The 56,869-nt window shown below is 68.7% G+C and carries 52 protein-coding genes and 2 pseudogenes (1 of these 54 cut by a window edge); 20 read left to right on the top strand and 34 right to left on the bottom strand.

Features of this window, described 5'->3' with window-relative positions:
- Positions 1–452: 452 nt before the first annotated feature.
- A complete protein-coding gene (locus tag ACWCO2_RS25030) occupies positions 453–764 on the bottom strand; it encodes a hypothetical protein (protein ID WP_450130195.1) in 312 nt (103 codons plus the stop codon).
- A gap of 482 nt (positions 765–1,246) precedes the next feature.
- Between ACWCO2_RS25030 and ACWCO2_RS25035 the strand changes: the two genes are divergently transcribed.
- From ACWCO2_RS25035 to ACWCO2_RS25045, 3 genes are all read left to right on the top strand, one after another.
- Positions 1,247–2,557, top strand: a complete 1,311-nt coding sequence (locus ACWCO2_RS25035; protein ID WP_450130196.1) for a hypothetical protein — start codon at positions 1,247–1,249, stop codon at positions 2,555–2,557.
- A gap of 211 nt (positions 2,558–2,768) precedes the next feature.
- Positions 2,769–3,143, top strand: a complete 375-nt coding sequence (locus tag ACWCO2_RS25040; RefSeq protein WP_450130197.1) for a hypothetical protein — start codon at positions 2,769–2,771, stop codon at positions 3,141–3,143.
- A 98-nt stretch (positions 3,144–3,241) separates the two neighbouring features.
- Positions 3,242–4,573 carry a hypothetical protein gene (locus ACWCO2_RS25045; RefSeq protein ID WP_450130198.1) on the top strand — a complete coding sequence of 444 codons (1,332 nt, stop codon included), beginning with the start codon at positions 3,242–3,244 and terminating at the stop codon, positions 4,571–4,573.
- A 48-nt stretch (positions 4,574–4,621) separates the two neighbouring features.
- Here ACWCO2_RS25045 and ACWCO2_RS25050 read toward each other — a convergent pair whose 3' ends face one another.
- Positions 4,622–5,599, bottom strand: a complete 978-nt coding sequence (locus tag ACWCO2_RS25050) for a phosphotransferase family protein (RefSeq protein ID WP_450130199.1) — start codon at positions 5,597–5,599, stop codon at positions 4,622–4,624.
- A 244-nt stretch (positions 5,600–5,843) separates the two neighbouring features.
- Between ACWCO2_RS25050 and ACWCO2_RS25055 the strand changes: the two genes are divergently transcribed.
- On the top strand, positions 5,844–6,317 hold the full coding sequence (locus ACWCO2_RS25055; RefSeq protein WP_450130200.1) for a hypothetical protein: 474 nt from the start codon (positions 5,844–5,846) through the stop codon (positions 6,315–6,317).
- On the opposite strand, the gene ACWCO2_RS25060 is transcribed toward ACWCO2_RS25055, so the two are convergent.
- From ACWCO2_RS25060 to ACWCO2_RS25090, 7 genes and pseudogenes are all read right to left on the bottom strand, one after another.
- Positions 6,308–7,726, bottom strand: a complete 1,419-nt coding sequence (locus ACWCO2_RS25060; protein ID WP_450130201.1) for a selenium-binding protein SBP56-related protein — start codon at positions 7,724–7,726, stop codon at positions 6,308–6,310. The genes ACWCO2_RS25055 and ACWCO2_RS25060 overlap by 10 nt on opposite strands.
- A 63-nt stretch (positions 7,727–7,789) precedes the next feature.
- On the bottom strand, positions 7,790–8,308 hold the full coding sequence (locus ACWCO2_RS25065) for a DinB family protein (protein ID WP_450130202.1): 519 nt from the start codon (positions 8,306–8,308) through the stop codon (positions 7,790–7,792).
- 55 nt (positions 8,309–8,363) lie between these two features.
- On the bottom strand, positions 8,364–10,109 hold the full coding sequence (locus ACWCO2_RS25070; protein ID WP_450130203.1) for a GAF domain-containing sensor histidine kinase: 1,746 nt from the start codon (positions 10,107–10,109) through the stop codon (positions 8,364–8,366).
- 40 nt (positions 10,110–10,149) lie between these two features.
- Positions 10,150–10,788 (bottom strand): response regulator, encoded by a 639-nt coding sequence (locus tag ACWCO2_RS25075; RefSeq protein WP_450130257.1) that lies wholly within the window; start codon positions 10,786–10,788, stop codon positions 10,150–10,152.
- Positions 10,789–10,828: 40 nt separating this feature from the next.
- The gene (locus ACWCO2_RS25080; protein WP_450130204.1) at positions 10,829–11,254 is read right to left on the bottom strand and encodes an FHA domain-containing protein; all 426 of its coding nucleotides are present in this window, start codon (positions 11,252–11,254) and stop codon (positions 10,829–10,831) included.
- 219 nt (positions 11,255–11,473) lie between these two features.
- Entirely contained in the window at positions 11,474–11,794 is a 321-nt protein-coding gene (locus tag ACWCO2_RS25085; protein WP_450130205.1) for a hypothetical protein, read from the bottom strand.
- A gap of 47 nt (positions 11,795–11,841) precedes the next feature.
- Positions 11,842–12,339: pseudogene (locus ACWCO2_RS25090) on the bottom strand (N-acetyltransferase family protein); the annotation flags it as partial.
- A 331-nt stretch (positions 12,340–12,670) separates the two neighbouring features.
- On the opposite strand from ACWCO2_RS25090, the gene ACWCO2_RS25095 reads away from it, so the two are divergent.
- Both ACWCO2_RS25095 and ACWCO2_RS25100 read left to right on the top strand, forming a co-directional pair.
- Entirely contained in the window at positions 12,671–13,024 is a 354-nt protein-coding gene (locus tag ACWCO2_RS25095) for a hypothetical protein (RefSeq protein ID WP_450130206.1), read from the top strand.
- Positions 12,976–14,280 (top strand): serine/threonine protein kinase, encoded by a 1,305-nt coding sequence (locus ACWCO2_RS25100; protein ID WP_450130258.1) that lies wholly within the window; start codon positions 12,976–12,978, stop codon positions 14,278–14,280. The genes ACWCO2_RS25095 and ACWCO2_RS25100 overlap by 49 nt, the downstream gene beginning before the upstream one ends.
- A 918-nt stretch (positions 14,281–15,198) precedes the next feature.
- Here the strand turns inward: ACWCO2_RS25100 and ACWCO2_RS25105 are convergent.
- The 4 genes from ACWCO2_RS25105 to ACWCO2_RS25120 are packed head-to-tail and all read right to left on the bottom strand — an operon-like array spanning position 15,199 to position 19,286.
- On the bottom strand, positions 15,199–16,023 hold the full coding sequence (locus ACWCO2_RS25105) for a carbohydrate ABC transporter permease (protein ID WP_450130207.1): 825 nt from the start codon (positions 16,021–16,023) through the stop codon (positions 15,199–15,201).
- Entirely contained in the window at positions 16,020–16,952 is a 933-nt protein-coding gene (locus tag ACWCO2_RS25110) for a carbohydrate ABC transporter permease (RefSeq protein ID WP_450130208.1), read from the bottom strand. Before ACWCO2_RS25110 ends, ACWCO2_RS25105 begins: the two co-directional genes overlap by 4 nt.
- Positions 16,949–18,292, bottom strand: a complete 1,344-nt coding sequence (locus ACWCO2_RS25115; RefSeq protein WP_450130209.1) for an ABC transporter substrate-binding protein — start codon at positions 18,290–18,292, stop codon at positions 16,949–16,951. Before ACWCO2_RS25115 ends, ACWCO2_RS25110 begins: the two co-directional genes overlap by 4 nt.
- Positions 18,282–19,286 carry a zinc-dependent alcohol dehydrogenase family protein gene (locus ACWCO2_RS25120; protein WP_450130210.1) on the bottom strand — a complete coding sequence of 335 codons (1,005 nt, stop codon included), beginning with the start codon at positions 19,284–19,286 and terminating at the stop codon, positions 18,282–18,284. Before ACWCO2_RS25120 ends, ACWCO2_RS25115 begins: the two co-directional genes overlap by 11 nt.
- 119 nt (positions 19,287–19,405) lie before the next feature.
- Between ACWCO2_RS25120 and ACWCO2_RS25125 the strand changes: the two genes are divergently transcribed.
- The 4 genes and pseudogenes from ACWCO2_RS25125 to ACWCO2_RS25140 all read left to right on the top strand — a co-directional run bounded on the left by ACWCO2_RS25125 (position 19,406) and on the right by ACWCO2_RS25140 (position 21,460).
- Positions 19,406–20,386 carry a sugar-binding transcriptional regulator gene (locus ACWCO2_RS25125; protein WP_450130211.1) on the top strand — a complete coding sequence of 327 codons (981 nt, stop codon included), beginning with the start codon at positions 19,406–19,408 and terminating at the stop codon, positions 20,384–20,386.
- Positions 20,387–20,561: 175 nt separating this feature from the next.
- A pseudogene (locus tag ACWCO2_RS25130) lies at positions 20,562–20,744 on the top strand (NAD(P)H-binding protein); the annotation flags it as partial.
- Between the two features lie 34 nt (positions 20,745–20,778).
- Complete coding sequence (locus tag ACWCO2_RS25135) at positions 20,779–21,030, top strand: nuclear transport factor 2 family protein (RefSeq protein WP_450130212.1); 252 nt, start codon at positions 20,779–20,781, stop codon at positions 21,028–21,030.
- A gap of 61 nt (positions 21,031–21,091) precedes the next feature.
- Complete coding sequence (locus tag ACWCO2_RS25140) at positions 21,092–21,460, top strand: VOC family protein (protein ID WP_450130213.1); 369 nt, start codon at positions 21,092–21,094, stop codon at positions 21,458–21,460.
- A gap of 50 nt (positions 21,461–21,510) precedes the next feature.
- Here ACWCO2_RS25140 and ACWCO2_RS25145 read toward each other — a convergent pair whose 3' ends face one another.
- From ACWCO2_RS25145 to ACWCO2_RS25160, 4 genes are read right to left on the bottom strand one after another with little or no spacing between them, the layout of a single operon-like run.
- Positions 21,511–21,990, bottom strand: coding sequence for a VOC family protein (locus ACWCO2_RS25145; protein ID WP_450130214.1), 480 nt, complete (start codon positions 21,988–21,990; stop codon positions 21,511–21,513).
- A gap of 37 nt (positions 21,991–22,027) precedes the next feature.
- Positions 22,028–22,852 (bottom strand): serine/threonine-protein kinase, encoded by an 825-nt coding sequence (locus ACWCO2_RS25150; RefSeq protein ID WP_450130215.1) that lies wholly within the window; start codon positions 22,850–22,852, stop codon positions 22,028–22,030.
- Positions 22,849–24,696 (bottom strand): ABC transporter ATP-binding protein, encoded by a 1,848-nt coding sequence (locus ACWCO2_RS25155; protein ID WP_450130216.1) that lies wholly within the window; start codon positions 24,694–24,696, stop codon positions 22,849–22,851. The genes ACWCO2_RS25150 and ACWCO2_RS25155 overlap by 4 nt, the downstream gene beginning before the upstream one ends.
- A 51-nt stretch (positions 24,697–24,747) precedes the next feature.
- Positions 24,748–24,894 carry a hypothetical protein gene (locus tag ACWCO2_RS25160; protein ID WP_450130217.1) on the bottom strand — a complete coding sequence of 49 codons (147 nt, stop codon included), beginning with the start codon at positions 24,892–24,894 and terminating at the stop codon, positions 24,748–24,750.
- Positions 24,895–25,289: 395 nt separating this feature from the next.
- On the opposite strand from ACWCO2_RS25160, the gene ACWCO2_RS25165 reads away from it, so the two are divergent.
- Positions 25,290–27,242: a hydantoinase/oxoprolinase family protein gene (locus ACWCO2_RS25165; RefSeq protein ID WP_450130218.1), complete on the top strand. Its 1,953-nt coding sequence runs from the start codon at positions 25,290–25,292 to the stop codon at positions 27,240–27,242.
- Positions 27,239–28,801, top strand: coding sequence for a hydantoinase B/oxoprolinase family protein (locus ACWCO2_RS25170; RefSeq protein ID WP_450130219.1), 1,563 nt, complete (start codon positions 27,239–27,241; stop codon positions 28,799–28,801). Before ACWCO2_RS25165 ends, ACWCO2_RS25170 begins: the two co-directional genes overlap by 4 nt.
- Positions 28,802–28,947: 146 nt before the next feature.
- Here the strand turns inward: ACWCO2_RS25170 and ACWCO2_RS25175 are convergent, their stop codons facing one another.
- The 4 genes from ACWCO2_RS25175 to ACWCO2_RS25190 all read right to left on the bottom strand — a co-directional run bounded on the left by ACWCO2_RS25175 (position 28,948) and on the right by ACWCO2_RS25190 (position 33,678).
- The gene (locus tag ACWCO2_RS25175) at positions 28,948–29,883 is read right to left on the bottom strand and encodes a LysR family transcriptional regulator (protein WP_450130220.1); all 936 of its coding nucleotides are present in this window, start codon (positions 29,881–29,883) and stop codon (positions 28,948–28,950) included.
- 66 nt (positions 29,884–29,949) lie between these two features.
- The gene (locus ACWCO2_RS25180) at positions 29,950–31,377 is read right to left on the bottom strand and encodes an Nramp family divalent metal transporter (RefSeq protein WP_450130221.1); all 1,428 of its coding nucleotides are present in this window, start codon (positions 31,375–31,377) and stop codon (positions 29,950–29,952) included.
- Between the two features lie 41 nt (positions 31,378–31,418).
- Positions 31,419–32,642, bottom strand: coding sequence for an MFS transporter (locus tag ACWCO2_RS25185; protein WP_450130222.1), 1,224 nt, complete (start codon positions 32,640–32,642; stop codon positions 31,419–31,421).
- Between the two features lie 196 nt (positions 32,643–32,838).
- Complete coding sequence (locus ACWCO2_RS25190) at positions 32,839–33,678, bottom strand: hypothetical protein (RefSeq protein ID WP_450130223.1); 840 nt, start codon at positions 33,676–33,678, stop codon at positions 32,839–32,841.
- A gap of 62 nt (positions 33,679–33,740) precedes the next feature.
- Between ACWCO2_RS25190 and ACWCO2_RS25195 the strand changes: the two genes are divergently transcribed.
- Together ACWCO2_RS25195 and ACWCO2_RS25200 are read left to right on the top strand one after the other, a co-directional pair.
- A complete protein-coding gene (locus ACWCO2_RS25195) occupies positions 33,741–33,914 on the top strand; it encodes a PspC domain-containing protein (protein WP_450130224.1) in 174 nt (57 codons plus the stop codon).
- A 111-nt stretch (positions 33,915–34,025) separates the two neighbouring features.
- Complete coding sequence (locus tag ACWCO2_RS25200) at positions 34,026–35,009, top strand: LLM class flavin-dependent oxidoreductase (RefSeq protein ID WP_450130225.1); 984 nt, start codon at positions 34,026–34,028, stop codon at positions 35,007–35,009.
- Here ACWCO2_RS25200 and ACWCO2_RS25205 read toward each other — a convergent pair.
- Positions 34,990–36,981, bottom strand: coding sequence for an APC family permease (locus ACWCO2_RS25205; protein ID WP_450130226.1), 1,992 nt, complete (start codon positions 36,979–36,981; stop codon positions 34,990–34,992). The two genes, ACWCO2_RS25200 and ACWCO2_RS25205, sit on opposite strands and share 20 nt — an antisense overlap.
- 76 nt (positions 36,982–37,057) lie before the next feature.
- Here ACWCO2_RS25205 and ACWCO2_RS25210 point away from each other — a divergent pair, with 76 nt between their 5' ends.
- The gene (locus tag ACWCO2_RS25210) at positions 37,058–37,813 is read left to right on the top strand and encodes a hypothetical protein (protein ID WP_450130227.1); all 756 of its coding nucleotides are present in this window, start codon (positions 37,058–37,060) and stop codon (positions 37,811–37,813) included.
- 10 nt (positions 37,814–37,823) lie between these two features.
- Here ACWCO2_RS25210 and ACWCO2_RS25215 read toward each other — a convergent pair whose 3' ends face one another.
- The 7 genes from ACWCO2_RS25215 to ACWCO2_RS25245 form a co-directional block, all read right to left on the bottom strand.
- Positions 37,824–38,918, bottom strand: a complete 1,095-nt coding sequence (locus ACWCO2_RS25215) for an acetate/propionate family kinase (protein ID WP_450130228.1) — start codon at positions 38,916–38,918, stop codon at positions 37,824–37,826.
- Positions 38,903–41,320, bottom strand: a complete 2,418-nt coding sequence (locus ACWCO2_RS25220) for a phosphoketolase family protein (protein ID WP_450130229.1) — start codon at positions 41,318–41,320, stop codon at positions 38,903–38,905. Before ACWCO2_RS25220 ends, ACWCO2_RS25215 begins: the two co-directional genes overlap by 16 nt.
- Before the next feature lie 77 nt (positions 41,321–41,397).
- On the bottom strand, positions 41,398–42,447 hold the full coding sequence (locus ACWCO2_RS25225) for a Gfo/Idh/MocA family oxidoreductase (RefSeq protein WP_450130230.1): 1,050 nt from the start codon (positions 42,445–42,447) through the stop codon (positions 41,398–41,400).
- Positions 42,448–42,714: 267 nt separating this feature from the next.
- Positions 42,715–43,410 carry a response regulator gene (locus ACWCO2_RS25230; protein WP_450130231.1) on the bottom strand — a complete coding sequence of 232 codons (696 nt, stop codon included), beginning with the start codon at positions 43,408–43,410 and terminating at the stop codon, positions 42,715–42,717.
- A gap of 37 nt (positions 43,411–43,447) precedes the next feature.
- Positions 43,448–44,680, bottom strand: a complete 1,233-nt coding sequence (locus ACWCO2_RS25235) for a sensor histidine kinase (protein WP_450130232.1) — start codon at positions 44,678–44,680, stop codon at positions 43,448–43,450.
- A 153-nt stretch (positions 44,681–44,833) separates the two neighbouring features.
- Positions 44,834–45,463, bottom strand: coding sequence for an MBL fold metallo-hydrolase (locus ACWCO2_RS25240; RefSeq protein WP_450130233.1), 630 nt, complete (start codon positions 45,461–45,463; stop codon positions 44,834–44,836).
- The gene (locus ACWCO2_RS25245) at positions 45,463–46,563 is read right to left on the bottom strand and encodes an S-(hydroxymethyl)mycothiol dehydrogenase (protein WP_450130234.1); all 1,101 of its coding nucleotides are present in this window, start codon (positions 46,561–46,563) and stop codon (positions 45,463–45,465) included. Before ACWCO2_RS25245 ends, ACWCO2_RS25240 begins: the two co-directional genes overlap by 1 nt.
- A 123-nt stretch (positions 46,564–46,686) precedes the next feature.
- On the opposite strand from ACWCO2_RS25245, the gene ACWCO2_RS25250 reads away from it, so the two are divergent.
- Positions 46,687–47,535: an SAM-dependent methyltransferase gene (locus ACWCO2_RS25250; RefSeq protein ID WP_450130235.1), complete on the top strand. Its 849-nt coding sequence runs from the start codon at positions 46,687–46,689 to the stop codon at positions 47,533–47,535.
- On the opposite strand, the gene ACWCO2_RS25255 is transcribed toward ACWCO2_RS25250, so the two are convergent.
- Complete coding sequence (locus ACWCO2_RS25255) at positions 47,522–48,679, bottom strand: MFS transporter (RefSeq protein WP_450130236.1); 1,158 nt, start codon at positions 48,677–48,679, stop codon at positions 47,522–47,524. The two genes, ACWCO2_RS25250 and ACWCO2_RS25255, sit on opposite strands and share 14 nt — an antisense overlap.
- A 181-nt stretch (positions 48,680–48,860) precedes the next feature.
- Here ACWCO2_RS25255 and ACWCO2_RS25260 point away from each other — a divergent pair, with 181 nt between their 5' ends.
- A complete protein-coding gene (locus tag ACWCO2_RS25260; protein WP_450130237.1) occupies positions 48,861–50,324 on the top strand; it encodes an amidase in 1,464 nt (487 codons plus the stop codon).
- A 197-nt stretch (positions 50,325–50,521) separates the two neighbouring features.
- Complete coding sequence (locus ACWCO2_RS25265) at positions 50,522–51,280, top strand: SDR family NAD(P)-dependent oxidoreductase (protein ID WP_450130238.1); 759 nt, start codon at positions 50,522–50,524, stop codon at positions 51,278–51,280.
- Positions 51,281–51,558: 278 nt separating this feature from the next.
- Here ACWCO2_RS25265 and ACWCO2_RS25270 read toward each other — a convergent pair whose 3' ends face one another.
- Complete coding sequence (locus tag ACWCO2_RS25270) at positions 51,559–52,752, bottom strand: acyl-CoA dehydrogenase family protein (protein ID WP_450130239.1); 1,194 nt, start codon at positions 52,750–52,752, stop codon at positions 51,559–51,561.
- Complete coding sequence (locus tag ACWCO2_RS25275) at positions 52,749–53,930, bottom strand: CaiB/BaiF CoA transferase family protein (RefSeq protein WP_450130240.1); 1,182 nt, start codon at positions 53,928–53,930, stop codon at positions 52,749–52,751. The genes ACWCO2_RS25270 and ACWCO2_RS25275 overlap by 4 nt, the downstream gene beginning before the upstream one ends.
- A gap of 121 nt (positions 53,931–54,051) precedes the next feature.
- Here ACWCO2_RS25275 and ACWCO2_RS25280 point away from each other — a divergent pair, with 121 nt between their 5' ends.
- Together ACWCO2_RS25280 and ACWCO2_RS25285 are read left to right on the top strand one after the other, a co-directional pair.
- Positions 54,052–54,705, top strand: coding sequence for a GntR family transcriptional regulator (locus tag ACWCO2_RS25280; protein WP_450130241.1), 654 nt, complete (start codon positions 54,052–54,054; stop codon positions 54,703–54,705).
- Between the two features lie 3 nt (positions 54,706–54,708).
- Positions 54,709–55,389 (top strand): alpha/beta fold hydrolase, encoded by a 681-nt coding sequence (locus ACWCO2_RS25285; protein ID WP_450130242.1) that lies wholly within the window; start codon positions 54,709–54,711, stop codon positions 55,387–55,389.
- A gap of 48 nt (positions 55,390–55,437) precedes the next feature.
- Here ACWCO2_RS25285 and ACWCO2_RS25290 read toward each other — a convergent pair whose 3' ends face one another.
- Positions 55,438–56,298 carry a 3-hydroxybutyryl-CoA dehydrogenase gene (locus ACWCO2_RS25290; RefSeq protein ID WP_450130243.1) on the bottom strand — a complete coding sequence of 287 codons (861 nt, stop codon included), beginning with the start codon at positions 56,296–56,298 and terminating at the stop codon, positions 55,438–55,440.
- 357 nt (positions 56,299–56,655) lie between these two features.
- Positions 56,656–56,869: the final stretch of an Fpg/Nei family DNA glycosylase gene (locus tag ACWCO2_RS25295; RefSeq protein WP_450130244.1), read on the bottom strand. Its footprint extends 575 nt past the window's final position; the window shows 214 of its 789 coding nt (coding positions 576–789); the start codon falls outside the window, past its right edge — the gene reads right to left on this strand; the stop codon is at positions 56,656–56,658.

Consider the following 56,869-nt stretch of genomic DNA (forward strand, 5'->3'; position numbering starts at 1 on the left):
GCCTGGTCACACTGGCGCCGACAACGCCAACTCCAAGCCCGAACCAGCCACTACCGAAAACGCGGCTACCCCTGAACTGCCGTTGCAGTACTAAATTTGGAATCCCACCTCCCCCGACTAGCGCACCGCTGCGGTTGAACCAGTAGCGCCCACCCCACAGCGCGGTGGTGCCGGTCGACAGCCCGCCGATGAGCGCGAAGAACGCAACCTAGCGCGCCTGCCCTCGCTCCAGGCAAGCGCGCTTTCGGGAGTCTCAGCGGGGATCGATCGGGCGAACTCCAGTGCAGCCCACAGTGCACCGCCCGCCTGCTGACCTCGCCAGCACGGAGCGGACCGCTCGGGCGGGGCATGCCCGAGCGGTCCGCGTGGCGCGGTCGAGCGGAAGCCGCTTCGCGCTGCGATGGGGCGAACACCGCAGCGCGTTCCGCCCACCGCGCCACGTTCAGGTCAGGTCACCAGGGAAAGTTGGGCCCACCGTTGCCACCAAAACCGGGGCCACCGATGCCGAAGCCACCGAAGCCGAAGCCACCGGGGCCACCGAAACCGCCGTGGCCACCGCTGTTTCCGTCACCGCCGGAGCCACCGTCACCGCCGCCCTGGCCGCCACCGGTTCCGCCGCCCTGACCGCCGTCGCCACCGTTGATCACGTAGTTGTCCCAGCCGCTGTGCAGCGGGAAGGTCGACATGACCGTGCGTGCGGGCAGGAACTCGAGGCGCTGCTCGTCCAGTTCTTCGAAGCTCAACGGTCCAGTCTCGTCGAACACCTGGTCCTCCTCTTGTTGCGCGGGCTCGGAATGCTCGGCGGAGATCGATGCCGGAACAAGGTCACACAATCCCCCCAGATCCCCCATCCAATGCCCCATTTTCGTTGGCATCAGAACGCAGGGTAAACGCCACGCAGAGGCAGCGCAGTCCGAAATCAACACAATACCTAGATCAATGGAAAACCCCTGCTCAACGACACCGCGAACACATCTGGACAACATTTTCGAAGAATCTAGACGCACTACCTCAAATTCATTAGAACGTGATTTCTCGAACCATTATCCAACACTGACGAGCAAGACGATCCGACATTCCGAGACATCTTGCCGTTCCGGGAGCAGAACAGCGGCCACCCAGGTGGGTGATCGCAGATATTTCCCCCAACATCACTCTCCCGGCACCCACCACCGCTGGTTTGTTCGGCCTAGACTTCCGCGCTGTTTGGCCTAGCCGTAACCATCTTCGGTAAGGAGCAGTGCCGATGCGCAATCGTCCACATCGGACCACGTGGGCCGAAACCCCCACCGTTACCTGCGACCCGACGTTGCGGACCGACGCCAGGATCTGGCGCTGGGGACCGCTGCCGAGCGCCGCGCTGCTCGCGGTGACCTTCAGCCTCGCGGCGATCCCGTCGGCTCAAGCCGCGCCGCCGTCCTGCACCCGCACGCCCAACGGCTCGGGGATGGACATCGTCTGCGACCGCGGCGTCCCGGAGGGAACCGTCGTCGAAGGCACCGACGGCAACGACCGGTTCTACCTCAACGGCGCCGTGGCAGGCACCATCAACGCCGGTGCCGGCGACGACCTCATCGTCGTGACCGGCCGCGCCGGAGGCAACGGAGGCAAGGGCGGCAACGGCCACCTCGACGGCGGCCGCAGCGGCGACGTCCGCGACGGCGAGAACGGCGGCGAGAACGGTGGCAGCACCGGCGGGACGGCCGGGGTCGACGGCGCTTCCGCGCGAGCTGGCGGCAGCGCCGGGACGGGTGGTCACGGCGGAACCGGTGGCGCAGGCGTGACGGAGACCGGCGTGATCAACGGCGGCACCGGCAACGACACGATCATCATCACCGGCGGCAAGGGCGGCAACGGCGGTGTGGGCGGCGACGGTGGCCCGGGCAGCGCCAATCCCGCGGACTCCCGCGGCGGCAAGGGTGGCAACTCCGGCGACGGCGGCACCGGCAACCTCGGCCACATCTACCCCGGCGACGGCGAGAACACCATCACGATCACCGGTGGCGACAGCGGCACCGGCGGAATCGGGGGCCGCGGCGGCAACGCCGTGCCGGACGCCCGCAGCGGGAACGGGGGTGACGGCGGCAACGGCGGCGGTGGCAGCACAAAGGCCAACGGTCGCGGCGGCGCCGGCAACGGCCAGACCGGCACCATCGTCAGCACCGGCACCGACGACATCACCGTCCAGGGCGGCAAGGGCGGTCGAGGAGGTCGCGGCGGTGACGGCGGATCCGCCTACGAGATGAACTCCCGCGAGGCCGCGACCACGGAGAACGAGGTCGAGGGCAGCGGCGGCAAGGGCGGAACCGGTGGGGCGGGCGGTGTGGCCAACATCGGCAACATCATGTCCCAGGACGGCGCTCGGGCCACTGTGAACACCATCAGCGGCGCGGGCGGCGACGGCGGCGACGGCGGTACTGGTGGCGACGGGATCACCCCCGGCATCCCCGGGCTCCGCGGTCTCAACAGCGTCGCCGACACCGGCGGCACGGGCGGCAGCGGCGGTCCCGGCGGCCACCTCGCCGCGACACCGGAGGCCGATCGACGGAACCCCTGAACACCTGGTCTCGCAGCGAAAACCGACGCAACGCGCACGGCGGTCCCACGAGAGGCGCACTCCTAGCGGGTGATTCGAGGTGCGTCCTCGGCCCGGTGCTTCTACGTTCTGCCCCGTGCGCCAGGAACGTGCCACTGGAGCGCGATCCTCGAGGGGGTGGCCTCGTTCCGGTTCTTCCGGTGGATTCACTGAGTTTGCGAAGGAGCACCTGATGCCACGATCCTCTGGACCGCTGAGCGATGCCGAACTGGAAGCCCAGCGCGTGGAGTTCCTGCCGGCGCGCACGGTCATGTCGACCTTCTGGCTTCCGTGGAACGGCTCGGACGTCGTAGTCCTCGACTCGCCACCCAACCACATCGATGCCTACGGGGACAACGACATCACGTCCACCGGTGACATCAACGGTGGTACCGGCGGCACCGGTGGCGGAACCGGTGGTGGTCAAGGCGGCGGCAACGGCGGCAATGGCGGCGACGGCGGCCCCGGCGGCAATGGCGGTGACGGCGGCGACGGCGGCGACGGCATCGGCGGTGACGGCATCGGTGGCAACGGCACCGGAGGCACCGGAGGTGGAAACCCGAGGTGACGTCGGTGGTGCGCCGGGCATGTGACGGTGCACCACGGGTCGGCGGGCGCACTGAATCTCGTGCGCCCGCCGACCGCACAGCACTCCGAGGAGTCGTGATGGCCGCTGAGGAGCACCAGACCGGGGAACCCGCGGCCGAACAACCCACCGTGCCCGCCCTCGTCGCGGGCACCGAACTGATCGGCCAGTACCAGGGCTCCGGCCACCGCGAGCCGCCCTACCTGGTCCGTCGCGTCGACGGCCAGATCCTGCAGCTCTCCCACCTGCTCTACCTCGTGGCCGTCGGGCTCGACGGCCAGCGCAGCTACGCGCAGCTCGCCACCGAGCTCAGCACCAACTGGGGTCGCGAGATCACCGCCGAGCAGGTGTCCTACCTCGTCGAAACCCGGTTGCGCCGTGCGGGAATCGTGGCGACCGACTCCGCATCGGACCAGTCCGCACCGCTGCTCAAGGGCCGGGATCGGTTGCTGGCGTTGAAGTTCCGGGTCGCGTTGGTTCCCGAGCACGTCGTCGCGGTGATCGCGCGGATCTTCCAACCCCTGTTCTGGCCACCGATCGTGGTCCTCGCACTGGTCGCTTTCATCGCGGCCGAGACCTGGCTGGCCGTTCGGGGTGGAGTCGCTCAGCTGCTGGCAGGTGCGCGGGAGTTGATAGACCGGCCGGAGCAGATCCTGCTGGTGCTCGGCGTGCTCATCGTCGCCGGGATCTTCCACGAGTTCGGGCACGTCGCGGCCTGCCGGTACGGCGGCGCGCGGCCGGGAGCGATGGGCGTCGGCATCTACCTGGTGTGGCCCGCGATGTACAGCACCGTCACCGATTCCTACCGGCTGAGCCGGGGTGGCCGGTTGCGCACCGACCTGGGCGGCGTCTACTTCAACGTGCTGGCCATGCTGGTGATGATCGTGATCTTCACCCAGACCGGCCTGCCCTGGTTGCTGGTCGCGCTCGTGGCCTGGCAGGTGTCGACGGTCTGGCAGTTCGTGCCGTCGGTCCGGCTGGACGGCTACTACATCCTCAGCGATCTGGTCGGCGTCCCGGACCTATTCGACCGGATGGGGCCGGTCCTGCGCAGCATGCTGCCGGGGCGTCCGCCGCACCCCCGCGTCCGGGAGCTGAAACCGTGGGCACGGTGGGTGATCACGGCTTGGGTGGTGCTGGTGATCCCGTGCCTGGCTTACTGGATCATCGGATTCCTGCTGCTCGCGCCGAGCGTGCTGCCCGTGGTGTGGGAAGCGCTGGGGGCGCACTGGCACGGCGTGGGCAGTGCGATCCGAGCGGGTGAGGCGGCGACGGCCGTCGTCGGCGTCATGCGGATGTTCCTGCTGGTGCTGCCGTGGGCCGGGATCACGCTGGTGCTCTACAACCTCGGCCGCAGCCTCACGCGCCGCATCCGCCGCTGGCGTTCCACAGTGGATACCCGAAGAACGTGATCATCTTGAGCACCGATGCATCTCGATCAACTTGCCAAGCACTGCACCTCACTTGGCCGCGTTCTCGCTCGCGAGAACGGCACTACCTGCTTTGGGGCAGCGAAGGAGCGGGGCCAAGTGACCGCCGTCGCCCTCGGCGAACGCGGTGAGCATTGATATCGCGTTGGCGCGGTCGGCTTCGTCCGGCTCCGGCGCGGCGAGTTCCTGCTCCAGCATCCAGGTTTCGAGCATGATCGAGTAGCCGATCAGCACGTCCGGTCCGCCCGCCTGTGCCAGTGCGGATTCGGCGATGTCGCGCATCACCGGCTGCAACGGCTTGCGCTCTGCAGGGTCTCCCGGGCCGAACGCGATCTTGACCATCTCGTTGAGGTCGATCGCGATGGGAGCGATCACGGCGAACTCGAAGTCGAGCAGCGCAGCGACCGATCCTTCGTGCCAAAGCGTGTTCGGCGCGCACAGGTCGCCGTGGTTCAGCGCGTGCGGCGCCTTCGGGATCTCATCCCAAAACCGCTCGAGTGCCTGTTGGAGACCGCGCGTTTGACGCTCGATGAGCGCACCAGCCGCGACGATCCGATCGAGCGATGCCTCTAGCGCTGCCGGGTTGTCCGGGAAGAACGGCGAGCGGCTGCGGGCGTGCGGGGAAGCTGCGACCACGTCGACGTCGTGGACGTGGCGGGCGCGCTCCCACATCTGCTCGACCGCTCGCGAGCGGGCCGCATCGTCCAGCGACGACCAGATCTCGTCCAGGTTCTCCCCGACCACTCGCCTGGTGAGCACCCATTCGTGTCCGTCGCGCACGCCGGCGTCGAGCACCGCCGGGTACCCGACTTCCTCCGGGAGCAGTTCGACCAGCTTCAGCTCTCGGAGCAGGTCCCCCGTGCCAGGCTCGGTCGCGACGCGGATGACGACGTCGTCGGCGAGCCAGGTGTGGTTGGTCCAGCCCCTCCCCCGCTGAGCGCCGCAGAAGTCGACCCCGTGTTCGCCGAAGATCTCCGCCGCCACCCGGCTGGTGCTCGCGTTCTCCACGAAACCGATTTTATCGATTACTGCAAAGGTTTTTCGGACGCAGCGTCAACACCGCGTCCGGCCCGGTGCGGTCCTCGTACGGATTCCGTCAAGCCGAGTGCCCGAGTTCACCCCGGCGGCGTCTACTGGAGGAGTCAGCAGCGGATCTGCCCGAGGAGGCGTCTCGGATGGCGCACCTGTTGTGGACCGTCGGTTTGATCGCGATCTTCCTGGGCGTGGCGTTGACGTTGCGCGGACTGACCAGGTGGCGGTGAGGCACCTGCCGCAGGAGGCGGTGGCGATGCGTGAATCCAGCCCGCCCGTCGCCGGGGCCGCAACGGCCTCCGCGGTGGGGTTCTTCGTGGCGGTCGCCGGGATGGTGCTCGCCAGTGCGGCGTCCTGGTGGTCGGGCCAGCCGACCGCGGCGCTGGCCGTGCTGTGCCTCGTCGTCTTCGGCTACGCGTGCGCGATCCGGAGCATGCCCGGCGCGCTGATGACAGCACTGCTGTGCTGGATGATGTTGAACAGCTTCGTGATCCACGCGCGCGGCGACCTGATCTGGGAGGGTTCAGCCGACCTGGTCAGGCTGGGCGTGCTCGCGGGGGTGGCGGTCGTCGGTACCGCATGGGGCTTGGCGGCGACCCGCTCGCACGAGCAGCCGGAGCCGCAGATCCCGACCGCTCGGCACGCGCCCGAGATCGAGCGCGTCCGACCGCTGGAACCGTTGAATCACGGGTAGCAGTACGAATCCGAGGAGGCGTCACCGCCTTCGAGCCGCACCTGATGCACGCGCAACCCGCGGAACTGCTCCCCGTGCGGGAAGAACGCCTCGTCGACGGTCAGGCCTCCGGCGCCCGGGTCGGTGTCGAGCTTGGCCAGCCAGGCGCCCACACCGTCGGGGTAGAACTGGTCGTCCCACGCGCCGTACAGCGAGTTCGTCAGGTAGATGCGGCGCCCGTCCCGGCTGACCTCCACCATCTGCGACCCGCCCGTCAGCGGCTCGGCAGGAGCAGCCGGGTGCGCGGCGCGAGCGGTGATGCCGCCGAGGCGGACCGATCCGGTCTCGCGCGGATGCGCCGGGTCGGTGACGTCGAACTGCTTGAGCTCACCGGTCCCCCAGCACGACACGTACAGGAACCGGTCGTCCACGGACAGGTTGATGTCGGTCACCAACGGGGGAACCGCGCCGAAGGGCCGCAGCGCGGGCGGTAGCTGGTCGGCCGGTGCCGGTTCAGCGGGAACGGTGATCACCTTCTCCGCCCGCCACTCGTCGTCGGCCCGGAACCACCGCCACACCGACGCCGACAGGTCCTCGGTGCTGACGACCACGCCGGCGAACCCCCAGGTGGCGTTCGGGTCGTGCGAAGGCCGCAGTTCGAGGACCATCTGGTGCTGCGCTCCGAGGTCGACGCGCTGGACGTGCCGTCCCTCGGCCAAGTCCCAGAAGTGCAGGGCGTGCCCGTACTCGTTGCGCAGCAGCAGGTCGGGGTCGAGGCCGTTCTCCAACATCGACGGCGTGCCCCATTCACTGGTGATCATCGTGTTCCGGTTGAGGTGCCACCAGACGTCGTAGGCCAGGCGCTGCGGCCCCCGGTCGACCTCCCAGGCGCGCACCACGTCGAAGGTGTCGTGGTCGAGCACCGCGATGCCGCCCGGACCGTCGGCTCCGTCGGCGGCACCGAGGCAGGACAGGTAGATCCCGTCCGGTCCGCAGTGCAGGGTGTGCGGCCTGGAGTAGCCCGCCTTGGCCGCGAGCTCCTCGGCCGCCACGGTCCGCACGAGCTTCGGGTGGCGGGGATCCGGGTGGGTGTCGAAGACGTGCAGTTTCGACGAGCGGATTCCGGGCAGCAGCAGGTAGCGGCGTTGCAGGCCGCTGGTGTGGTGACCGGCGTGCGCGAAGGCGCTGCTGCAGGCGTTCCACCCGAAGTGGTGCAGCTCGTCACCGCGGGTCGGCAGGTCGACCCAGCCGACCACTTCACCGAAGGTCGCCGATTCCGGATCGGTGTCTATCGCGGTGAGGGCATCTGGTCGCTCGGCGGTCCGGTCGAAGGCGACGACGTAGGCCAGGCGCTCCGCCGGGGCAGCGATGGCTTCACCCGGGCTGCGGTAGAAGGTCGGATCGACGTCGCGCTCGGTTGCCGAGCTCATGGCTGCTCCTAAACGAGGACGGTGTCCTCTCCCAGGGTGACCGACGCCAGGTGATGCGGCGAGCTAGCCGACGGCTCGCATCAGGCGGAGCTGCCCGATCTCGGCGACGTTCTTCATCAGCTCGGCGTTCACCCAGGCCACCATGTGCGCCACGGTCTTGTCCGGGTCGCCCGGCCACGGGAATGGCGCGGGGCCGTCCAGCTCCACGTCGGTCAGCCGGTCCAGCACCGAAGACCACTCGTCGTGCAGTCCGCGCAACCACTCGACTGCGGCTTCGTCACCGGGCCACCGGACGTCGGTGCGCTCGGTCGGCGGCCTGCCCTGCGCGTGATCGATGGTCACCGTCCACCACCAGCCGAGATGCCAGGTGATCCAGGCGATCGTGGGAACCGGGATCGGATCTGGCTCGACCTCGGCGAAATCCGGTTCCCAGCCGCCATCGGCACCGCGCCGCACCGTCCAGCAGACCTCGGCGGGCTCCCACCGGAAGTCCCCGGGCTTCAGCTCGGCGAGGTGGACTTCGAACAGCGACCAGGTCAGGTCGAACTGCCAGCGCAGCAGTTCAGCACGCGATGCGGACACACATCGGATCATGACACGGCCCACGGCCCGGGGGACAACGGTTTTCGGCTGCGGCTCATGCGGGTGAAGCGCTGAGCGGAGCCGTCCACAGCACCCTGGTCCCGCCGGTCGGCAACCGCTCCACCGTGCACCGGCCACCCATCTGCACCGCTCGCTCGGCCAGGTTGTGCAGGCCGCTGTGCGCGACCGTGCTCTGGATGCCGATCCCGTTGTCGGTGACGTCGATGGTCAGGTCGTCGTCCAGCGAGATCGTCACCGACAGCTCCGAGGCCTGGGCGTGCCGGACGGTGTTGCTCACCGCTTCCAGCACCACCGACTCGGCGTGCTCGGCCAGCCGCGACGGCAGCACGTCCAGCGGTCCGGACATCCGCATGGTGATCCGGATCGGGTTGTCGCCCACCACGTCGGTGACCACGCGCTGCACCCGGTTGCGGAACCCGCTCGGGTGTTCGGCGGCGACCTGCAGGTCGAAGATGCTGGCGCGGAGGTCCTGGATCACCTCGTGCAGCTGGTCGATGTGCTCGGTCAACCGGTCCGCGACGCCGGTTGTGCGCGACGCCCGGCGCTGGGTGCCCTGCATGGCCATGCCTATGGCGAACAGCCGCTGGATGACGTGGTCGTGCAGTTCGCGGGCAATGCGATCCCGGTCGGCCAGCACGTCCAGCTCGCGGCGCGCGGCCTGCGCCTCGGCCCACCGCAATGCCAACGCAGCCTGGTCGGCGAACGACGACACCACCAGCAGCTTCTCCTCGTCGAACCCCTTGGCCCCTGCCCGCCGCACGGCCAGCAGCACGCCGGAGATGGTGCCTTCCGCCCGCATCGGCACCGCGAGCGCCGGTCCGAGCTCGACCGCGGCACCCTCGACCGTGGACAGGTTGGGGACGTTGCGCGGCACCCGTTCCCGGAACACCTGCCCCGCCACCGAACCCTCGACCGGGATCGACCGCCCCACCAGGTCTTCGACGCCAGCACCGGCCGAGACCGTCACCGTCAGCTCCTCGATCTCGACGTCGTCGCCGCGCGCGGGCACCGCGAGCAGCGCGTAGTCGGCCTGCGTCAGCTCAGACGCGCGCTCGGCGATCACCTGGAGCGCGTCTATCGGATCGGTGCCCGCCAGCAGCTCCGCGGTGATCTCACCAGTGGCATCCAGCCAGCGCTCGCGGCGGCGGACTTCCTCGAACAACCGGGCGTTGTCGACCGCGATACCGGCCGCGCCGGCCAACGCCTGCAGCACGACCTCGTCGTCCTCGGTGAATGCGCCACCACCGAGCTTCTCGGTCAGGTACAACCTGCCGAAAACCTCCTGCCGAGCCCGGATCGGCACCCCGAGGAACGTGCGCATCGGCGGGTGGTGCGCGGGGAAACCCACCGAAGCCGGGTGCTCGGAGATGTCGTCCAGCCGCAGCAGTTTGTCCGCCTCGATGACCACCCCCAGCACCCCGCGCCCGGTGGGCAGATGCCCGATTCGACGGGTGGTCTCCTCGTCGATGCCGTCGTACATGAACCTGCTGAGCGTGCCGTCGGGCGCCAGTACCCCGATCGCGCCGTAGCGGGCGTCGACGAGATCGATGGCGGTGCGCACGATGCGCCGCAGCACGGAGTCCAGTTCGAGTTCCGAGGAGATGGCGAACACGGCCTCCAGCAGGACGTCCATCTGGTCCCGCAGGCCGACGATCTCCTCGATGCGCGCCTGCACCTGGGACAGCAGCTCTTTGAGCCGCAACCGGGAAAGGGCGCCCACCACAGATGACGCGGTCCCCTCCCGCAATTCCTCCGGCCCAGGTGAGTCAGCCCTGCTCACGACCCCACTCTGACAGGCCGCGCGCGGCCCGGCGAGCGCTTCACGATTCCGGGTGGCGCAGTCGGGTGGCCAGCACCGCCGCCTGGGTGCGGCTCTGCAGACCGAGCTTGCTCAGCAGCCGCGAAACGTAGTTCTTGACGGTCTTCTCGGCCAGGAACATCCGGTCTGCGATCTGCCGGTTCGTCATCCCCTGCCGGATGCAGTCCAGCAGGATCCTCTCTTGCCCGGTCAGGTCCGGCAGCTTCGAGGTGCCGTCCAGTTCCGCGCGCAACTTGTTCACCAGCGCAGCGGTTTCCTGCTCACCGAGCAACGGCTTGCCCGCCCCGACCCGGCGCACGGCCGAGGCCAGCTCCATGCCCTTGATGTTCTTCACGACGTAGCCCGCAGCCCCGGCCAGCATCGCGTCGAGCATGGCCTGCTTGTCCGTGAAGGAGGTCAGCATGAGGCACTGCAGCCCCGGAACGCGGGACCGCAGTTCCCGGCACAGCTCCACCCCGTTGCCGTCCGGCAGCCGAACGTCCAACACCGCCACGTCGGGGCCGATCGCGGGGATGCGGGCCAGCGCCTCGCCGACCGAAGCGGCCTGCCCGACCACCGACAGGTCTTCCTCGGAGTCGAGCAGGTCGACCAGTCCCAGCCGCACGACCTCGTGGTCGTCGACCAGGAAAACGGTGGTCACAGCGGTCCCGTCCACATCCCCACTGTAGGAGCGGTCGGCCTCAGCCGCCGGTGCGGAAGGTGAAGCGGGCCTTGCCGATCCACAGCTCGTCACCATCACCGAGCTCAGCGATGTCCACCGGACGCCGGTTCAGATAGGTGCCGTTGAGCGAACCGCCGTCCACCACGACGTACTGGCCGTTCCGTAACCGCAGCTCGGCGTGTACGCGCGACACGGTCATGTCCTCGACCACGATGTCGCAGTCCCGATCTCGCCCGATCGTGATGCGCGGTCCATCGAGCGCGAAGCCGGTGCCCGCGTCCGGTCCCCGGTTGATGACCAACCGGGGCCGCCCGCTCGACTCGTCGGTGCCGCGCGGTGCCGGAACGACCTGAGTGGTCGGCACGGACTCCAGCAGCGTCCGGATCGTCTCCTCGGCCTCCGCGACACCAGTAGTTGCGGACGCCTCGAACCGGGTGTCATACATGGTCGTACTCCTCGCAGAAAGGCACGGAAATCGCTCGGACTGCCCCGACCAGGACTGGGCGACTACAGTCAGCATGCCGAACAACCACGCTCCGTGGCCAGGACCTTTGTCCCCACTGAGCCGCTGAAGACCGTGACGATCGCCACTCCGCGCACGAATGCGCGCAACCAGGCGGCAATCCGGCGACTCGGCACCGCCGACCGGCCGAGCGACCCCAGGTCACCCGGAGTGACGCGTCGGGCTCCACACCAGCCACTTGTCGGCCACCGCCGACTCCAGGTCGATCCCGTGGTGCCGGGCCAGCAGCAACACCTGGCACGCGACGTCGGCCAGCTCGGCGCGGAAGTCGCCGGCCAGTTCGGCCGCGTCCTTCCCCTTGCCCCGCGCTTGCCCGGTCATCATCAGGAACGCCTGCGTCAGCTCACCGACCTCTTCGTTCAGCTTCAACAGGTGCCACGTCGCGCTCCGCTCAACGCCGAACTTGCTCGCGTAGCGCTCGGACACGGCTTCGACCTCGTCGCTCAACTCACCCAGATGCACGCGCACGACGCTACGAACACCCACTGACAAGCATTGCCCGATCTCTGTCAGTCGAGGGCGCGACGGCGCTCCAGGAAGACGGTGTCGCGCCAGACGCCGTGGTGCTGAGCGATGCGCTCCCGGATGCCGATGGTGCGAAATCCGGCCGCGTGGTGCAGGGCGAGGCTGGCGCGGTTCTCCGGGAAGATCGAGGTCTGCAACGTCCACAGCCCACCGACGTCGGCAGCGGCGACCTGCTTGCGCACCAGCACCTTGCCCACACCGCGTCCGCGGAAGCCATCACCGACGTAGAGCGAAGTCTCGGCCACCCCGGCGTAGCACTCCCGACCGGAGACCGGCGTCATGGCGGCCCAACCAGCGACCTCGCCGTCCACCACGGCAACCCACCGGTGGTGGGCAATCCACTTCGCCTCCAGCGCCGCACGCCTCGGCACCTCGGTTTCGAAGGTGGCATCACCGGTAGCGATGCCCTCGCCGTAGATCCGCCGCACAGCGGGCCAGTCCCCCTCCTCGAGCGCACGAACGATCACGTCATCGGGAAGATCTCGCATCGCCATCACCCGAGTATCGCTCCACCTCACGGTGCCACCTCAATCAAGCTCTGCACCGAGGTTCGCTCGAAAATCAGCAAGACCACTGATGATTCGGAGCAGCTTTCTCCCCTTCCCCGATCGCTCCGGAATTGTCGCGGCGTTCGTTCGTGGGAATTCGGCGAAATGCTGGCAGCCAGCGGATTTCGGGTGACATGATCAGGACGATCGCATCGTGGGGATGCACCGCCATGGGGGAGGCAATTCCTTGCTGAGGCCCTTGCTGCCGGACGATCCGCGCGAGATCGGGCCATACCGTTTGCGGAACCGGCTGGGACGCGGCGGGATGGGTCAGGTGTACCTCGGCGTGTCCCGGGGTGGTCGGCTGGTCGCGGTCAAGGTGGTCCGGCCCGAGCTCGCCGACGATGCGGACTTCCGGCGGCGGTTCGCGCGAGAGGTCACCGCTGCACGTGCCGTGGCGGGCTTCTACACCGCCCCGGTGGTCGACGCCGACCCCGATGCCGATCCGCCGTGGCTGGTCACGGCCTACATCTCCGGCCCCACCCTGTACGAAGCCGTGCAGCAGCAGGGCCCCTTCCGCCGAGCGCGATCGGCGCTCTCGGAGCAGGTCTGGCCGAAGGGCTCGGAGCGATTCACGCCAGCGGCGTGGTGCACCGCGACCTCAAACCCGGCAACGTGATCCTGGCCGAAGACGGCCCGCGAATGATCGATTTCGGCATCGCCCGAGCGATGGACGAAACCCACACCGTGGACATCCTCGGAACACCCCCGTTCATGTCCCCGGAACAAGCAACGGGCGCCCAAGTCGGCGCACCGGGCGACGTGTTCTCCCAGGGCGCGCTGCTGGTGTTCGCCGCAACCGGCCACAGCCCGTTCGGCACCGGCCAACCGCAGGCCATCCTGTACCGCGTCGTGCACGAAGAGCCGGACCTATCAGGCCTCACCGAGCTGCCCGGTGAACTGACCGAGCTCATCGCCGCGTGCTTGGCCAAGGCCCCGGAAGCCCGCCCGAAGGTACCGGACCTGCTCGACTCGCTAGCCGCGCTGAAGGGTGACACCCAGTGGCTTCCGGCGGGGATCATCACGATGATCGCCGAACACCGGACGGCCGCCCTCGCCGCGACCAGGGTCGACCCGCAAGCCGGCCAGCCTCCTGCGCAACCACCAAGTCCCCCGCCGACCAAACCGTCTTGGCTCCCCGCTCTCGGCTGGGCACTCGGCGCCTGCGCGCTGGGCGTGCTGATCACGCTCGCCGCGATCGACAGCAGTTCCGGCACGAGCGACCCGACGCCGACCACATCGGCCGAGTCCGAAACCGACACATCCACTTCGGACTACTACGACACCGAAACGTCGTCCTCCGAGGAGGAGACGACGACCGAGGAAACGACCACCACCGACGAGGAAACCCTCGACGACGCATCAACCGACCAAACCCCGTTCACGCTGGACGCGTTCATGCCGGACGACTTCACCGACGACAGCGGCAGACATCACCGGTACGAGGCGGGCTCCACGAGGTCGTGCACCGATTACGCCTCCGACGAGGTGGCGTCAGTGCTGACCAGCAACGGCTGCTCGGAGATGCTGGTGGCCAACTTCGTCGACGACGACTCGGAAATCCTTACGACGGTATGGGTCTACCCGTTCGCCGACTACGCCACCGCAGACACCGTCTACAACGACTTCGATGCCAAGAACTTCATGCACCTCGGCTGCTGGGACCCGAACTCCGGCCCCGGATCAGGGGTGTGCGACGGCGACACCGACGCCGCGGACGAGTGGCAGTACATCGGCCAGGACCACCGCTACGTGGTCGTAGCGCAGTCCAAGTGGATCGACCTGCGATCGGACGGGTCGGGCGACGAACAGCTGAAGTCAGCGGGCAGCCAGGCCCGGAGCTCCGCCAGCCCTGACAACTACTACGGCAACTGACCGAGTCCAATTCTCTTGAACGAGATTCACTTTATTCCATAACGATTTTCGTATTTTTACACCGCGATGATCACCTGATCGTGCGACCGAAATTCGGTCGAATTCTTGTTCGGAACGTCGGCACAATTGGATGCATGACACCGTTGCTGACCATCCCGAACACGGCGCCCGATGCCAGTGCGCTCGTGTCCTCGGCCGCACCCGGGCCCGTTGGTGGCCCGCCGTGTGCTGCCGGGTCGCGGGTGGGCTCGATGGCGTCTTACACGGAGGGCGCACTCAAGCTGAAGCACGCCTCGATCATCTCCCGCTGCCTGCGCGCACTACCTGAACTCGCACGCCACCGAGCAGGCGAGATTCCATCGACTACAACGCCCAGAAAAAGAAAACCACCGCACACGGACCAACCAAAGCAACCCACAACACGCCGAAGGCGTCAAACACCCACCACCGGCAAGCCCCAAAGCCAACCCGCCAGACAACCGCGAAAAGAACCCCGGAGATGCACGGAACCACCCCCACGGAACCCATCACCAGCCGCCACCCCGCGACCACCTCAACGGCTCCGAGAAACGGAAGTCCATCCCACACCGGGTCATCCCCGTGACAAAAAGCCAAACCGGGGCTGTGGCTGGATGTCAAGCCTGCAAACCCGGAGGGGCGGCCGCAAGGCCGGGCTTGACTTCCAGCCACAGCCCCCACAATCCACGAAATCACGGGGATGACCCCACCAACAACGGAACCTCCACAAGTCCCAAGCACCTTGAAAACTCAAGAGTGGAAACCCAAGCCGCCCCGCAGGAAACGGAGCAACATCCTCGAGAAGGACGAGCTCCGATCCCGGCCGATAGGAGCAGTGCCCGCCCGGACGAACTCCGGGCGGGCACTGCAACGGAACTCCACGGATAGAGCCTCGGCGGACTACTTGACCGCCCCCATGGACAGACCACGAACGAGGTGGTTCTGAGCAGCCCAACCAATGATCATCACCGGCAGAGAAGCCAAGAAGGCGGCGGCGCTGAGCTGCGCCCAGTAAAGGCCCTCACTGGTGATGAACCCGACCAGGAAGACGGGAACGGTCCCGGCCTGAGCAGCAGTCAGGTTGACCGCGTAGAAGAACTCCGTCCAGGAGAAGATCACGCAGATCAGCGCCGTAGCAGCGATGCCAGGCGCCACCACCGGAAGCACCACCCGGAACAACAGGGTCGGCAGCTTCGCCCCGTCGATGCGCCCCGCCTCCACCATCTCCTTGGGCACTTCCAGGAAGAACGAGCGCATCATCCAGATCGCCAGCGGAAGGTTCATCGCCGTGTACAGGACTACCAGCGCCCAGACGTTGTCCAGCATCTTGAGGTTCTGCGAGATCACGTACAGGGGGATGATCGCCGCGACGATCGGCAGCATCTTCGTGGACAAGAAGAACCCCAGCGCGTCCCGGGTCCCTGGCACTGCGGAGATGGACAGCACGTACGCCGCAGGCACCGCCAGCAGCAACACGAGCAGCGTGGACACCACCGTGACGAACGCCGAGTTCGCCAAGTACGGGAGGAATCCGCGCTCCAGGACGCCGGCGAACTGCTCCAGCGTCGGGGTGAACAAGACCTTCGGCGGGTTGGTGTAGGCATCGTTCTCCTGCTTGAACGAGGTCAGCACCATCCACAACACGGGGAACACGAACAGGATCGCGATCAGCCAGGTCAACGCGGTCAGCGCCCAGCGGCCGAGTGGGTTGCCAGTCCGCATCATCGCACCTCGCTCACGCCGAAGGTCCGGAACATCAGGCGCAGCGCGAAGGTCGCCACGATCAAGGTCAGCACGACCACGATCACGCCCATCGCCGAGGACTGGCCGATGTCGAAGCCCTCGAAGGCCCGCTGGTAGATGTAGAACGGCAGGTTGGTGCTAGCGGTGCCGGGGCCGCCCTGCGTCATCAGGTAGATCGCGTCGAAGCTGTTCACGATGTAGATCGCGCCGAGCAGCGCGGCCAGCTGCAGGTATCGCCCCAGCTGCGGCAGGGTGATCGAGGCGAAGGTCCGCCACCGGCCCGCCCCGTCGACCGCCGCGGCCTCCAGCACCTCCTTGGACTGGCCCTGCAAACCGGCCAGGATCAGCAGCATCATGAACGGCGTCCACTGCCAGATGATCTGCGCCATCACCGACGCCAGCGGGAACTCCGACAACCAGTCGATCTCGGTGCCGAACACGAAGTTCAACAACCCGTAGGTCGGGTCGAACATCGTCGTCTTCCACAGCAGAGCGCCAGCAGCTGGCAGGATGAGGAACGGCGTGATCAGCAGCGTTCGCACCACGCTGCGTCCCAGGAACTGCCGGTCCAGCAGCAGTGCCAAGCCGAGGCCCAGCAGCATCGCCACCAGCACGCACACCACGGTCAGCAGAACGGTGTTGAACATCGCTCCGCGGAACTGGCTGTCGGCGAACACGTCGATGTAGTTGCGCAGACCGACGAAGTGGCGAGAGCCCGGGCGCACCAGGTTCCAGGACTGGAACGAGTAGAACACCGTGAGCAGGAACGGGATCTGGGTGACCAGGATGGTGAACAGCAGCGCGGGCATCAGCGGCGCGCGGCGCAGCCAGGCTTCGCGCGACCACTTCCCAGCGCGTCTGCGGGTCGCCGACCGGTCGACTGCGGTTGTTGTGGTGGCCGTCTGCGTCATCTGGTCTCCCGGTATGCCGCACCGACGGATTCGGCGTATTCCTGGGACTGCTGCAGGGCTTCGTCGACCGAGATCTGCCCGGCGATGGCCGCCGAGAGCTGCTGGCTGACCCGGGTCCCGAGGTCCTGGAACTCCGGGATCCCGACGAACTGGATGCCCGGGTAGGGCACCGGGTTCAGCATGGTGTTGGGCTGGTTCGCGTTGTCGATCCCGGCCAGCGTGGCCGAGGCGTAGGCGTGCGCGGCTTCCCGGTACTCCGGGATATCGTAGGTCGACCGGCGGCAGCCCGGTGGCACCCGGTTCCAGCCGAACTTGGTGCCCACGGTGCGCACGAAGTCCTTGTCGGTCATCCAACGCATGAACCGCCAAGCTGCGTCCTTGTCCTGGGCGACCTTCGGCATGGCCAGCGACCAGGTGTAGAGCCAGCCGCTGGTCTCGGTGCGCGACACCGGAGCGGGCACGTAACCGGACTTGCCGACGACCTCGCTGCTGTCCGGGTCCTCGTTGGTGCCGGCCATGACCGTCGCGTCGTACCACATCGCCGCTTCGCCCTGGCCGTATCGAGTGCCGCACTCGGTGAAGCCAGCGCTGGACGCACCGACCTCACCGTGCTGGCGCACCAGGTCGACGTAGAACTGGGCGGCGGCGCGGAACTCCGGCGAGGTCAGCTGCGCGTTCCAGTTCTCGTCGAACCAGCGGGCGCCGAAGGTGTTCGCCACGGTGCTGAACGGGGCCAGGCTCTCGCCCCAGCCCGGCTTGCCGCGCAGGCAGATCCCGGCCACGCCCGCTTCCTTGTCGTCCAGACGAGCGGCGAAATCGGCGATCTGCTCCCAGGTGGGCCGTTCCGGCATGGTCAGCCCGGCCTTGGCGAACAAGTCCTTGCGGTAGGCCAGGAACGACGATTCCCCGTAGAAGGGCACCGCGTACATCGAGCCGTCGTGGGACAGCGAATCGCGGATGCTGGGGATGAAGTCCTCCGCGTCGTAGCCCGGGCTGGCGTCGATGTAGGGCTGCAGGTTCTCCAGCCAGCCGTTCGCCGCCCACTGCGGGGTCTCGTAGTTGCTGATCATCACCACGTCGAACTCGCCGCCCTCGGTGGCGGTCGAGGCAGTGATCTTCGCGCGCGCCTGGTTCTCCGGCAGCTGCACGAACTTCAGCTTGATACCCGGGTTGTCGCGCTCGAACTGGTCGGACAACGCGATGGCGTCCTCCATCTGCGGGTTGGACACGATCGCCACGACCAGCGTCCGCCCGCCCGCGCCGAGCGCCCCGGCTCCCGCGCATCCGCTGAGCAGCAGGGCGACGACCGCGAGCACGGCCAGCTTGGCTCTACTTCTCATCAACGCCTCCCGGCAGGACCTGCACCTTCAGCCCGGCGCCGCTGCGCATCAGATCCAGCGCGGCGGGGAACTCCTCCAGCGGCAACGTGTCGGTGAGCAGCTCGTCGGTGTCGATGGCACCGGACGCGACCAGGCCCAGCGCTGCGCCGTAGCTGTGCAGCACCGCCATCGAGCCGACGATCTTGATCTCGTCGTTGTAGATGCGGAACGGCGACAGGGAGATCCGCGCCTCGGCCGGGGCGACGCCGAACACCAGCAGCCGGCCACCGCGTCGCAGCGAATCGAAAGCAGCCTCGATCGCGGGCGCGGCGCCGGTGCAGTCCACGGCGGCGTCGAAGCGCTGGTCGAGTTCGGCGACGTCGGTGCTCACCGCGACCGCGCCGAGCTTCGTGGCACGCGCCAGGCGTGCCGCGTTGCGATCGACCACCGACACCTGGGCACCGCCACGCTGGAGCAGCTGCTGCATCAGCAGCCCCATCGTGCCCGCGCCGACCACGAGGAACCGCTCCCCCGCCTCAACACCGATCTGCCGCACACCGTGCACCGCGCAGGACACCGGCTCGACCAGCGCGCCCTGCTGCCAGGTCATGGAGTCGGGCATCCGGTAGGCGGTGCTGGCGGGGATCGCCACGTACTCGGCGAAGGCGCCGTCGACGGTGTCGCCGGTGGCGTTCCAGTTCGCGCAGAGATTGCCGTGGCCCGAGCGGCACGGCGTGCAGTAGCCGCAGAACAGCGACGGGTCGACGGCGACCCGGTCACCGATCTTCCACCCGCCCGGCACGTCCGCGCCGAGCTCGACGACCTCACCGGCGAACTCGTGGCCGGGCACGATCGGGTAGGGCGTGGGTGGGAAGTGCCCGTCGGCGATGTGCAGGTCGGTGCCGCAGATGCCGCACGCACCGACCTTGATCACCAGCTGTCCGTCGCCGGGTTTCGGGTCCGGCACCTCGCCCACCCTGATCGAACCGGGCTGATCGATGATCGCGGCGCGCATGACACCCCTTCCGCTGGCCCGCTCATATGAGCACTGTGGGCCGTTCGTTCCGGCAACTCGCCGAGAATTGAAGGATGATTGCGTACATCCCGTCAACATTTCCTCTCTAGGATGCTCATATGAGCACCCGAAAGATCCGCGCGAGGCTGACCGACACGGCCACGGCAGCATCCATCGCGCACCGGTTCTTCGTCCAGGGCCGGTCCAAGCTGGAGATCGCCCAGGAATTCGGGATCAGCCGGTTCAAAGTGGCCCGGATCCTCACCGCAGCGCAGGAAACGGGCCTGGTCCGGGTCGAGTTCGACCTTCCGGTGCCGATCGACCTCGAGCTGTCGGAGGCGGTGCGGACCAGCTACCGGCTGCGCCGGGTTCTGGTGCTCAATCGAGCGCAATCCAAGGCCGAACGCCCCGAGCTGCGCCGGAGGATCGGCGCGCTGGCAGCAGATCTACTGGCCGAGACCGCCACCACCGAAGATGTGATCGGCCTGTCCTGGGCCCGGTCGGTCAACGCCATGGCGGATGCGGTCCGCACGCTGCCGAAGTGCCCAATCGTGCAGTTGTGCGGGGTGCAAGCGGGCATGGACATGCGCGACCGGTCGGTGGAGACGGTGGGCAGGCTGGCTGACATCTCCGGCGGCTCCGCGTACCCGATCTACGGACCGCTGGTGCTTCCGGACCGCCGCACCACGGAAATACTCCGCAACCAACCGGGCATCGCCGAAACCTTCGACCAGTTCCGCCACCTGACCAAAGCAGTGGTCAGCATCGGCGCCTGGCGACCCGACGAATCCACCGTCTACGACGCCCTGAGCCAACCGGAGCGGGACGCGATCCAGGACCGCGGCGCAATGGCGGAGATCGCCGCACGCCTCTTCGACGCGGACGGCAATGCGATGTCAACGGGCCTGGCCTACCACGTGCTCGCTATCCCGCACGAACAGCTCAGCCAGATCCCCGAGGTAATCGCCCTGGGCTACACGGAACCGAAAGCACGAGCGATCGACGCCGTCCTGCGCTCCAGAGTGGTCACCACCCTGATCACCGACGCCCAAGTCGCCGAAATCCTCCTGAACCACATCGCCGAACGCCCGCTGGCGTAACGACCCAAGGCTGAGCCAGGAACCACGTACCAGAAACGCAAGCGGTAGGTCCGAGTTCCCAACCTCGACTGCTCACGACTCCGCAACGACGTCGGCGCGCAGTCGGTCGAGGGTTCTACCGACCGGGAACGTCGACTCGGAGGTGACCAGCGCACTGGCAGCTGCCGGACACCCGGTGCGAGCGATGACACGACGGCCGGACGAGGCCCGCACTCCCGACCGTGTCGAGGCGGTCTACAGGGACGCCGAGGCCCCCGCCAGCCTCGATGAAGCATTCCGCGGCGTCGACCGCGCGTTCCTCATGACCTCGCAGCAGCTCGGCAGCGCACCGCATCCGACGCACGACATCAACCTCGCCGAGGCCGCTCGCCGCGCTGACCACCGAAGACTTCGTGCTGGTCGGGCCGCTGGAGTTCGTGCTGGACCGCGAGCAGTGGTTGGCGCGCTACCGCACCGGGGACCTGGTCACCGAGGCTCTCGACTGGCACGACGCCGAGGTGCGCGACCACGGCGACTGCGCGATTTCCGTCGGCGTGCACACCCAACGCGGGGCGTACCGCGGGAATACTGTTGACGGCGAATTCCGTTCCACCACATCGCGGTTCGCCGCGGCGACCGGTGGCTGTTGGCCGGAATCCAGTTGAGCCCGATCGGTGCGCCGCCGGCCTTCGCGCAGAACACTTCGCAACCGGCCGGGGAGTGATCATGGGAATCGAACTGAACCACACCATCGTCGGAGCGCGGGACAAGCACGAATCCGCACGGTTCCTGGCCGACATTCTCGGCGTCGAGATCGGTGCCGAGTTCGGACCGTTCGTGCCGGTGGAACTCGACAACTCGGTCACGCTGGACTACATGACCCAGTCTGACGTGCAGCCGCAGCACTACGCGTTCCTGGTCGACGAAGCCAAGTTCGACGCAGCTTTCGGCCGGATCCGGGACGCGCGGATCGCCTACTGGGCCGACCCGGGCCACCAGAATCCCGGCGAGATCAACCACCGCTGGGGCGGCCGAGGCGTCTACTTCGACGATCCCGACGGGCACGTCATGGAGCTCTTGACCAGAACGCCGTAGCCCGGGACGCTCCGCCCGGCAGCACGCACCGGGCGGAGCGTCCACTTCGGTCAGTTCTGCTGATCCGTGCCGTAGGGCTGGGTGAGCGCTTCCAGGTAATGCCCTGACGGATCGCAGAAGTAAATCCCTCGACCACCGTGGTTGGTGTTGTACTGGTTCGGGAACTTCTGCTGCGGATCCGCCCAGTGCTCGAGTCCGGCCGACAGGACCCGGGCGTAGATGCCGTCGAAGTCCTCCTCGGTGACGAGGAAGGCGTAGTGCTGCGGCGGGAAATCGATGGGCGGCTCGGCGAACAGGAGCGTTACGCCTGCACCCAGATCGACTGTGTGGAAGGGACCGTCAGGTTCGCCCACCGAGAGGCCGAACATCTCCGCAAAGAACGAAGCGGATTCCTGCTTGTCGCGCGCAGCGACGATGGTGTGATTGAAAAGAACGGTCATTGAAGACCTTTCGAAACGACGCCTCCATGCCTGACGCTGTCCGCCACCGGCACGCGACGCTGCCCGCCAGCAGACCACACCCCACAACACCCCGTCAAACCAACCGAAGGTGCGCGAGTGCCCCGATTCACGGGCTCTCGTCGCCGGTCGCCTCGGTGAGGAGCTCGTGGAGGCGCTGCAACGTCGGGCGCTGGTCGGGTTGCGGGTGGAGGCAGCCGTCGATCGAGTCGGCCAGCGGTTTGGGCAAGCGCCGCGCTGATCGAACGGGTGGTGCCGTCGTCGTCAGCTGGGGGTACTCATCGGGTTCCGGCACGTCGAAGGGCTGGATGCCGGTGGCCGATTCGTACAGGACGAGGCCGATCCCCCAGGCGTCCGCCGGTGGCCCGACCAGGCCGCCTCGGGCCTGTTCCGGCGCCATGCAGCGCGGTGTTCCAGCTCCGCCGCGCCTCGGCCCCGGCGGGCGGGCCAGCCCCAGGTCGAGCACTCGCGCTCGGCCGAACTCGGCGATGATGTTGCCCGGTTTGAGGTCCAGGTGCAGGTACCCGCGGTCGTGCAGGTAGCGGATCGCCGAGCACAGCTGCTGGCCCAGGTGGCCGAGTTCGTGGACGGTGAGCTTGCGCTTGCCGTCGTCCAGCAGACTGTCCAGGGTCGCCCCGCCCAGCGTCTCCATGATCAGCACCGGAGATCCGTCGGCCGCTGCCACGATCTCGTAGGCGCGAACGATGTACGGGTGGGTGCAGGCCAACAGCAATTTTCCCTCGAACGCGAGACTTTCAACGATCTCGCGATCGTCGGCGAAGTCCGGCCGCACCACCTTGACGAAGCACCGGCTGTAGCGCTGAACACTCCAGGCGTCGTAGGTGTCGTACGACTCGCCTCGCCGGATGTGCTCGATCACCAGGTATCCGGGCGCGAGCTCCTGCCCTCGGCCAAGCGGCTTTGCTGCGGTCATGCCAGCTCCTGCACCACGGTCTCCTCCTGCTGCAGCCGGTACAGCGACGCGTAGCGGCCGTTGCGGCGCATCAGCTGGGTGTGCGTGCCGGATTCGGCGATCCGGCCGTCGTCGAGCAGCAGGATCTGGTCTGCCTCGCGCACCGTCATCAGGTTGTGCGCGATGACGATGGAGGCGCGGTCGACCATCAGGCGCCGCAACGGTTCCAGCACCCGCGCGCTGGAAGCCGCGTCGAGGCCGACGGTGGGCTCGTCGAGCAGCAGGATCGGGGCGTCGCGCAGCATCGCGCGGGCGATGGCGATCCGCTGCCGCTGACCGCCGGAGAGCAGGCTGCCGCGCGCCCCGACCGTCGTGCGGTAGCCGTCAGGCAGCGCGGTGATGAACTCGTGCGCGTCAGCCGCGTGGGCGGCCCGCACGACCTCTCGGTCGGTGGCTTCTGGACGACCCCAGGCGATGTTGTCCCGGACGCTGGCGTCTACCACGAGGACGTCCTGGAGCACGACCGAGATGTTGTGCCGCACCTCCTGCTGCTCGACCGCGCGTAGGTCCAGCCCGTCGATGGTCACCGCGCCGGAATCCGGGTCGTAGAAGCGCAACAGCAGCTTGCCGACCGTGGACTTGCCCGATCCGCTGGCACCCACCAGGGCCAACGCCTGACCGGGCCGGACGGCGAAGCTGACGCGGTGCATGGCGTCCCGGTCGGTGTTCTGGTACCGGAAGCTGACCGCGTCGAAGGCCACCTCGCCCCGTGCTCGGCCCAGGTGGCGCGGGTGGGCCGGATCCCGCACGTCGGGGACCTGGTCGAGCAGCTCGATGATTCGCTCGGCGCCGGCGGAGGCCGCGTAGACGGTGTTGGTCAGCCGCCCGAACCCGCGCACCGGGCTGTAGAGCTGGCTGAGATAGCCGAGGAATACGAGCAGACCGCCCAGGGTGATCGTGCCCTGGGTCAGCTCCCAGGTGCCGAGCCCGATGATCAGCAGCACCCCGCCGAGTTCGAGCAGGTCCACCAGCGGGCTGAACAGCGCGTGCAGCCGGGTGGCGACCAACTCGGCGGCGAAGCTGCCCAGGTTCTCCCGGTGGAACCGCTCGGTTTCGGCGCGCTCGCGTCCGTAGGCCTTGACCAGTGCGGCGTTGCTCAGACTTTCTTCCGCGACTGCGCCGATCGTCCCGCTGCGCCGCCGCTTCTCGCGCGACGCGGCTTTGATCCGGCGGGAGAAGTACCGCGCAGCCAGCCAGAACGCCGGTACCGCGATCAGCGAGACCACGGCCAGCCGCCAGCTCAGCACGAACAGCGCACCGGTGAACAGCACGATCTTGAACAGGTAGGAAAGCGCCTGGACGGTCCCGGACAGCACCAGGTTCTCGATGGCGCCGACATCGCCGGTGAGCCGGGACAGCGTGTCTCCGACCTTGCGTCGGTCCAGGAACCCGATGGACAGCCCGTGCAGGTGTCCGAACAGGTCGGTGCGCAGATCGAGCAGGAATCGCTCGGCGACCCAGGTGGAGAGGTACTCGTCGGTGAAGCCGACGATCCCCGCCAGCACCGTGATTCCCAGGTAGGCGCCGCCGAGGGCGAAGAACAGCCCGAAGTCGCGGGGTACCAGGACGTCGTCGACGAGGATCTTGAACATCCAGATCGTCGCGGTGTCCAGCAGCGGCCCAATCAGGACGAGCAGCACCACAAACGCCCACCAACGCCGGTACGGGCGGGCGTAGGGCCAGAACCTCCGGAAGATCTCCCGCACGCCGACCGCTGGTGCCTGTTCGACGAGGGCATCAGTTTCCGCCCCGGGAACGCTCAGCAAGGCCCGCAGCCGGGCCAGCAACGAAACGATGAGACTCATGAGACGTGGTGGGCGGCGGCGTCCGCGTGGGCACCGCCGCCGGTCAGTGGATCAGCGACCCATTGCGGAGTAGTCCGTCCTGCCGTGGCGCTTCTGCGACGTCCACCGCTGACCGCGGTAGTGGTCCCGGTCGCTGCGGTTGCGGTCCCAGTCGTTGGTGGCGGCGGGGCCGTGTGCGACGAACAAACCCTTGACCATGACCGTTTCCCCCTCTCAGCGGTGCGTGTGGGCTGTCATGCGGCTGCCCCGGCTGCGTGTCCGGTGCCGGCTCCGAGACCTGTCCCGGTTCTTGTTGCTTGCGGGCAGGTGCGCGGCGAACAAGGCATGCGCCATTGGTCGCTTCCCCTCGAAATCGCATCTGTACAGGTCGTCCCCCAGCCTCGCTCGCGAGTCATCGCGGAGGTAGAGCATTTGTTCCCCGCCGGTGGGTGCACAAGCGTGCTTGCACACCCACGACCAGCTCTCAGCAGGACAGGTTCTGAAATTGCGCCACCGTCCTCGAACCGGTGGACTTCAGGTATGCGTTCGGACCGGGGAACGGCCGGCCCCGGCCGCTGGCGGCCGGAGGCCGGGGTTGTTGGGCGGGTGGCGTGATGCCGGGCGAGTTCGAGGCGTGTGCCGGGGTGGACGTCGGAGGCACGTTCACCGACGTCGTCCTGCACGCCCCCGGCCACCGGCCGAAGGCCGTGAAGGTGCCCACCACCCCGTCCGATCCCGCCGAAGGGGTTCAACGCGGTGTCGCGGAAAGCCTGCCGGACGGCGCCCTGCGCCTGCTTCCGCACGGCAGCACCACCGCGACCAATGCCGTGCTGGAGCGCAAGATCGCGCGCACTGCGTTCGTCACCACCGCAGGTTTCACCGACGTGCTGCAGATCGCCCGGCAGAACCGCCCCGCGCTCTACGACCTGTCGGCCACCAAACCCGAGCCGCTCATCCCGCGGGAGCTGGTGATCACGGTCGAGGAGCGGATGGGCCCGGACGGCGAGCCGATCATCGCCCTCACCGACGACGAGATCGAGCGCGCGGTGGCCGCGATGCGTCGACTGGAACCTGAGGCGATCGCGGTGAGCCTGCTGTTCTCCTACGCGTGCGACGACCACGAGCGGCGGTTGTGCACCGCGCTGGGCGAACTGGGTGTGTCGATCACTCGTTCCAGCACGCTGCTGCCGGAGTTCCGCGAGTTCGAGCGGGCGTCCACCTGCGTGCTCAACGCGGCGATCGAGCCGGTGATGCACCGCTACCTGTCGAACCTGGAAACCCGCCTGCCCGATCCCACGATCACCGTGATGACCTCCAGCGGCGGCACCGCGGGCGTGGACTTCGCCGCCACCGCCCCCGTGCACACCCTGCTGTCCGGACCGGCGGCCGGCGTGGTGGCGGCCGGTGCGGTGGCGCGCTCAGCCGGGTTCGACGACGCGATCGCCTTCGACATGGGCGGCACCTCGACCGACGTCTGCCTGATCCGCGACGGGCACCCCGAGGTCTCCACCGCCTCGGAGATCGCTGGACTGCCGTTCCGCACTCCCGCAGTCGGAATCCACACCGTGGGTGCCGGGGGCGGCTCGATCGCCTGGGTGGACACCGGTGGCGCGCTGCGGGTAGGACCGCGTTCAGCGGGCGCAGACCCCGGCCCCGCCTGCTACGGAGCGGGCGGGCAGGAACCGACCGTGACCGATGCGCACTGCGCGCTGGGGCACCTGGATCCCGCCCGCGAACTCGGCGGCGGCCTGCGCTTGGACGCCGACGCAGCACACCGCGTGCTGTCCGGGCTGCCGGAGTCGGCCGCAGGCGTGCTGGCGGTGGTCCGGGCAACGATGGCACGAGCGCTGCGGAGGGTCAGCACCGAGCGTGGTGTCGACCCGTCCGGGCTAGCGCTGGTCGCCTATGGTGGTGCAGGCCCGCTGCACGCGACGGCGCTCGCACTCGAGCTGGGCTGCCCGGCCGTCGTCGTTCCCCCCGCTCCAGGCGTGCTCAGCGCGCTCGGCCTCCTGCTGGCCCCGCCCCGATTCGAGGCCTCGCGAACCGTGCTGTCCAGCGCCGGGGACGACCTGTCGAAGCTCTGGGACGAACTGGCCGACGAAGCGCACCACGAGCTCGAGAAGCAAGGTGTGACAACCAGCATCGAACTGTCCAAAGTGGCCGACATGCGCTACGCGGGCCAGTCGCACGAGCTGCGGATCGACGTGACCGGCGAAACCGACGCCGCCGAGCTGCTGCACACCGCGCACCGCGCGGCCTACGGCTACGAGATGCGTGACGAGCCGGTCGAGGTGGTGACGCTGCGCGTCGTCGCCCAAGGCGAACCAGTGCTCGCCGCCCCACCGGGGAACTGGGACCAGGGCAGCCCAGAACCCAAGACGGACCGCGAAATCGGCATCGGCGACCGGACGGTGCGCGCCCAGGTCGTCCCGCGCGCCCGCCTGCGCCCGGGCGACGAGATCACCGGCCCGGCGCTGGTCGAACAGCCCGACACCACGACGCTGCTCGGCGATGGCGAGATGGCGGTCGTGGACGACGCGGAAAACCTGGTGGTGCGGTTGACATGACCGAACTGTCCGCGGTGGAACTCGAGGTCTTCCGGCACGCGCTGGCCGGGGTCGCCGACGAGATGGGCGTGGCCCTGCGCCGCGCCGCCTACTCCCCCAACATCAAGGAGCGTGCCGACTGCTCGGCCGCGGTTTTCGACGCCGACGGCGAGATGGTGGCGCAGGCCGAGCACATCCCGGTGCACCTCGGCGCGATGCCCGCCAGCGTCCGCGCGGTGTTGGACACCTGCGGTCAGCTCGAACCGGGTGCGCAGGTGTGCGTCAACGACCCGTACCTGGGCGGGACCCACCTGCCGGACCTGACGATCGTCGCGGCGGTCGGTGACGGCGACCGGCTGCTGGGTTACGTGGCCAACCGCGCTCACCACGCCGACGTCGGCGGGGCGGCGCCGGGTTCGATGCCCGCGTCGGCCACCGAAATCGCGATGGAGGGCGTGCGGATCCCACCGGTGCGCATCGCCGACGCCGACGGCGAACGCGAGGACGTGGTCCGGCTGATCGCAGCCAATTCACGCACGCCCGGCGAACGGCGTGGTGACCTGCGCGCCCAGTTCGCGGCTAATCACGTCGGCGCGGTGCGGATGCGGGAACTCGCCGACCGGATGGGTTCGGAGCGGCTGCGCGCGGCGATGTCTGCGGTGTGCGACTACTCCGACCGCCGGGTGCGCGCGGCGATCCGCGAGATCCCTGACGGCTGCTACCGCAACGAGGACGTGCTGGAGATCGGCGACGGCGTGCCGATCCGGGCGGCGGTGACCGTTGCCGGTGACGAGGTGGCGATCGATTTCGACGGCACCGCCGGCCAGATCCCGGTGAACTGCAACGCGGTGTTCGCGGTGACCCTGTCGGCGTCGATGTTCGTCCTGCGGATGCTCACCGATCCCGACGCGCCGCCCAACGCCGGGTGCTACCGGGCGCTGCGCGTGACCGCGCCCGAGGGCACCGTGGTCAACCCGACGTTCCCGGCGCCGACGGCGGCGGGCAACGTCGAGACCAGCCAGCGCATCGTGGACGTCCTGCTCGGCGCGTTCGCTCAGGCGATCCCCGACCGCGTTCCGGCCGCTGGCCAGGGAACCATGAACAACCTGCTCATCGGCGGCAGCAACCCGGCGTTCAGCTATTACGAGACGCTCGGCGGCGGCGAAGGCGGAACCCCCGTCCGGGCGGGCATGTCCGGCGTGCACACCGGCATGACCAACACCCAGAACACCCCGGCCGAGGCGGTGGAACTCGGCTACCCGCTGCGGGTTTGGCGCTACGAGCTGCGCCCGTCCTCGGGCGGCGCGGGGCACCACCCCGGTGGCGAAGGCCTAGTGCGCGAGATCGAGGCCCTGGCCGACTGCACCCTGACGATCCAGTCCGAGCGCCGCAGCCAATCGCCTCCGGGCGCCCGGGGCGGTCACCCCGGCGCGGTGGGCCGCAACGTCCTCATCCGCGCCGACGGCACCGAGCAGGACCTCCCGGCCAAGGGCACCTGGCCGCTGCGCAGAGGAGACCGGATCCGCATCGAAACCCCAGGCGGCGGGGGCTGGGGAAAGCCAGCGGGAGAGTTACCCTGAAGCTGCGGACCGGGCGCTCCGCGCTGGCACGTGGAGCATTCGCACCCCCGGCCCAGCGGAGCCTCCGACCCACGCGGCCGGAGGCTTCCCACGCCCGGTGCGAGATTCCCCAATTTTAGGGAAATTGGGGACCTCCCGCCCCGCTGTCAGGGCCCGGCGGGAATCGCCGGGAGCGGTGCCTCCGCGAGGAGCGCGTGGATCGCTTCCTTGGCCCGGGTGGGAGTTCTGTCGGTTCGCCACCACAAGGCGACCTCACGCCCCCGGGTAGCGTCGATGATCGGGACGACGCAGACGCCTTCGGTGTTCGCCATCAGCATCGCCAGAGCGTTGGTCACGCCGACCGCGATTCCCCGGCGCGCCAGGGCGATCAGAGTCTGCGGTTGGTTGGTGCGGAACACGACGTCGGGCACCAGACCGGCCTGCTCGAAGGCCATCGCCGTCTCGACGTTGTCGTTGCCGCGGGCGGTGTTGTCCCCCACCGTGATCAGCGGCCGCCCCGCCAGCTCCGCCAGCCGCAGCGGGCCAGCCGGAGCCTCCTCATCAGGCACGACCGCCACCAGCGGTTCCTGCCACAACATCCGGCAGGTGAACGCGTCACTGGTCGGCGCGGGCAGCACCGGCCGGACGGCGAGATCGACGTCGCCGGAGAGCAGCGCCGCCTCCAGCTCCAGCGTCGTGCCCTCCCACGGCACCAACTCGACACCGGGGTACCGCAACGCGCTCTGCTCCAGCAGGAACGGGAACAGGTGCGCCGCCGCGCTGGGGTATGCGCCCAGGCGCACCTTCCCGCACACTCGCTGTGCGGCGTGCGACGCGTTGTCGCTGGCCGCCTGGAGGTGCTGCAGCATGCCGCGGGCATGCGGCAGCAGCTCGCGGCCCTCGGGGGTGAGCTCGACCGGGGTGCAGGCGCGGTCGAACAACCGCACGCCCAGCGCGCGTTCCAGTTCTGCGACGTGGGTGCTGATCCTCGACTGCGACCGGTACAGGGCCTGCGCCGCAGCCGAGAACCCGCCGTGCTCCACCACGGAGACGAAGCTGATGAACCAGTCCATGCGGAAGCGGTACGCCTCCGCTGCCTTCACCGCGACCACCCCGCGTCGTCCATGCCACCACCTGTCCGGTGCGCCGCAACCGACAGATGATCGCGGTCAGCCGAACAACTTGTCCAGCTGCTGGTGCACGGTCAGCACCGCGAGCACGCCGAACAGCAGGATCGACCAGATCAGCGCCGCCATCCGGTAGCCGTGGATGCGGATCGGGCCGGGCAGCATCTTCCGGTTGATCGCGATCAGCAGGCCGGAGTAGATGAACATCATCATCCCGCCCGTGCAGGCCGCGATCGTCGCCAGCAGCAGCGGCTGGCCGAGCCCGGCGAGGATCACCACGATGCCGATCAGCACCAGACCCCACACCAGCACGGCGTAGAGCTGGCTCTCCGAGACCTTCGGGAAGTAGGTCGTCTTCAGCACGTCGGCCGCCAGCCGGCTGGTGTAGTCGACGATGCCCAGCGCCGCGGCGAACATCGAGAACGCGCCGACGATCCAGAAGAAGTAGCCGAACCAGCCTCCGGCCGCGGCCATCATCGCTTCGCCCTCGATGCGCAGGAACGACACGTCGTTGGACACTTCGCCGGAGCCGAAGACGGTCGCGTACGCCAGCAGCGACATGAACATGATGGACAGGAACGTGATGGCCACGAAGGTCCACGCCTGCTCCTTGTTGGCGAAGCGCCACCACGCCCGCCAGCGGCCCAGGTTCTCCTCGGTGGCCGGGAAGATGAACCCGGCCTGGCCGCGCGCTTCGGACTCCCCGGTCAGTGGCGAGACGATCTTGGGCACGTAGCGGCCCATGCCGAAGCCCTTGTCCCGGATCCAGTTGCTCTGCACCAGGTTCTGGCCACCACCGGCACCGGCGAAGGCCAGCGCGCCCATCAGCACGGCGAAGCCCAGTTCTGCGGCCGGGAAGCGCGGTTCGGTGACGATCGAGGGCAGCGCGCTCCAGGTGTTGGCGCCGATGACGAACACCGAGCCGATCACGATGAGCAGCAGGATCGCGGCCACCTTGACCATCTGCGCCCGTTCCAGCGCGGTGTAGACCGCGGGCGCCAGGGTGAGGATCAGCGCCACGACGACGAGGATCACCACGGATACCACCGCGACGTCGCCGCCGAAGGCGTAGGTGAACAGGGTGGCCGAGCTGGTCGCCCAGGCCGGCCACAGGTTCGCGAAGTAGGCCATCACCGCGAACACCAGGCCCCAGTGCTTCCACAGCCGGCTGAAGCCGGTGACCGCGGTTTCCCCGGTGGCCAGGGTGTAGCGCTCGATCTCCATGTTCAGGAAGTACTGGGTGAACAGGCCGAGCATCCCGGCCCACACGAAGGTCAGCCCGACCTGCGAGGTGATGTACGGGAAGAGGATGAACTCACCGCTGGCCAACCCCACCCCGGCGGCGACGATGCCGGGACCGATCAGCCGCCACTGCTTGGCCGGTGGTTCCGGCAGGTCGCGAACCTGCGGACGTGGGATGTGCTTGTCCGGGAAGGCCTTCGCCGGATCGGTCGGGTTCGCTTCGACCATCTGCTTCTCCTCACCCTGACGTCTGATGTGGACAGTTCGGGTCACCGACTCGGTTCGACCTCGGGCATGCCGACGGGTTTGCCGACCAGGAACGCGTAGCTGAGCGCGGCGACGATGGCGATCCCGCTGGCCGCCAGCAACGCGAGCACGAAGGATCCGGTCTGGTCGACGATGATCCCGGTGATCAGCGGGGCGAACGCACCGCCGAAGTAGCCGCCGAAGTTCTGCAGGCTGCCCAGCGACGCGGTGATCCGCTCGGGGCCGACGGTGGTGGCCAGCGACCAGGCACCGGCGCTGGCGTTGTTCATGAAGAACTGCGAAGCGGAGATGCACACCAGCGCGAGCGTGGTGCTCGGGGTGAGCGCCACCGGGATGGTGCACAGCCCGCCGAGCAACAGCCCGGCGCAGATCGGCACCTTCCGCGCGACCATGGTCGACACCCCGCGCCGCACCAGCAGATCGCCGACACCGCCACCGGAGAGCATGCCCAGCGTTCCGGCCAGGTAGGGCACGATGAGCGCCATGCCGGTGTCGGCCACGCTCAGCCCGCGCTCGCCTTCCAGGTACGCCGGGAGCCAGGTCAGGTAGAGGTAGATGGAGTAGATGACGCCGGAGAAGCCGATCATCATGCCCCAGGTGCTGCGGTGCCGCAGCAGGCCGAGCCATTCGCGCAGCGACACCGGTTCCGGGGCGGGCTCGGGTTCGGCGGACAGCTGTTTGCGATCCCGGTAAACGACGAACCAGATCAGCGCCAGCACGATCCCGGCGACCCCGGCCACCACGAACATCGCCCGCCACCCGTAGCTGAGCATCAGCCAGGTCAGCAGCGGCGGCGCGATGGCCGGTGCCAGCGTCGAAGCGGTGTTGAACAGCCCGATCGGCAGCCCGCGCGACTCGCGCGGGAACCAGTCGGCGACGACCTTGGCGCCACCGGGGAATGCCGGTGCCTCGCCGATTCCCAGGAACAGGCGCCCGAACAGCATCTGCTTGAAGTTCGCGGCGAACCCGCAGAACGCCTGCGCGACCGACCACAGCAGCAGTCCGCCGCCGAGCACCTTTCGCGGCCCGAACCGGTCGAGCAGCCCACCCGCAGGCAGCTGAGCGAAGGCGTAAGCCCAGGAGAAGACCGATAACAGCAGCCCCATCTCGGTCGGGCCGATGCCGAACTCGTCCTGCACGCTGTGGTTGGCGATGGCCAACGTGCTCCGGTCGATGTAGTTGACGATGCCGATGAGCAGCAACATCACGAGCAGCAGGACGCGCATCCGACGGATGCTCTTCGGTGGCTTCATTCGGTTCCCCCGGACGGCGGTGTCCTAGTAGGGCCAACGTGCCCGGAACCGACCGCGGTGCGAAGATCTCCCGCCGAATTCCGGCGCTTGACCATAAGCAGCCGTCACACCCCGGAGAAGCGCACTTTTCGCATACCCGCCATCCGCTCCGCGGATGACCCACCGCGCCTCACGGCGCTTCCGCGCTCCGCAGCCGCTCCGCTACCGCGTCCCGCTCGCGCTGCGCGCGCTCCCGGCGCTGCCGAGCGGCTTTCGCGCCGCGTCGGAGCTCGCGCTGCTCACCCTCCGCCCGCTCCAGCACGTCCCGCCGCTGCGCGAGCTGCTCCCGCAGCTCCTCGATCTCGTCGCGAAGCTCCTCACACCGATCCTCAGCTTCGCGCTCCGCGCGCTCAGCGGCTTCCAACGCGTCCGCGGCTTCGCCAAGCTGCGCATCGCTACGCCGAAGCTCCTCCCGAAGCTCGGAAACCCGAGCACGCCCCTTCACCGATGACTCGGCCTTCTCCGCACTACGCCGCATCGCAGCAACAGCAAGCTCATCAACCCCAAACCCGCTGTACTCCAGGGGTTTCACCAAGGTCCCCACCAGAACCTCGCGCCCCGCAACCGGATCGGAGAGCGCAGCGGTAAGAGTCTGCTCCACCTGCTGACGAGTCGATTCGGTCAACGAATGACCGCACTCCGCCGCAAGAGCAGCCGCACGGTCGGTCAGCTCACGCAGAATCCGGGCCCGCTCGCCAGCCAAGCCCCGGATGTCGTCACCCCGCAACTCACGCTGAGCCGACCGCAACCGCTCCCCCAGCTCCAGCAGAACCGACAGCGCGTCAGGCTCACGGACCGCCAACAAGTTCACCGCCCACGCAGCAGCAGTGGGCTTGCGCAACTTCTTGAGCGCAGCGGCAAGCCCATCGTCGCCGCGCTCCTTGGCCGCTGCGGCCCCCCGGTCGCGCTCGGGGATGAACCCGGCCGGATCGGCGGTGTACAGCTCACGGGCGACCTGCTCGAACTCCACCAGGTCAACGTGCCACGACTACTCGACGTGCGCGATGCAACGCCGGGCCGCAGGCTGCGGCCATGAGCGGTTTGGAACGTCCTCGCGATGGACACGTGATCGCCGGCGTGTGCAGCGGGACCGCCCACCGGTTCGGCTGGAGCGTCGGCCTGGCTTTCGTGGTCTTCTGCGTCCTGCCAGGCCCGCAGGTCCTGTTCTACGTGTTCCTCTGGATCCTGACCCCCAACGCACCGTGACCCGCGGGTGCGCGCAGTGTTGCCGCCGCTGCACCGAGCAGGGCGACCGCCGTGGAGGCCTTCCCGTAAGCGGAATCTTGCGGCTCCACGAGCGTTGACCTTGGTGTGAGCTTGGGTCTTTCCGTGCTGGACCGCTCGCACGTCGGGCGGGGGCTGAGTCCGCAGCAGGCGTTGCGGGACACCGTTCGCTTCGCCCAGCAGGTCGAGGGCCTCGGCTACCACCGGTTCTGGGTGGCCGAGCACCACAGCGTGCCCGGTGTCGCTGGGGCCGCGCCCACCGTCCTGGCAGCGGCCGTCGCCGCTGCGACCAGCCGGATCCGGGTCGGCACCGGTGGCGTCATGCTGCCCAACCACCAGCCGCTCGTCGTGGCCGAGCAGTTCGGCGTGCTCGGCTCGCTGTTCCCGGACCGCATCGACGTCGGTCTGGGCCGCTCGGTCGGCTTCACCGACGGCATCCGGCGCGCTCTGGGGCGAGGCAAGGAAGCAGCCGACCAGTTCAGCGACCAACTGGCGGAGCTGCTGACTTACCTGGACGGGCAGCCAAGCGCTGGCGTGCACGCCGTCCCGGCCGAAGGGCTGGATCTACCGGTGTTCCTGCTCGCCACCGGTTCCGGCGCGAGCACCGCAGCGGAGTTCGGGTTGCCGCTGGTCGTCGCTTCGGCCCACGGAGACGACCGGATGATCCGCACGGTCGAGCAGTACCGAGCGGACTTCCGGCCATCAGCGCAGGCCACCGAGCCGTACGTGGTCCTCGCCCGGTCCATCGCCGTCGCCGACAGCACCGAGCGGGCCCGACGGCTGCTCGTCCCTGAGGCGTGGGCGACGGCCTACTCCCGCACGCACGGCGAGTTCCCGCCGCTGGAGTCGCCGGAGCAGGTCCTCGCCCGGGAGATGTCCGACCGCCAGCGCACCCAGTTCGAACGCGCCTTGCGGGGTCACTTGTTCGGCACCCCGGACGAGGTCGCCACCGGGCTGGACGAGCTGGTCGCACGCACCGGCGCGGACGAAGTCCTGGTCACCACCACCGCCCACGACCCGGCCGACCGGCTCGACTCCTACCGCCTGCTCAGCGAGCTCACTGGCTCGGCGGGTTGATACCGCGGCGGGCGTGACCGGGCGCGCGGTCAACGCGGTCGACCTGCCGGTGGCTGGAGTCCAGCTGCCACGGCACGCTGACCACCAGCACGCCCGGCTCGAACCGCAGCCGCCAGGTCAGGCGCAGCGAGCTCTGGTTGTGCAGCAGGTTCTCCCACCAGCGCCCGGCCACGTACTCCGGGATGTAGACGCACACCAGGTCGCGGGGGCTGGCGCGGCGGATGCGCTTGATGTAGTCGATGACCGGCCGGGTGATCTCCCGGTACGGCGACTCGACGACCTTCAGCGGGGTTTCGATGCTCTGCCGGTCCCACTCCCGTCGCAGCACCTCGGTGTCCTCCTCGTCGACGTTCACGGTGAGCGCGGTCAGCGTGTCCGGCCGGTTGGCGCGGGCGAACGCCAGCGCGCGCAGCGTCGGCTTGTGCAGCGTCGACACCAGCACGACCGCGTGCACCCGGCTGGGCAGGGTGATGTCGCCCGGTTCCGGCTCCAGTTCCCGGCGCACGTCGCCGTAGTAGCGGTGGATGCCGCGCATCAGCGCGAACAGCACCGGGATCGCGATCACGACGAGGTAGGCGCCGTGGGTGAACTTGGTCGCCAGCACCACCACCAGCACCGTCGCGGTCAGCACCGCACCGACGGCGTTGATCAGCCGGTTGCCGTGCACGCGACGGCGCTTCGCCGCGTCGGCGTCGACCAGCTGGTTGTTCCAGTGCTTGACCATGCCGATCTGGCTCAGCGTGAACGAGGTGAACACCCCGATGATGTAGAGCTGGATCAGCGCCGTCACCGAGCCCTCGAACGCCGCGATGAGCGCGATCGCGACCAGCCCGAGCAGGACGATGCCGTTGGAGTGGGCCAGCCGGTCACCGCGGGTGTGCAGCTGGCGCGGCAGGTAGCGGCGCTGGGCCAGCAGCGAAGCCAGCGTCGGGAAGCCGTTGAACGCGGTGTTGGCGGCCAGCAGCAGGATCAGCGCCGCACCGGCCTGCACGACGTAGAACAGCACGGTGTCCACGCCGAACACCGCCGCCGCCACCTGCGCGATGACGGTGCGCTGGCCGGTGCTGTGGCAGTCGGTGGGGAACCCGATCAGGTTGCACGGGTCATCGGCGACCCGCACCTGAGCGATCATCGACAGCGCGGTCACCCCGCTGAACAGGAAGATCGCCAGCACACCCATGATCACCAGGGTCCGGCCCGCGTTGGCAGCCTTCGGCCGCTGGAACGCGGGCACCCCGTTGGAGATCGCTTCGACGCCGGTCAGCGCCGTGCAACCGGACGCGAACGCCCGCAGCAGCAGGAACACGAAGGCGACCCCGGTGATGTCCACCTGCTCCGGCCGGATCATCCAGCCGGCGCTCTCCGCGACCGGCGGATTCCCAGCCGCGAACTGGGTCAGCCCGACGACGATGGTCAGTCCGAGCGCTCCGACGAACAGGTAGGTGGGCACCGCGAAGGCCCGTCCCGATTCGCGCGCGCCGCGGAGGTTCATCGCCATGAGCACGACCAGCACGATGACGGCCAGCCACACCCGGTTCGGGTAGAGCTGCGGCACCGCCGACACGATGTTGTCCACCCCGGCGGCGACCGACACCGCCACCGTCATCACGTAGTCGACCATCAGCGCCGCGGCCACCACCAGGCTCGGGTCGCGGCCGAGGTTGCGCACCACCACCTCGTAGGAGCCGCCACCGCTGGGATAGGCGTGCACTACCTGCCGGTACGAGGCGACGACCACCGCCAGCAGCACCACCACGGCCAGCGCTACCCACGGCGTCAGGTGCAGCAGCGCGATCCCACCGATGGACAGGATCAGCAGGATCTCCTGCGTGGCGTAGGTGACCGAGGACAGCGCATCGCTGGCGAAGATGGGCAACGCGAGCCGCTTCGGCAGCAGCGTCTCCGCAACCCGGTCGCTGCGCAACGGCCGCCCGAGCAGCAAACGCTTCAACAGGTTCACAGCCGAAGGCACCGTCCCAGCGTAGGTCGACTCGGCGCAGCTCACCTGTTCAACGAATCGCCCGGAAAACTGTCCACATTGGTCACGGATGATCATCGGTAGGCTGTGGCCGGACGAGTCGACGGGAGGCAGCGCGAACATGCTCGAGTGCTCCCCGGCCGTGCTGGCCGGACGCGTGCGGGAGTGCGACAGGTTGTTGCCCAGGCCGGGCACGGTGCCCTGGTCCAGCCTGCCGACCGTGCCGTGGGACGAGTTCTGCGACCCGAGCGCGCCGTGGCTGCCGCGCTGCGTCGAGGAGTGGCAGGAACGCGGCGGCTTCCGGCACCGCCGCGCGGGTCTGGTGCTGGTGGCGTTCCGCTTCGGCTGGCTCGCGGCCTGTGCCACGGTCCCGGAGTTCCACCTCGGCGCTCCGGTCCCGTCGCTTCGCGAACTCCGCGTCACGATCACCGCCGAAGGCCGACTGTCCGCACTCCGACCAGCGACGTCCCAGCTCGTCACGGCGCAGCAGTGGTGGCAGGACCTCGCCGACGCCTTCGAACCCCTGACCGAGTCGCTGCACGCCCTCGGCGGCCCGCCACCGGAAAGCCACGAGTACTGGGGAAACCCGGTCGGATCGGTGGGCACCGTGCTCTGGCGGCTGCAGCGCGCGGGCATGCCCGGCGACGCGATCGCCACCGCCCGCGAACTCCTCACCGCGACGAACCGCGAACACCTGCTCGACATCGACCCCGACCGCGACCCGTGGCCCCGCCGAACCACCTGCTGTCAGTGGTGGCGCGGCACCGGCGGTGGCTACTGCGAGGAATGCGTCCTCTGGAACTCCGCCTCCCGCACCAGCGGCTGATCAGGCGATCTCAGCTCACCGCGGCGCGGGTTTGGCGGGCTATTTCGAGATCTTCGCGGGCTTGGACAACCGCAGTGCGGACGGGCGCTCCGATCTCGGTGATGTCCGCATCGGTCGAGGCCGCCTCGTTGCGCCGCGGGTCCAGCGCCGCACCGGCGAACGACAGCGCTTCGCACACCTCAGCTCGCACCGACGGCTGGTGCTCGCCGATACCGCCGGTGAACACCAGCAGATCCAGGCCGCCGAGCACCGCAGCCATCGCTCCCGCATGCCGCACCAAGCTGCGCTGGTAGACGCCGAAGGCCACCGACGCATCACTGTCACCTTCAGCCCGCGCCGCCAGCACATCGCGCAGATCACCCGAGGTCCCGGACAAGCCCGCCAGCCCGGAATGCTTCGCCAACACGCCGAACAGTTCTTGCGGCGCAATGTCTTTCGTGTTGATCAGATAACCGATCAGCCCAGGGTCGACAGTTCCGCTGCGGGTGTTCATGACCAGGCCCTCTTCCGGCGTGAAGCCCATCGTGGTGTCCACGCAACGCCCGTCGCGCACCGCAGCCATCGACGCGCCCGCACCGAGGTGACAGCACAGCACCCGACCCTGCCGAGGCGGCAGCCCCACCAGTTCAGCGCCACGCACCACCGCGTAGGAGTGCGAAAGACCGTGGAACCCGTAGCGGCGCAACGACCACATGCGGTTCCACAAGCGGGGCAGCGCGTAGGTCGCCGCCGCCGCGGAAAGCCCGGCGTGGAAGGCGGTGTCCACGCACACCACCGATGGTGTGTCCGGTGCGATCGCACGAGCCGTGCGCAGCCCACCCAGGGCTCGCGGCTGGTGCAGCGGCGCGAGTTCGATCAGCGAGGAGAGGTAGTCGAACACGTCGTCGTCGACAACCGTCGCCGTGACGATCCGGGTACCGCCGTGCACGACGCGATGTCCGATGGCATCGGCCCCGTGCTCGTCCAGGAACCGGCGGATCGGCTCCGCCTCCCCCGCCCACCGCTCCAGGTGCTCGTGGGCCACCACCTCGTCGTCGTCCAGCAGTACCAGCTTCAGGCTGCTGGATCCGGCGTTGACGGTCAGCACCCTCACCGCGCCGGCCACTTCCAGTCCCGGACCTCGGGCATGTCCTCGCCGTGCACCGAGATGTAGTGCCGGTGCTCGATCAGCTTGGCCTGCAACGACTCCCGCGCGTACGCGGCGCTCGACCCCAGCCGCGGCACCCGGTCGATCACGTCGATGGCCAGGTTGAACCGGTCGGTCTGGTTGAGCACGCACATGTCGAAGGGCGTGGTCGTGGTGCCTTCCTCCTTGTAGCCGCGCACGTGGATGTTGTCGTGGTTGTGGCGGCGGTAGGTCAGCCGGTGGATCAGCCACGGGTAGCCGTGGTAGTTGAAGATCACCGGCCGGTCCAGGGTGAACAGGCTGTCGAACTCGGTGTCGGACAGGCCGTGCGGGTGCTCGCGCTCGTGCTCCAGCCGCATCAGGTCCACCACGTTGACCACCCGCACGCGCAAGTCCGGGAAGTAGCCGCGGAGCAGGTCGACGGCGGCCAGCACCTCCATCGTCGGCACGTCACCGGCGCAGGCCAAGACCGCGTCCGGCTCGCCGTCCTGGTCGTTGCTGGCCCAGTCCCAGATCCCGATGCCCTTGGTGCAGTGCACCACCGCTTCCTCGATGTCCAGGTACTGCGGCGCGGGCTGCTTGCCGGCCACCACCACGTTGATGTAGTCGCGGCTGCGCAAGCAGTGGTCGAGCACCGACAACAGGGTGTTGGCGTCCGGCGGCAGGTAGACCCGCACCACCTCGGCCTTCTTGTTCACCACGTGGTCGATGAATCCCGGGTCCTGGTGGGAGAAGCCGTTGTGGTCCTGCCGCCACACGTGCGAGGTGAGCAGGTAGTTCAGCGAGGCGATCGGCGGCCGCCAAGCGAGCTGGTTGCTCACCTTGAGCCACTTGGCGTGCTGGTTGACCATCGAGTCCACGATGTGCGCGAACGCCTCGTAGCAGGAGAAGAACCCGTGCCGGCCGGTGAGCAGGTAGCCCTCCAGCCAGCCCTGGCAGGTGTGCTCGGAGAGGATCTCCATCACCCGGCCGTCGGGGGCCAGCGCGTCGTCGTCCGGTTCGGTCTCGGCGCACCAGGCGCGGGAGGTGGCTTCGAGGATCGCGTTGAGCCGGTTGGAGTTGTTCTCGTCCGGCGCGAACACCCGGAAGTTGCGCTCCTCGGCGTTGCGGCGCATCACGTCGCGCAGGAACCGGCCGAGCACCTTGGTGGCCTCACCGATGGTCGCCCCCGGTTCTTCGACGGTCACCGCGTAGTCCCGGAAGTCCGGTAGCCGCAAGGCTCGCAGCAGACGTCCGCCGTTGGCGTGCGGATTGGCGCTCATCCGCCGGGAACCGGTCGGGTTGTGGTCCTTGATGCGCTGCACCGGAGCACCGTCGGCGTCGAACAGCGCGGCCGGTTCGTAGCTGTGCAGCCAGGTTTCCAGCTGACGCAGGTGTTCCGGGTTGCCGCGCGGGTCAGCGATCGGGACCTGGTGCGAACGCCACGTCCCCTCGACCTGCTTGCCATCCACAGTGGAGGGTCCGGTCCAGCCCTTCGGGGTGCGCAGCACGATCATCGGCCACCGCGGGCGCTGCACCCAGCCGTCGCGGCGAGCTCTGCGGTGGATCGAGCGGATCTCGTCCAGGCACCGGTCCAGCGTCGCGGCGAACAGGTGGTGCATCGGCTCCGGCGCCGAACCCGACACCAGGTAGGGCTCGTAGCCGTAGCCGCGCAGCAGGCTCAGCAGCTCGTCGTCGGGGATGCGCGCCAGCACCGTCGGACCGGCGATCTTGTACCCGTTGAGGTGCAGGATCGGCAGCACCGCACCGTCGGTGGCCGGGTCCAGGAACTTGTTGGCGTGCCAGCTGGTGGCCAGCGGACCGGTCTCGGCCTCGCCGTCGCCGACCACGCACGCCACGATCAGATCGGGGTTGTCGAAGGCCGCGCCGTAGGCGTGCGACAGCGAGTAGCCCAGCTCGCCACCCTCGTGGATCGACCCCGGAGTCTCCGGCGCGACGTGGCTGGGGATCCCGCCGGGGAAGGAGAACTGCGTGACCAGCCGGCGCAGGCCGTCGTAGTCCTGCGCGACGTCGGGGTAGGTCTCGCTGTAGGTGCCCTCCAGCCACGCCGCCGCGACCAGACCGGGCCCGCCGTGCCCGGGCCCGATCACGTACATCATGTCCAGGTCGCGCTCCCGGATCGCCCGGTTGAGGTGCGCGTAGACGAAGTTCAGCCCGGGCGTGGTGCCCCAGTGCCCGAGCAGCCGGGGTTTGACGTGCTCGGGTCGCAGCGGCTCCCGCAGCAGCGGGTTGTCCATCAGGTAGATCTGCCCGGCGGAGAGGTAGTTGGCGGCCTGCCACCACAGCTGCAGGCTGTCCAGCTCCGACCGTTCGAGGTGCTCGGTCACGGCCGGAGTGGTGCTCCACGCGGCGCTACCGGCCTCGACGCTGGTCTCGCTCATCCGCGGCTCCTCACGTTCGGCGCCTCGCCATTCAGCGTGGGGGGCCGGAGCCGGATCGCAACTCGTGCTGGTGGCCGCTAGAGCAGCCGCTCGACGGTGATCTCTGCCGCCGAGCGGCGAGCAGCGGCGATGATGTCCAGTGCCGCCACGGCGTCAGCCGGGTCGACCGGTGGCGGTGTGCCGTCGCGCACCGCGTTGACGACTCCGTCGTAGAACGCGAGGTAGTCGCCCGGTTCGCTGGGGACGCGGTGCACGTCGTCACCGACGCCCAGCACTCCCCAGTTCTCTTCCGGCTCTCGCCCCCAAGTGCCGTCCATCGGCAGGCGACCCGCACGCAGCTCCGCCTCCTGCGGGTCGAGTCCGTACTTGGTGAACGCCGCGCGGTCGCCGAGGACGCGGAAGCGCGGGCCCGACTGCGCCGCCACCTTGCTCATCCACAGGTGGGACCGGACCCCGTTGGTGTGGGTCAGCGCCACGTAGGAGTCGTCGTCGGCCTGTACCCCTTCGCGGCGGTGGTCGAGCTCGGCGTACACCGCCGCGACCGGCCCGAACAGCTGCAGGGCCTGGTCGATCAGGTGGCTGCCCAGGTCGTAGAGGATGCCCGCGACGTCCTCCGCGCCGCCGGAGTCGCGCCAGGTCGGCTTCGGGGTCGGCGACCAGCGCTCGAACCGCGATTCGAAGCGGTGCACCCGGCCCAGCTCGCCGTCGCCGAGGAGCTTGGCCACGGTGCGCACGTCGTTGTCCCACCGGCGGTTCTGGAAGACCGTCAGCAGCTGCCCCTTGGCCTGGGCGTGCTCGATCAGCCTCCGCCCCTCCACCGCGGTCGGGGTGAACGGCTTGTCCACCACCACCGGCAACCCGGCGTCCAGCGCCGCGGTGGCCAGCTCGACGTGAGTCCGATTCGGACTCGCCACGACGACCAGATCCAGATCCCCGGCCAGCAACGAGTCCACGTCGTCGACGACAGCCGCATCCGGGTGCTCAGCACGCACCTGCTGCTGGCGCTCGGGGTTCGCGGTGACCACGGCGGACAACCGCAACGACGGATGCGCGGCGATCAGCGGGGCGTGGAAAACCGCTCCCCCGACGCCGTACCCGACAAGACCGACTCGCAGTGCAGAACTCATGTCCCCATTAGAACCCGTCTTTGAACTCGTTTTGCTTGGCGGTGCGGGTGGCGGAACCTCAGACGCCGCCTGGTCTGCGGGTGCCCAACTTTATGTATGCCAATACACGGCAGTCGGGCCGTCCTCGCCAGGCGACGTCTGAGAACCCGCGGCGGTGCCGGCGCCGAGGGTGGGCTATGCGCCTGACGGCGCATCAAAGCAAAAGATCAAAAATCAGGATCGAAGACAGACTCTCAGCCGCTCCGCCGTCCCCGGAGCGCCGGCGCGTCAGGCCGAGGCCTGGCGGAGGTCCCTGTTGTCCTGGCCCGGGCAGACCAAACCGGTTTCGTAGGCCATGATCACCAGTTGGGTGCGCGAGCTGAGGTGCAGCTTCTGCATCACGTGGTACAGGTGCGACTTGACGGTCAGCTCCGCCAGACCGAGGATGCGCGCGATCTCGGCATTGGACCCGCCCCTGGCCACCTCGAGCAGCACGTCCAGTTCCCGCTCGGTAAGCGCGCTGAGCTCGCTGCGCGCGTCGCGGACGCCGAGCGCGGCGAACCGCTGCAGGAGCCGCTTGGTGATCCCTGGCGCCAGCAGCGCTTCTCCGGCCGCGACCGTGCGCACCGCTCGGACCAGGTCTTCCGGAGTGGCGTCCTTGAGCAAGAATCCGCTGGCACCGGCGCGCAGCGCGGCGTAAACGTATTCGTCCAGGTCATGCACGGTCAGCATGATCACGGCGGTTTCCCCACCGGTCTCGGCGATGATGTCGGCCGCGGCCCGGATACCGTCCTTGCCGGGCATGCGCACGTCCAGCAGCACCACGTCGGGACGACGGCGCCGCACTGCGGCCAACGCCGCGTCGCCGTCCGCCGCTTCGGCCAGCACCCTCAGGCCGGGCTCGTTCGACAGCAGCGCCACGAGTCCCGCGCGGATCATCGCTTGGTCGTCGACCACCAGGACAGTCGTGTCCTCAGTTTCCACGCGGGGCCTCCTTGGTCCGGGCCGGCCAAGTTCCGAGTCAGGCCAGGTCCGAATTTTCCGCGCACGGTAGCACGGCTTCAAGGTGAAATCCGTTCAAAATCGGATGCGCGGTCAAGGTTCCGCCCAGCAGCGCAACGCGTTCCCGCAGACCGATCAGCCCATGTCCCGAAAGATGGGACACCGGCGGTACCTCCCCCACGCCGACCAGGTTGGTCACCTCGATCCGCAACGCGCTCGCACCGTAGTCCAGCACCACCCGCGCCCGCCCGGAGCCGGCGTGCTTGAGCACGTTGGTCATGGCCTCCTGCACGATCCGGTAGGCGGTCACCTCGACCCCGGAGCCGAGCTCGCGGACCTGCCCGCGCCGGTCGAACCGCCACTCCACCTGCCCGCCGCGCACCGATTCGATCAGCGCGTCCACCCCGTCGAGCCCCGGCATCGGCTGCCAGTCCATCGGGTCCTGCCCCGCGGAGTTGCGGTCGCGCAAGGCGTTGAGCAGGTGCCGCATCTCCCCCAGCGCACCGCGCGAGCTCTGCTCCAGCTCCTGCAACGTCTGCCGGGCGTGCTCCCGGTCGCGGTCGATGAGCGCTCGCGCGACGCCCGCGCGCAGGGCCACCACCGACAGGTTGTGCGAGACGATGTCGTGGAACTCCCGCGCGATGCGGGCCCGTTCCACAGCCGCCGCGTCCCTGGCCAGTTGGTCGCGCGCGTCGTCGAGCATCGCCAGGGTCTGTTCCAGCTGCGCCGCGCGCCGCCGTCCGATCTGCATCGCCAGCGCCCAGCCGATGACCATCACCAAGTTGACCACCCCGCCGGTGATGCGCAGGAAGCTCTCCACCGGGGTCAGCTCGTAGACGATCATCTCGGTGACCGGGTAGACCATCGCGATCAGCCCGACCACCACCGACACCGCCAGCGAACCGCGCACGCAGACCGAGTAGATCGCGACGAGGATCGCCAGGTTCAGGCCGCCGATGTAGAGCTTGAGCAGGGTGAGCGCGACGGTCACCGTCATCACCACGAGCAGCACCGTCCACGGCATCCGCCGCCGCAGCACCAGCATCGCGGTGGCCGGCACGCTCACCACCAGCGGCCACCACCAGTCCATCCACGGTGGATACTCGCCGATGGACAGGTCGAAGCCGTGCGCGACCGCCAGCACCAGTACGAACGCGATGTCGCCGAGCATCGCGCGATGCGCGACGAGCCAGGCCCACAACCCCGTCCGCGAAGTCGCCGCAGCAGTGCGGCCCAGCGCATGATCGACCATCGGACCTGCCTCACACGGTGCGCGGATAGGCTCGCGATACCAGCCGTGAGCAGTCCTGTCACCGCTCACCGGCAAGATCATCCGCACTGCGCTGCGCGGCTTCATCCGCCGAAAGTGGTAACGAGAACCTACCCGCTGCCCGAACAGGCGAGGTCAGTAGCCGCGCTTCACCCACTCGTCGAACTGCGTCCGCACCGCACCGATCGTCGTGCTGTCGCCGTGTCCGGGACGCACTTCGGTGTCCTCGGGCAGCGGCAGCAGCCGGTCCCGAATGGACTCGGTGATGGTGCCGAAGTCCGAATAGGACCGGCCGGTCGCGCCGGGGCCACCGGCGAACAGCGTGTCCCCGGTGAACACCACGCCCAGCTCCGGCGAGTGCAGGCACACCGCGCCCGGCGCGTGGCCGGGCGTGTGCAGCACCCGCAGACCGATCCCGCCGACCTCGACCACCTGACCGTCGGCCAGCTCGCCGTCCGGCTCGCGGTCGGGATGCGTCAGGTTCCACAGCACCATGTCGTCGGGGTGCAGCCAGATCGGAGCGCCGACCGCGGCGGCCAGTTCCGGCGCCTTGCGCACGTGGTCGTCGTGGGCGTGCGTGCACAGCACGGCCCGCACCTCGCGGTCACCGACCAGCGCGCGGATGGCCTCGACGTCGTGCGGCGCGTCGATGATCACGCACTCGGCGTCGTCGCCGATCACCCAGGCGTTGTTGTCGACGTCGAAGGTCTGACCGTCCAGCGAGAACGTGCCCGACGTGGTGGTGTGGTCGATGCGCACGGCCATCAGAAGACCACCACCGAGCGCAGCACCTCGCCGCGGGCCATCTTCGCGAAGGCCTCCTCCACGCCGTCCAGCGCGATCTCCTCGCTGACGAACTTCTCCAGCGGCAACCGACCTTGCTGGTACATCTCCACCAGCATCGGGAAGTCGCGCTCCGGCAGGCAGTCGCCGTACCAGCTGGACTTCACCGCACCGCCCCGGCCGAAGACGTCCAGCAGCGGCAGCTCGAGCGTCATCTCCGGGGTCGGAACGCCGACCAGCACCACCGTGCCGGCGAGGTCCCGCGCGTAGAAGGCCTGCTTGAAGGTCTCCGGCCGGCCGACCGCGTCGATCACCAGGTCCGCACCGAACCCGCCGGTGAGGTCCTGGATCGCCGCGACGGAGTCGGTCTCGGCGGCGTTGATCACGTGGGTGGCGCCGAACTGCCGCGCCCACTCCAGCTTCTTCGGATCGGTGTCCACCGCGATGATCCGGCGCGCCCCGGCCAGGTTCGCACCCGCGATCGCACCGTCACCGACACCACCGCAGCCGATCACAGCCACGGAGTCGCCCGGCCCGGCACCACCGGTGTTGACCGCCGCGCCGATCCCGGCCATCACGCCGCAACCGAGCAGCCCCGCCACCGCCGGCCGCGCCGTCGGGTCCACTTTGGTGCACTGCTTGGCGTGCACCAGGGTCTTCTCCGCGAACGCGCCGATGCCCAAGGCAGGCGAGAGCGGAGTGCCGTCGAGCGTCATCGGCTGGCTGGCGTTGTGGGTGTCGAAGCAGTACTGCGGCCGACCGCGCTTGCACGCCCGGCACACACCGCACACCGCGCGCCAGTTGAGGACCACGAAGTCGCCGGGCTGCACGTCCTGGACGCCCTCGCCGACCGCCTCGACGATCCCGGCCGCCTCGTGGCCGAGCAGGAACGGGAACTCGTCGCTGATACCGCCTTCGCGGTAGTGCAAATCCGTGTGGCACACCCCGCAGGCCTGCACCTTCACCACCGCTTCACCGGGTCCGGGATCCGGGACGTCGATGGTCACCACCTCGACAGGCCTGCCCTTGCCTGTCGACACCACCGCGCGGACGTCGGTCACGAGCACCTCCTGGGAATGCATCAATCACGAGTCACCCATCGTCATATGCGCGCACGACCATCGGCAAGGGCGGCGCGCGAACAGATCGCGAACACCCTGTGTCACACATTGACTACTGTACGATTTCGGCGAGAAGGGGGACCCATGGTCGACACGCGCAATTCGCCGACGCGGCAGATGGACATCACCCGGCCCGCGGCTGCCCGGATCTACGACGCCTTCCTGGGCGGGGGCCACAACTTCGGTGTCGAACGCCAGTTCGTCGAGCGCGTCGAGCAGGCACTGCCGGGCATCGGGGCCGCCTACCAGGAGAACCGGGCGTTCCTGCGCCGGACCGTGGAGTTCCTGCTCGCCCGCGGCGTGCGCCAGTTCCTCGACCTGGGCTCCGGCACCCCCACCATCGGACACCTGCACGAGGTGGCGCGCCGGCGCACCCGCGACTTCCGGGTGCTGTACGTGGACAACGAGCCGCTGACCGTCGCGCACAGCAAGCCGCTGCTGGCCACCGAGCCGCACGCGGCGATCCTGCAGGCCGACTGCCGCGACCCCGCATCGGTCCTGCTCGCCCCGGAAACCCAGGAGCTGCTCGACCTGAGCAAGCCGGTCGGACTGCTGATGACCTCGGTGCTGCACTTCGTCCCCGACTCCGACGATCCACTCGGCCTGGTGGAGGCCTACCGCGACGCCCTCGCGCCGGGCAGCCACCTGGTGGTCTCGCACGTGACCGGCACCCGCGCCCCGGAGGCGGTGCGCACGCTGGCCGACTTCTACGCCGAGACCACCGACCCTCTGCACCCGCGGGAGACGAGCTGGATCGACAAGCTGTTCGGCGACTTCGAGGTCCTGCCACCCGGCACGACCTATCTGACGGACTGGCGCCCCGACCCCGGCCACCCGACCTCCCCGGCCGACCAGTACCACCTGCACTACGGCGGGGTGGCCCGCAAGTCCGGCGACACCAGCATCCCGGTCCAGCCCATCAACGGCGGATGAACAGCAGCAGGACACCTGCGATGACCGCCGCCCCGCCTGCCGCCAGCCAGGCCCCGGCCAGTCCCGCGTGCTCGGCGAAGAGGCCGAACAGCAGCGGCCCCGAACTACCACCGAGGTAAACGCCGGTCTGGGTGAACGAGGTCGCGCTGGCCACGCGGTCCGGGGCGATCTTGGCGACCGCGAAGTTCAGCAGTCCCGGCCAGGCCCAGCCCGCGCCGAACCCGATGGACACCCCGATCAGGAACGCGACCGGCGAGTTCACCGCCATCAGCCCGAATCCGGTCGAACCGATCAGCAGCATCCCGGAGATGACCCGCACCAGGTTCGGGTTCCGGCGGTCGGCGACCACCCCCGCGCACAGCCGGATCACCAGCCCGGTCGCCGATCCCAGCGACAGCACCAGTCCGGCCGCCGACGGGCTGAACCCGACCTCGACCGCCGTGGTGGTGACGAACGCTCCGAGCGCGTTGGCCGCCGCCGAACCGAGACCACCGGAGATCGCCAGCAGCAGGAGCGCACTCCGACTCGCGTCCTTGCTGTTCCGCCCGGCGCGCCCGGACGTCGACCGTTCAGCCTCCGGCAACCGGGGCACCGCGACCGCGGCGACGAGGCCGATCGCCCCGGCGATCACGAAAACCCAGCGCCAGCCGATGGTCAGCGCCACCGCGGGCACCGCCACCCCGGCCAGCAGCGTGGCCGCCGGGATCGAGGACTGCTTGACGCCGAAGCCCATGCCGCGCCGGTTGACCGGAATGCCTTGCGCGATGAGCAGATTCGAGGCGGGCTGCGCGAGCGAGTTCGGCAGGCCGGCCACCCACAGCAGCCCCAGCAGCCACCACGAGCTGGGCGCGGCGGCGATCCCGAACAAGCACAGCGAGCTGCCCAGGGCCCCGATCCGCATGCCCAGCCGCGCGCCGATCCGCTCGACCAGCCAGCCCATCGTCCGGGACGAAATCGCCGCGACGCCGAAGAAACCCGCCGCGCCAATGCCCAGCATCGCCACGCCGAAGCCGAACTCGCGCTGCAGCTGCACGCCGAGCCCGCCGACGAGGAACACCGGGAACACCCCGACGGTGACCACCGCGGCGACCGACGACAGCACCCGCGCGGTCCCCACGGTCCGCTGCGCTGCCACTGCGGTCATCCCGGCCCCTCCTCGACGTCGAGCGGTGTCCCCGATCACTTCAGCGTGGAAACCCGAATGGCTTTTAGCAACGCTAACGTGATGTACACCTCTGCCCCACCGCTGCCGTCGAGAAGGTGGTTGACGTGCGGCCCCGCCGAAAGCGAAGGTCGTGGGGTTGTCGGACACAGGAGGAAACAGCGTGTCGGTAGCGCCCGGTTCCGGATTGCCCGCGTCGAAGATCCCCAGCCTGGTGCTGCTGGACGCAGTGGAGTTGTCCTGGCTGATCTCCCGCCGCGAGGTCAGCTGCGTCGAGGTGATGCAGATCTACCTCGCGCACATCGACCGGTTCAACCCGACGGTGAACGCGATCGTCTCCCTACGCGACGAGGCGGAGCTGCTCGCCGAAGCCCGGCAGTGCGACGTTGAGCTCGAGCGCGGCGAACACCGAGGCTGGATGCACGGTTTCCCGGTCGCGGTCAAGGATCTCTCCGACGTCGCGGGACTGGCCACCACCAAGGGTTCACCGGTGTTCTCCGAATCGATCGCGGCTGCGGACGAGCTGCACGTGCGGCGGATGCGCGAAGCGGGCGCGATCGTGATCGGCAAGACCAACGTTCCCGAGTTCGGCCTCGGCTCACACACCTTCAACCCGGTGTTCGGCACGACGCTCAACCCCTACGACACCACGCGCAGCGCGGGCGGCAGCAGCGGAGGCGCCGCCGCAGCGCTGGCCATGCGGCTGCTGCCGGTCGCCGACGGCAGCGACTTCATGGGTTCGCTGCGCAATCCGGCCGCCTGGAACAACATCATGTCGCTGCGGCCGAGCTTCGGGCGCATCCCGACCGAAGGTTTCCTCAGCTCACCCACCGTCGTCGGCCCGATGGGGCGCACGGTGCGGGACGTGGCGATGCTGCTGTCCACGATGGCCGGTCCCGATGAGCGCGCACCGCTGAGCATCGAGCAGGATCCGGAGCTGTTCGCCGGGCGGTTGGACCGCGACTTCGACGGCGTGCGGATCGGCTGGATCGGCGACTTCGGCGGATACCTGCCCACCGAGCCCGGAGTGCTGGACCTGTGCACCGCATCCTTCGCCGCCTTCGGCGAAATCGGGTGCTCGGTCGAGCCGGTGGCCAAGCGGCTGCCGGTCGAGGAGGCGTGGAAGACGTTCCTGCTGTGGCGGTCGTGGACGGTCGGACGCCACCACGCCGAGCTCTACGACGACCCGGCCAAGCGCGCGCTGCTCAAACCCGAGCTGATCTTCGAGGTCGAGAACTACCACCGGCTCCAGGCCTCCGACATCAGCCGCGCGATCACCGGCCGCGAGCAGTGGTACGCGGCGGTGTCGGAGCTGTTCGACGAGTACGATTTCCTGCTCGCACCGAGCGCGCAGGTGTTCCCGTTCGACGCCGAGCAGCGCTGGCCGCAAGAGATCGGCGACCGGTCGATGGACACCTACCACCGCTGGATGGAGGTGGTGGCGCCGTGGACGCTGTCCGGGCACCCGGTGGCCAACCTCCCGGTGGGCTGCAACGCGGCGGGCCTGCCGATGGGAGTCCAGCTGATCGGCCGCAACCACGCGGAATGGCCGCTCCTGCAACTCGCCCACGCCTACGAGCTCGCCACCGACTGGACCCACCGCTTCCTCCCGCCCCTCCTCCGCTGAAAACCTGTTCCAGGCTCGTTTTGCGTGGCGGTGCCGGTAGCGGAACCTCAGTGTCCGCCTGGACTGCGGGTGCCCGGCCTTGTGTATGCCAGGGGGCTCCGGTCCGCTTGGTCCTGGTGGGTGATCGCTGGTTCACTGCGGCTGGACGCGGCGGCATAATCGCGGCGAAGGCGACAATGCTCGGAAAGGCAGGACGGATGGGCAACGACGTGTTCTCGTTGCAGGACAAGGTCGCTCTGGTCACCGGCGGCGGTCAGGGCATCGGGCTGGAGATCGCCAAGGCCCTGCGCACCGCGGGTGCCAAGGTGGTGATCGTCGAGATCAACCCGGACACCGGTCGGAGCGCCGCCGACGAGGTCGAGGGCAGCTTCGAGCAGGTCGACGTCACCGATTCGACCGCGGTGGCCGCGCTCGTCGATCGCGTGGTGGCCGAGCACGGCCGGATCGACGTGTCGGTGCACAACGCGGGCATGGTGCGCAACGAGGCCGCCGAGTCCATTTCGGACGATTCGTGGCGGCGCACCTTGGAGCTCAACGTGGACGCGGTGTTCTGGTGCTGCCGCGAGGTCGGCCGGGCGATGCTGGCGCAGGGCTCGGGGTCGATCATCAACATCGCCTCGATGTCCGGCCTGATCTCCAACCACCCGCAACCGCAGGCGCACTACAACACCTCGAAGGCCGCGGTCATCATGCTGACCAAGTCGCTGGCCGGCGAGTGGGGCGATCGCGGGGTGCGGGTCAACTCCATCTCCCCCGGCTACACCGGAACGGACCTGCTCCAGGGCGTGCAGGACACCCAACCCGAGTGGTACGCGCAGTGGCTGGCGCAGACCCCGATGGGCCGGGTGGCCGAGCCCCGCGAGATCGGCCCGCTGGCGGTGTTCCTGGCCGCCGAGGCCAGCAGCTTCGTCACCGGCAGCAACATGGTCGTCGACGGCGGCTTCACCGTCTGGTGACCGGCAGTGCTTTTGTCTTAGAACTCATTTTGCGTGGCGGTGCCGGTAGCGGAACCTCAGCGCCCGCCTGGACTCCGGGTGCCAACCCTTATGTATGCCAATACACGGCGGATTGGCCGTCCTCGCCAGGCGAACGCTGAGAACCCGCGGCAGTGCAAGTTGCGAGGGTGGGCTAAACGCCTGGCGGCGTTTCAAAGACAAAGACCAAAGACAAGAACTTAGATCTTGGCTTTGTCTTAGAAGCGGCGTAGCCGCCTAGCCCACCCTCGCAGCTGTATTCAGCCGCGGAAGGCGTTCAGGCCGGTCAGGGCCTGGCCGATCGTCAGGGCGTGCATTTCGCCGGTGCCCTCGTAGGTCAGGACCGACTCGAGGTTGGTCATGTGGCGGATCACCGGGTATTCCAAGGAGATCCCGTTCGCGCCGAGGATGGTGCGAGCGGTACGGGCGACCTCCATCGCACCGCGCACGTTGTCCAGCTTGCCGAAGCTGACCTGCTGCGGGATGAGCTGTCCGGCGTCCTTGCGCTTGCCGAGGTGCAGCGCGAGCAAGCGTCCGTTCTGCACCCGCACCGCCATGTCGGCGAGCTTGCTCTGGGTGAGCTGGAAACCGCCGATCGGCCGGCCGAACTGCTCGCGGGTGGTCGCGTAGTCCAGCGCCGCCTCCAGACAGCTGCGACCGGCGCCGACCGCACCCCACACGATGCCGTAGCGGGCCTCGTTGAGGCAGGACAGCGGCCCGCGCAGGCCGGTGACCTCGGGCAGCACCGCGTCCGCGGGTAGCCGGACGTCGTCGAGCACCAGCTCGCTGGTCACCGAGGCGCGCAGCGACAGCTTGTGCTTGATCTCCGGCGCGGAGAAGCCCGGCGCATCGGTCGGGACGACGAAGCCCCGCACGCCCTCGTCGGTCTTGGCCCACACCACGGCCACCGAGGCGATGCTGCCGTTGGTGATCCACATCTTCCGGCCGTTGAGCACCCAGTCGGAACCGTCGCGGCGGGCGTTGGTGAGCATCGAGGACGGGTCGGAACCGTGGTCGGGCTCGGTCAGGCCGAAGCAGCCGATCGCCTCGCCCGCCGCCATCTGCGGCAGCCAGCGCTGCTTCTGTTCCTCCGAACCCCAGCGCCAGATCGCGAACATCGCCAGCGAGCCCTGCACCGACACCAGCGAGCGCAGCCCGGAGTCGCAGGCCTCCAGCTCCTCGCAGGCGATGCCGTAGTCCACTGCGGACAGTCCGGCGCAGCCGTAGCCCTCCAGGTGCATGCCCAGCACGCCGAGCTTGCCCAGCTCCCGGGCCAGTTCACGGGCCTGCGGGAACTCGCCGCGCTCGTACCACTCCGCGACGTGCGGCTGCACGTGGTCGCGGCACAGCGCGCGGACGCTGTCGCGGATCGCCAGCTGTTCCGGGGTGAATTCGGCGTCGATCCCGAGCGGGTCGCGCGGATCGAACGCGGGGCGCTTTTCACCGGCACTCATTGCGAATTCCTCCTAGGGACGATGGGGGGAAGTGGTTGTTCGGGGTCCTCCAGCCAGGCGAGGACCTCCTTGCCGTGCTCGCCGAGCAGCGGCGGCGGCGTCACTTCGGCGCTGCCGTGCGCGGAGAAGTCGATGGGCATCCGGACCTGCATCGCCGCCCCACCACCGGGGTCGACCAGCGGGCGCAGGCCCAGGGATTCCGCGTAGTGCACCGCCCGCGGCAGGTCGTTGACCTGCCCGCACGCGATGCCCAAGCCCTGCAAGCGGTGCTGCCAGTCCGACGCGGTGCGGGCTCCGAGCACGTTCTCCAGAAGGCGGACCAGTTCCTCGCGGTGCGCGACGCGCTGCGCGTTCGTGGCGAACCGCGGATCGTCGGGCAACCCGAGCAGCCCGAGGGCCTCGCACAGCTTGCGGAATTGGCCGTCGTTGCCAACCGCGACGGCCAGGAAGGCGTCCTCGCAGCGCAACGTCTCGTACGGGGCGATGCTCGGGTGCTGGTTGCCCATCCGCTGCGGCGCGACACCGGTGGTCAGCATGCCGCTCATCTGGTTGACCAGGGACGCCAGCAGGCTGGACAGCAGGTTCACCTCGACGTGCTGACCCTCACCGGTGAGCTCCCGGTGGCGCAGCGCGGCCATGATGCCCAGCGCGGCGTCCTTGCCGGTGAGCACGTCCACCAGCGCCACGCCGACCTTCGTCGGCGGCCCGTCGGCTTCGCCGGTGATGCTCATCAGCCCGCCGAGCGCCTGCACCACGAAGTCGTAGCCGGGCAGGTCCGCGCCTCCGGCGCTGCCGAAGCCGGAGATCGAGGTGTAGATCAGCCGCGGGTTGATCTCTCGCGTGCTGGCGTGGTCCAGGCCGTAGCGGGCCAGCGAGCCGGTTCTGAAGTTCTCCACCAGGACGTCGGCGCGGCGGACGAGGTCCAGCGCGGTCTCCTGGTCCTGCGGATCGGCGAGGTCCAGCGCGATGCTGCGCTTGCCGCGGTTGACCGATTCGAAGTAGGACGAGCTGCGCTCGGTCCACGGTGGCCCCCACGACCGGGTGTCGTCACCGCTGCCGGGGCGCTCCACCTTGATCACGGTGGCGCCCAGGTCGGCCAGCAGCATCGTCGCGCACGGGCCGGCCAGAACCCGGCTGAAGTCCGCGACGACCACGCCTTCCATCGGCAACGTCTCCATGCACCCGCCCTTCCCCGATGCGCTCACCAGTGGCTTGCGTCACCGCGATTTTGGATCCAATATACAGTTGTTCGACGGCCGGTCAAGGGCGTAGAACAGCCGAGACCACGGGAGAAGCGGGATGAAGCGACCACCCACCACGCAGGAGTTCGTCCTCGGCGAGCTGCGCAGATCCATCGTGTCCGGGGAGCTGTCGCCGGGCCAGCCGATCCGGCAGGACTCGATCGCGCAGGGCCTCGGCGTGAGCCGGGTGCCGCTGCGTGAGGCGCTGAAGACACTGGAAGCCGAAGGCCAGGTCGTCTACCAACCGCACCGGGGCTATTCGGTGGCCGAGCTGTCGCTGCGCGACCTGCTGGAGGTCTACCGGATGCGGGAGCTGCTGGAGGCGGAGGCGGCTGCGGTGGCCACCGAGCGCTTCACCGACACCGACCTGGCGCGGATCACCGACGCCCAGCGGGACGTGGAGGAAGCCGCCGACAGCGACGACTTGGTCGCCATGATCGCGGCCAACCGCCGCTTCCACTTCGCACTGCTGGAACCGTCGGGAATGCCGCGTCTGCTGCGCGTCGTGCGCACGTTGTGGGACGCCACCGACGCCTACCGCGCGGTCTACTACAACTCCGACACCAACCGCGCACGCGTCCGCCACGAACACGACTCCATCGTCGTCGCAGCGCGAAATCGCCGGGCCGATGACCTGATCCGCCTTCTCGACGACCACCGCCGCCACGCGGTCGACGCCCTGCGCGGCACCATCACGTCCGAAGCGGACTGACTGGTGTTCCTGCACGGAACGCGATCGCACTCCCACATCTGGCCCAACGTGTTCCCCGCTTTCGAAGCGACACGCCACGAAGTCCTGCTCTACGACCTGCTGGGCTACTGCGCCTCAGAACGCCCGCTCAACCGCGACACCTCAGAACCCGTTTTTGAACTCGTTTTGCGTGACGGTGAGGCGCATAGCCCACCCTCGGCGCTTGCACCGCTGAGGCTCCGCTACCTGCTACGACTCCTGGCCTTCGCACACCTGGCAACAGATCATCCAAGACCACCTGGACGACCAGGCTTCCACGCCTCAGCACGACTTCGAAGCCCTGCTAACCCGCCAACCAACAACGACGGTCGCCAACCCGGACCACATGACCGGCGAAACCCTCGAGGTCCACTCAAGTCCACACAGGACAAGGATCGGCCAAGCATCCTTCTTCGAACACCAAGTCCGCCACTAAAACTCAACAGCAACCCAAAAAGTAGCGCCCCAGCTCAAAACCCTAACCGCCCCAACCAGAATCATCTGGGCGCAGAAGGCCGCTGGCAACCACTCACCTACGCCCGGCGCCTAGCCGAGGACATCCCGAACGCAACCCTCGCAACGATCCCCGACGCAAGCCACTTTCCCATGGAAGACAACCCGACCCAGATCGCCGAAGAACTCCGAACCCTCCTGGCCACCCGATGAAAGGGCGCCTTCGACCCGGCCGGTCGAAGGCGCCCTCCACGAGCGGGGTCAGTTGTAGTCGTAGAAGCCCTTGCCGGTCTTCTTGCCCTTCAGGCCTGCGTCGACCATGCGGCGCAGGAGCGGCGGGGCGGCGAAGTTCGGGTCGCCGTACTCCTCGAACATCGAGTCCGCGATCGCCTTGAGGGTGTCCAGGCCGACCAGGTCGGACAGCCGCAGCGGACCCATCGGGTGGGCGCAGCCCAGCTGCATGCCCTTGTCCACGTCCTCGGCGCTGGCGAAGCCGCCCTCGACCATCCGGATCGCCGACAGCAGGTACGGCACCAGCAGGGCGTTGACGATGAACCCGGAGCGGTCCTTGGCCCGGATGGTCTCCTTGCCCAGCTGCTCGGTGGCGAACACCGAGGCGCGCTCGACCGTCTCCTCCGAGGTCAGCAGCGACGGCACCAGCTCGACGAGCTTGAGCACCGGAACCGGGTTGAAGAAGTGCACGCCGAGCACCTGCTGCGGGCGGTTGGTGGCGCCAGCCAGCTTGGCGATCGGGATGGACGAGGTGTTCGACGCCAGGATCGCGTCCGGGTCGGACACGATCTTGTCCAGTTCGGCGAACAGCTTGGTCTTGAGCTCCTCGTCCTCGGCGATCGCCTCGATGACCATGTTGCGGTCCTCGAGGTCGGCCAGGGACGTGGAGAAGTGCAGGCGGTCCTGCGCGGCGTCGCGCTCGGCCTCGGTGAGCTTGCCGCTCTGCACCGCGCGGTTCAGCGACTTCCACAGCCTCGTGCGGCCGGCGCGGGCGGCTTCGTCGCTGACCTCGCAGACGATCACGTCGAGACCGGCTCGGGCACCCACCTCCGCGATGCCACCGCCCATCTGCCCGCCACCGACGACTCCCAGGCGTTCGATCTTCGTCACCACAGATCCTTCCCGCTTCCGGCTGCACTGCCGCTGCACGGCGTTCGTCGGCCCGATCATGTCAAAAACAGCGGTTACCGACCGGTAAACAGTGCGCTAGACCACGCCGATGACACAGCTGGCGCAAGTGCCTGTCCTCGATCCTGGCTTTTGATCTTTTTCGTTGAAACGTAGCCCACCCTCGCAACCGGCACCGCTACGCAGAACGACCAGAGGACACAGGCACAAGGCGGGCGGCGCGGAGCCGGTCCCTAGCCCCCACGGCTTCCGGCTCCGCGCAGTCGAACCCCCGACCCTGACCCCCGAAACAACTTCAGGTTACCGCACTGTCCGTGCACGACCGCATGCGCTCCGACATCACGCGGGTTGACAGGCCGGGCACCACAGCGTGCCGCGCCCACCGACCCGCGTCCGGCGCAGCGCCGTCGAACAGCGCGGACACCGCGGATCGGGCTCGTCGCGGTGCCCGGTCAGCCAGGACGCGTCGTCCGGCACACGACCGGCTCGCACGGCGTCGCGCAGCATCGCGCGCATCTCCCGGTGCAGCCGGTCGAGGTCGTCGTCGGTCAGC

The sequence above is a fragment of the Saccharopolyspora sp. NPDC002376 genome, from assembly GCF_053593195.1.

Bases quoted from the DNA above. Each gene is read 5' to 3' on its own strand.
- ACWCO2_RS25220 (WP_450130229.1), bottom strand. From the start codon at position 41,320: ATGAGCGAGACCAGCGTCGAGGCCGGTAGCGCCGCGTGGAGCACCACT.
- ACWCO2_RS25275 (WP_450130240.1), bottom strand. From the start codon at position 53,930: ATGGAGACGTTGCCGATGGAAGGCGTGGTCGTCGCGGACTTCAGCCGG.
- ACWCO2_RS25080 (WP_450130204.1), bottom strand. From the start codon at position 11,254: ATGTATGACACCCGGTTCGAGGCGTCCGCAACTACTGGTGTCGCGGAG.
- ACWCO2_RS25225 (WP_450130230.1), bottom strand. From the start codon at position 42,447: ATGAGTTCTGCACTGCGAGTCGGTCTTGTCGGGTACGGCGTCGGGGGA.
- ACWCO2_RS25245 (WP_450130234.1), bottom strand. From the start codon at position 46,563: ATGCATTCCCAGGAGGTGCTCGTGACCGACGTCCGCGCGGTGGTGTCG.
- ACWCO2_RS25195 (WP_450130224.1), top strand. From the start codon at position 33,741: ATGAGCGGTTTGGAACGTCCTCGCGATGGACACGTGATCGCCGGCGTG.
- ACWCO2_RS25115 (WP_450130209.1), bottom strand. From the start codon at position 18,292: ATGAGAAGTAGAGCCAAGCTGGCCGTGCTCGCGGTCGTCGCCCTGCTG.
- ACWCO2_RS25235 (WP_450130232.1), bottom strand. From the start codon at position 44,680: ATGGTCGATCATGCGCTGGGCCGCACTGCTGCGGCGACTTCGCGGACG.
- ACWCO2_RS25160 (WP_450130217.1), bottom strand. From the start codon at position 24,894: ATGGTCAAGGGTTTGTTCGTCGCACACGGCCCCGCCGCCACCAACGAC.
- ACWCO2_RS25095 (WP_450130206.1), top strand. From the start codon at position 12,671: ATGGGTCAGGTGTACCTCGGCGTGTCCCGGGGTGGTCGGCTGGTCGCG.
- ACWCO2_RS25105 (WP_450130207.1), bottom strand. From the start codon at position 16,023: ATGATGCGGACTGGCAACCCACTCGGCCGCTGGGCGCTGACCGCGTTG.
- ACWCO2_RS25170 (WP_450130219.1), top strand. From the start codon at position 27,239: ATGACCGAACTGTCCGCGGTGGAACTCGAGGTCTTCCGGCACGCGCTG.
- ACWCO2_RS25250 (WP_450130235.1), top strand. From the start codon at position 46,687: ATGGTCGACACGCGCAATTCGCCGACGCGGCAGATGGACATCACCCGG.
- ACWCO2_RS25110 (WP_450130208.1), bottom strand. From the start codon at position 16,952: ATGACGCAGACGGCCACCACAACAACCGCAGTCGACCGGTCGGCGACC.
- ACWCO2_RS25165 (WP_450130218.1), top strand. From the start codon at position 25,290: ATGCCGGGCGAGTTCGAGGCGTGTGCCGGGGTGGACGTCGGAGGCACG.
- ACWCO2_RS25210 (WP_450130227.1), top strand. From the start codon at position 37,058: ATGATCATCGGTAGGCTGTGGCCGGACGAGTCGACGGGAGGCAGCGCG.
- ACWCO2_RS25240 (WP_450130233.1), bottom strand. From the start codon at position 45,463: ATGGCCGTGCGCATCGACCACACCACCACGTCGGGCACGTTCTCGCTG.
- ACWCO2_RS25255 (WP_450130236.1), bottom strand. From the start codon at position 48,679: ATGACCGCAGTGGCAGCGCAGCGGACCGTGGGGACCGCGCGGGTGCTG.
- ACWCO2_RS25060 (WP_450130201.1), bottom strand. From the start codon at position 7,726: ATGAGCTCGGCAACCGAGCGCGACGTCGATCCGACCTTCTACCGCAGC.
- ACWCO2_RS25040 (WP_450130197.1), top strand. From the start codon at position 2,769: ATGCCACGATCCTCTGGACCGCTGAGCGATGCCGAACTGGAAGCCCAG.
- ACWCO2_RS25150 (WP_450130215.1), bottom strand. From the start codon at position 22,852: ATGACCGCAGCAAAGCCGCTTGGCCGAGGGCAGGAGCTCGCGCCCGGA.
- ACWCO2_RS25045 (WP_450130198.1), top strand. From the start codon at position 3,242: ATGGCCGCTGAGGAGCACCAGACCGGGGAACCCGCGGCCGAACAACCC.
- ACWCO2_RS25180 (WP_450130221.1), bottom strand. From the start codon at position 31,377: ATGGTCGAAGCGAACCCGACCGATCCGGCGAAGGCCTTCCCGGACAAG.
- ACWCO2_RS25125 (WP_450130211.1), top strand. From the start codon at position 19,406: ATGAGCACCCGAAAGATCCGCGCGAGGCTGACCGACACGGCCACGGCA.
- ACWCO2_RS25140 (WP_450130213.1), top strand. From the start codon at position 21,092: ATGGGAATCGAACTGAACCACACCATCGTCGGAGCGCGGGACAAGCAC.
- ACWCO2_RS25035 (WP_450130196.1), top strand. From the start codon at position 1,247: ATGCGCAATCGTCCACATCGGACCACGTGGGCCGAAACCCCCACCGTT.
- ACWCO2_RS25120 (WP_450130210.1), bottom strand. From the start codon at position 19,286: ATGCGCGCCGCGATCATCGATCAGCCCGGTTCGATCAGGGTGGGCGAG.
- ACWCO2_RS25270 (WP_450130239.1), bottom strand. From the start codon at position 52,752: ATGAGTGCCGGTGAAAAGCGCCCCGCGTTCGATCCGCGCGACCCGCTC.
- ACWCO2_RS25280 (WP_450130241.1), top strand. From the start codon at position 54,052: ATGAAGCGACCACCCACCACGCAGGAGTTCGTCCTCGGCGAGCTGCGC.
- ACWCO2_RS25265 (WP_450130238.1), top strand. From the start codon at position 50,522: ATGGGCAACGACGTGTTCTCGTTGCAGGACAAGGTCGCTCTGGTCACC.
- ACWCO2_RS25155 (WP_450130216.1), bottom strand. From the start codon at position 24,696: ATGAGTCTCATCGTTTCGTTGCTGGCCCGGCTGCGGGCCTTGCTGAGC.
- ACWCO2_RS25185 (WP_450130222.1), bottom strand. From the start codon at position 32,642: ATGCGCGTCCTGCTGCTCGTGATGTTGCTGCTCATCGGCATCGTCAAC.